General features: G+C 42.9%; 68 protein-coding genes, 2 tRNA genes and 1 pseudogene (2 of these 71 cut by a window edge). 13 read left to right on the plus strand and 58 right to left on the minus strand.

Features of this window, described 5'->3' with window-relative positions; all coding sequences use genetic code 11:
* The 20 genes and pseudogenes from rplE to COU90_00950 form a co-directional block, all read right to left on the minus strand.
* Positions 1 to 261, minus strand: a pseudogene (rplE, locus tag COU90_00855) (50S ribosomal protein L5) (it extends 272 nt beyond the left edge of the window).
* A 14-nt stretch (positions 262 to 275) separates the two neighbouring features.
* Positions 276 to 575, minus strand: coding sequence for a 50S ribosomal protein L24 (locus COU90_00860; GenBank protein PJE64878.1), 300 nt, complete (start codon positions 573 to 575; stop codon positions 276 to 278).
* A gap of 27 nt (positions 576 to 602) precedes the next feature.
* The gene (locus tag COU90_00865; protein PJE64801.1) at positions 603 to 968 is read right to left on the minus strand and encodes a 50S ribosomal protein L14; all 366 of its coding nucleotides are present in this window, start codon (positions 966 to 968) and stop codon (positions 603 to 605) included.
* 17 nt (positions 969 to 985) lie between these two features.
* Entirely contained in the window at positions 986 to 1,234 is a 249-nt protein-coding gene (gene rpsQ, locus COU90_00870) for a 30S ribosomal protein S17 (GenBank protein ID PJE64802.1), read from the minus strand.
* Between the two features lie 6 nt (positions 1,235 to 1,240).
* On the minus strand, positions 1,241 to 1,426 hold the full coding sequence (gene rpmC, locus COU90_00875; protein PJE64803.1) for a 50S ribosomal protein L29: 186 nt from the start codon (positions 1,424 to 1,426) through the stop codon (positions 1,241 to 1,243).
* Positions 1,427 to 1,502: 76 nt separating this feature from the next.
* Positions 1,503 to 1,907, minus strand: a complete 405-nt coding sequence (locus COU90_00880) for a 50S ribosomal protein L16 (protein ID PJE64804.1) — start codon at positions 1,905 to 1,907, stop codon at positions 1,503 to 1,505.
* The gene (rpsC, locus tag COU90_00885) at positions 1,907 to 2,626 is read right to left on the minus strand and encodes a 30S ribosomal protein S3 (protein PJE64805.1); all 720 of its coding nucleotides are present in this window, start codon (positions 2,624 to 2,626) and stop codon (positions 1,907 to 1,909) included. Before rpsC ends, COU90_00880 begins: the two co-directional genes overlap by 1 nt.
* A 4-nt stretch (positions 2,627 to 2,630) precedes the next feature.
* Positions 2,631 to 2,966: a 50S ribosomal protein L22 gene (locus COU90_00890; protein PJE64806.1), complete on the minus strand. Its 336-nt coding sequence runs from the start codon at positions 2,964 to 2,966 to the stop codon at positions 2,631 to 2,633.
* Between the two features lie 3 nt (positions 2,967 to 2,969).
* Positions 2,970 to 3,266, minus strand: coding sequence for a 30S ribosomal protein S19 (locus tag COU90_00895; protein PJE64807.1), 297 nt, complete (start codon positions 3,264 to 3,266; stop codon positions 2,970 to 2,972).
* Between the two features lie 85 nt (positions 3,267 to 3,351).
* Positions 3,352 to 4,176, minus strand: a complete 825-nt coding sequence (locus COU90_00900) for a 50S ribosomal protein L2 (GenBank protein ID PJE64808.1) — start codon at positions 4,174 to 4,176, stop codon at positions 3,352 to 3,354.
* Positions 4,176 to 4,577, minus strand: a complete 402-nt coding sequence (locus tag COU90_00905; GenBank protein PJE64809.1) for a 50S ribosomal protein L23 — start codon at positions 4,575 to 4,577, stop codon at positions 4,176 to 4,178. The genes COU90_00900 and COU90_00905 overlap by 1 nt, the downstream gene beginning before the upstream one ends.
* A gap of 59 nt (positions 4,578 to 4,636) precedes the next feature.
* On the minus strand, positions 4,637 to 5,329 hold the full coding sequence (locus COU90_00910; protein ID PJE64810.1) for a 50S ribosomal protein L4: 693 nt from the start codon (positions 5,327 to 5,329) through the stop codon (positions 4,637 to 4,639).
* Positions 5,329 to 5,892 carry a 50S ribosomal protein L3 gene (gene rplC / locus COU90_00915; protein PJE64879.1) on the minus strand — a complete coding sequence of 188 codons (564 nt, stop codon included), beginning with the start codon at positions 5,890 to 5,892 and terminating at the stop codon, positions 5,329 to 5,331. Before rplC ends, COU90_00910 begins: the two co-directional genes overlap by 1 nt.
* A gap of 141 nt (positions 5,893 to 6,033) precedes the next feature.
* The gene (locus COU90_00920) at positions 6,034 to 6,363 is read right to left on the minus strand and encodes a 30S ribosomal protein S10 (GenBank protein ID PJE64811.1); all 330 of its coding nucleotides are present in this window, start codon (positions 6,361 to 6,363) and stop codon (positions 6,034 to 6,036) included.
* Positions 6,364 to 6,372: 9 nt separating this feature from the next.
* Positions 6,373 to 7,569 (minus strand): elongation factor Tu, encoded by a 1,197-nt coding sequence (gene tuf, locus COU90_00925; protein ID PJE64812.1) that lies wholly within the window; start codon positions 7,567 to 7,569, stop codon positions 6,373 to 6,375.
* Between the two features lie 82 nt (positions 7,570 to 7,651).
* A complete protein-coding gene (locus COU90_00930) occupies positions 7,652 to 8,026 on the minus strand; it encodes a hypothetical protein (protein ID PJE64813.1) in 375 nt (124 codons plus the stop codon).
* Between the two features lie 99 nt (positions 8,027 to 8,125).
* A complete protein-coding gene (fusA, locus tag COU90_00935) occupies positions 8,126 to 10,222 on the minus strand; it encodes an elongation factor G (GenBank protein PJE64814.1) in 2,097 nt (698 codons plus the stop codon).
* Between the two features lie 169 nt (positions 10,223 to 10,391).
* Entirely contained in the window at positions 10,392 to 10,862 is a 471-nt protein-coding gene (locus tag COU90_00940; protein PJE64815.1) for a 30S ribosomal protein S7, read from the minus strand.
* Positions 10,863 to 10,864: 2 nt separating this feature from the next.
* Complete coding sequence (locus COU90_00945) at positions 10,865 to 11,278, minus strand: 30S ribosomal protein S12 (protein PJE64816.1); 414 nt, start codon at positions 11,276 to 11,278, stop codon at positions 10,865 to 10,867.
* 103 nt (positions 11,279 to 11,381) lie between these two features.
* The gene (locus tag COU90_00950; GenBank protein ID PJE64817.1) at positions 11,382 to 12,011 is read right to left on the minus strand and encodes a site-2 protease family protein; all 630 of its coding nucleotides are present in this window, start codon (positions 12,009 to 12,011) and stop codon (positions 11,382 to 11,384) included.
* A gap of 56 nt (positions 12,012 to 12,067) precedes the next feature.
* On the opposite strand from COU90_00950, the gene COU90_00955 reads away from it, so the two are divergent.
* Positions 12,068 to 12,265 (plus strand): 50S ribosomal protein L28, encoded by a 198-nt coding sequence (locus COU90_00955; GenBank protein PJE64818.1) that lies wholly within the window; start codon positions 12,068 to 12,070, stop codon positions 12,263 to 12,265.
* A gap of 66 nt (positions 12,266 to 12,331) precedes the next feature.
* On the opposite strand, the gene COU90_00960 is transcribed toward COU90_00955, so the two are convergent.
* The 3 genes from COU90_00960 to COU90_00970 form a co-directional block, all read right to left on the minus strand.
* Positions 12,332 to 12,793, minus strand: a complete 462-nt coding sequence (locus COU90_00960) for a hypothetical protein (protein PJE64819.1) — start codon at positions 12,791 to 12,793, stop codon at positions 12,332 to 12,334.
* Positions 12,794 to 12,807: 14 nt separating this feature from the next.
* Positions 12,808 to 13,065, minus strand: a complete 258-nt coding sequence (locus COU90_00965) for a hypothetical protein (GenBank protein ID PJE64820.1) — start codon at positions 13,063 to 13,065, stop codon at positions 12,808 to 12,810.
* 157 nt (positions 13,066 to 13,222) lie between these two features.
* Positions 13,223 to 13,297, minus strand: a tRNA-Arg gene (locus COU90_00970).
* A 226-nt stretch (positions 13,298 to 13,523) separates the two neighbouring features.
* On the opposite strand from COU90_00970, the gene COU90_00975 reads away from it, so the two are divergent.
* Positions 13,524 to 13,596 (plus strand) — tRNA-Lys (locus COU90_00975).
* 754 nt (positions 13,597 to 14,350) lie between these two features.
* Here the strand turns inward: COU90_00975 and COU90_00980 are convergent.
* The 4 genes from COU90_00980 to COU90_00995 form a co-directional block, all read right to left on the minus strand.
* Complete coding sequence (locus tag COU90_00980; GenBank protein PJE64821.1) at positions 14,351 to 16,186, minus strand: hypothetical protein; 1,836 nt, start codon at positions 16,184 to 16,186, stop codon at positions 14,351 to 14,353.
* Positions 16,187 to 16,254: 68 nt separating this feature from the next.
* Entirely contained in the window at positions 16,255 to 17,499 is a 1,245-nt protein-coding gene (locus COU90_00985) for a hypothetical protein (GenBank protein PJE64822.1), read from the minus strand.
* Positions 17,500 to 17,553: 54 nt separating this feature from the next.
* Positions 17,554 to 18,246, minus strand: a complete 693-nt coding sequence (locus tag COU90_00990; protein PJE64823.1) for a hypothetical protein — start codon at positions 18,244 to 18,246, stop codon at positions 17,554 to 17,556.
* Between the two features lie 5 nt (positions 18,247 to 18,251).
* Complete coding sequence (locus COU90_00995) at positions 18,252 to 18,779, minus strand: hypothetical protein (GenBank protein ID PJE64824.1); 528 nt, start codon at positions 18,777 to 18,779, stop codon at positions 18,252 to 18,254.
* A 121-nt stretch (positions 18,780 to 18,900) separates the two neighbouring features.
* On the opposite strand from COU90_00995, the gene COU90_01000 reads away from it, so the two are divergent.
* On the plus strand, positions 18,901 to 19,983 hold the full coding sequence (locus COU90_01000) for a hypothetical protein (protein PJE64825.1): 1,083 nt from the start codon (positions 18,901 to 18,903) through the stop codon (positions 19,981 to 19,983).
* An 87-nt stretch (positions 19,984 to 20,070) separates the two neighbouring features.
* On the opposite strand, the gene COU90_01005 is transcribed toward COU90_01000, so the two are convergent.
* From COU90_01005 to COU90_01015, 3 genes are all read right to left on the minus strand, one after another.
* A complete protein-coding gene (locus COU90_01005; protein PJE64826.1) occupies positions 20,071 to 20,784 on the minus strand; it encodes a hypothetical protein in 714 nt (237 codons plus the stop codon).
* Between the two features lie 25 nt (positions 20,785 to 20,809).
* Positions 20,810 to 21,286, minus strand: coding sequence for a peptidylprolyl isomerase (locus tag COU90_01010; GenBank protein ID PJE64880.1), 477 nt, complete (start codon positions 21,284 to 21,286; stop codon positions 20,810 to 20,812).
* A gap of 167 nt (positions 21,287 to 21,453) precedes the next feature.
* Entirely contained in the window at positions 21,454 to 21,660 is a 207-nt protein-coding gene (locus tag COU90_01015; protein ID PJE64827.1) for a hypothetical protein, read from the minus strand.
* 98 nt (positions 21,661 to 21,758) lie between these two features.
* On the opposite strand from COU90_01015, the gene nth reads away from it, so the two are divergent.
* Positions 21,759 to 22,442 carry an endonuclease III gene (gene nth / locus COU90_01020; GenBank protein PJE64828.1) on the plus strand — a complete coding sequence of 228 codons (684 nt, stop codon included), beginning with the start codon at positions 21,759 to 21,761 and terminating at the stop codon, positions 22,440 to 22,442.
* 83 nt (positions 22,443 to 22,525) lie between these two features.
* Here the strand turns inward: nth and COU90_01025 are convergent, their stop codons facing one another.
* The 16 genes from COU90_01025 to COU90_01100 all read right to left on the minus strand — a co-directional run bounded on the left by COU90_01025 (position 22,526) and on the right by COU90_01100 (position 36,778).
* Positions 22,526 to 22,795 carry a hypothetical protein gene (locus tag COU90_01025; protein PJE64829.1) on the minus strand — a complete coding sequence of 90 codons (270 nt, stop codon included), beginning with the start codon at positions 22,793 to 22,795 and terminating at the stop codon, positions 22,526 to 22,528.
* Between the two features lie 29 nt (positions 22,796 to 22,824).
* Positions 22,825 to 24,171, minus strand: coding sequence for a hypothetical protein (locus tag COU90_01030; GenBank protein PJE64830.1), 1,347 nt, complete (start codon positions 24,169 to 24,171; stop codon positions 22,825 to 22,827).
* 40 nt (positions 24,172 to 24,211) lie between these two features.
* Complete coding sequence (locus tag COU90_01035) at positions 24,212 to 24,427, minus strand: hypothetical protein (protein PJE64831.1); 216 nt, start codon at positions 24,425 to 24,427, stop codon at positions 24,212 to 24,214.
* 113 nt (positions 24,428 to 24,540) lie between these two features.
* Positions 24,541 to 25,578, minus strand: a complete 1,038-nt coding sequence (locus COU90_01040) for a ribonucleotide-diphosphate reductase subunit beta (protein PJE64832.1) — start codon at positions 25,576 to 25,578, stop codon at positions 24,541 to 24,543.
* Between the two features lie 42 nt (positions 25,579 to 25,620).
* Positions 25,621 to 28,581: a ribonucleoside-diphosphate reductase subunit alpha gene (locus COU90_01045; protein ID PJE64833.1), complete on the minus strand. Its 2,961-nt coding sequence runs from the start codon at positions 28,579 to 28,581 to the stop codon at positions 25,621 to 25,623.
* 302 nt (positions 28,582 to 28,883) lie between these two features.
* The gene (locus COU90_01050) at positions 28,884 to 29,288 is read right to left on the minus strand and encodes a hypothetical protein (protein ID PJE64834.1); all 405 of its coding nucleotides are present in this window, start codon (positions 29,286 to 29,288) and stop codon (positions 28,884 to 28,886) included.
* A gap of 261 nt (positions 29,289 to 29,549) precedes the next feature.
* Positions 29,550 to 30,485 (minus strand): hypothetical protein, encoded by a 936-nt coding sequence (locus tag COU90_01055; protein ID PJE64835.1) that lies wholly within the window; start codon positions 30,483 to 30,485, stop codon positions 29,550 to 29,552.
* A 59-nt stretch (positions 30,486 to 30,544) separates the two neighbouring features.
* The gene (locus COU90_01060) at positions 30,545 to 31,006 is read right to left on the minus strand and encodes a hypothetical protein (GenBank protein ID PJE64836.1); all 462 of its coding nucleotides are present in this window, start codon (positions 31,004 to 31,006) and stop codon (positions 30,545 to 30,547) included.
* Between the two features lie 145 nt (positions 31,007 to 31,151).
* Positions 31,152 to 31,352 (minus strand): hypothetical protein, encoded by a 201-nt coding sequence (locus COU90_01065; protein PJE64837.1) that lies wholly within the window; start codon positions 31,350 to 31,352, stop codon positions 31,152 to 31,154.
* 338 nt (positions 31,353 to 31,690) lie between these two features.
* Complete coding sequence (locus COU90_01070; protein PJE64838.1) at positions 31,691 to 32,317, minus strand: hypothetical protein; 627 nt, start codon at positions 32,315 to 32,317, stop codon at positions 31,691 to 31,693.
* Between the two features lie 58 nt (positions 32,318 to 32,375).
* Complete coding sequence (locus COU90_01075) at positions 32,376 to 33,044, minus strand: TIGR00730 family Rossman fold protein (GenBank protein PJE64839.1); 669 nt, start codon at positions 33,042 to 33,044, stop codon at positions 32,376 to 32,378.
* A gap of 44 nt (positions 33,045 to 33,088) precedes the next feature.
* On the minus strand, positions 33,089 to 34,108 hold the full coding sequence (locus tag COU90_01080) for a hypothetical protein (protein ID PJE64840.1): 1,020 nt from the start codon (positions 34,106 to 34,108) through the stop codon (positions 33,089 to 33,091).
* 126 nt (positions 34,109 to 34,234) lie between these two features.
* Positions 34,235 to 34,807, minus strand: coding sequence for a hypothetical protein (locus COU90_01085; protein ID PJE64841.1), 573 nt, complete (start codon positions 34,805 to 34,807; stop codon positions 34,235 to 34,237).
* 82 nt (positions 34,808 to 34,889) lie between these two features.
* Positions 34,890 to 35,690 (minus strand): hypothetical protein, encoded by an 801-nt coding sequence (locus COU90_01090; GenBank protein PJE64842.1) that lies wholly within the window; start codon positions 35,688 to 35,690, stop codon positions 34,890 to 34,892.
* A gap of 4 nt (positions 35,691 to 35,694) precedes the next feature.
* The gene (locus tag COU90_01095; protein ID PJE64843.1) at positions 35,695 to 36,291 is read right to left on the minus strand and encodes a hypothetical protein; all 597 of its coding nucleotides are present in this window, start codon (positions 36,289 to 36,291) and stop codon (positions 35,695 to 35,697) included.
* A gap of 70 nt (positions 36,292 to 36,361) precedes the next feature.
* The gene (locus tag COU90_01100; protein ID PJE64844.1) at positions 36,362 to 36,778 is read right to left on the minus strand and encodes a large conductance mechanosensitive channel protein MscL; all 417 of its coding nucleotides are present in this window, start codon (positions 36,776 to 36,778) and stop codon (positions 36,362 to 36,364) included.
* 89 nt (positions 36,779 to 36,867) lie between these two features.
* Here COU90_01100 and COU90_01105 point away from each other — a divergent pair, with 89 nt between their 5' ends.
* Positions 36,868 to 37,068: a hypothetical protein gene (locus COU90_01105; protein PJE64845.1), complete on the plus strand. Its 201-nt coding sequence runs from the start codon at positions 36,868 to 36,870 to the stop codon at positions 37,066 to 37,068.
* A gap of 303 nt (positions 37,069 to 37,371) precedes the next feature.
* On the opposite strand, the gene COU90_01110 is transcribed toward COU90_01105, so the two are convergent.
* A complete protein-coding gene (locus tag COU90_01110; protein ID PJE64846.1) occupies positions 37,372 to 37,593 on the minus strand; it encodes a hypothetical protein in 222 nt (73 codons plus the stop codon).
* Between the two features lie 20 nt (positions 37,594 to 37,613).
* Between COU90_01110 and COU90_01115 the strand changes: the two genes are divergently transcribed.
* From COU90_01115 to COU90_01130, 4 genes are all read left to right on the plus strand, one after another.
* On the plus strand, positions 37,614 to 38,408 hold the full coding sequence (locus tag COU90_01115; GenBank protein PJE64847.1) for a 23S rRNA pseudouridine synthase F: 795 nt from the start codon (positions 37,614 to 37,616) through the stop codon (positions 38,406 to 38,408).
* Positions 38,409 to 38,642: 234 nt separating this feature from the next.
* Complete coding sequence (locus COU90_01120; protein PJE64848.1) at positions 38,643 to 40,025, plus strand: hypothetical protein; 1,383 nt, start codon at positions 38,643 to 38,645, stop codon at positions 40,023 to 40,025.
* 3 nt (positions 40,026 to 40,028) lie between these two features.
* Entirely contained in the window at positions 40,029 to 41,042 is a 1,014-nt protein-coding gene (locus COU90_01125; protein PJE64849.1) for a hypothetical protein, read from the plus strand.
* A gap of 154 nt (positions 41,043 to 41,196) precedes the next feature.
* Positions 41,197 to 42,531 carry a cell envelope integrity protein CreD gene (locus tag COU90_01130; GenBank protein ID PJE64850.1) on the plus strand — a complete coding sequence of 445 codons (1,335 nt, stop codon included), beginning with the start codon at positions 41,197 to 41,199 and terminating at the stop codon, positions 42,529 to 42,531.
* Positions 42,532 to 42,677: 146 nt separating this feature from the next.
* Here COU90_01130 and COU90_01135 read toward each other — a convergent pair whose 3' ends face one another.
* The 4 genes from COU90_01135 to COU90_01150 form a co-directional block, all read right to left on the minus strand.
* On the minus strand, positions 42,678 to 43,907 hold the full coding sequence (locus COU90_01135; protein ID PJE64851.1) for a hypothetical protein: 1,230 nt from the start codon (positions 43,905 to 43,907) through the stop codon (positions 42,678 to 42,680).
* A gap of 171 nt (positions 43,908 to 44,078) precedes the next feature.
* Positions 44,079 to 44,939, minus strand: coding sequence for a hypothetical protein (locus COU90_01140; protein ID PJE64852.1), 861 nt, complete (start codon positions 44,937 to 44,939; stop codon positions 44,079 to 44,081).
* An 87-nt stretch (positions 44,940 to 45,026) separates the two neighbouring features.
* Positions 45,027 to 45,440 carry a polyketide cyclase gene (locus COU90_01145; protein ID PJE64853.1) on the minus strand — a complete coding sequence of 138 codons (414 nt, stop codon included), beginning with the start codon at positions 45,438 to 45,440 and terminating at the stop codon, positions 45,027 to 45,029.
* 1 nt (position 45,441) lies between these two features.
* Positions 45,442 to 46,344 (minus strand): hypothetical protein, encoded by a 903-nt coding sequence (locus COU90_01150; protein PJE64854.1) that lies wholly within the window; start codon positions 46,342 to 46,344, stop codon positions 45,442 to 45,444.
* Between the two features lie 438 nt (positions 46,345 to 46,782).
* Here COU90_01150 and COU90_01155 point away from each other — a divergent pair, with 438 nt between their 5' ends.
* Positions 46,783 to 47,277, plus strand: coding sequence for a hypothetical protein (locus tag COU90_01155; GenBank protein ID PJE64855.1), 495 nt, complete (start codon positions 46,783 to 46,785; stop codon positions 47,275 to 47,277).
* Between the two features lie 356 nt (positions 47,278 to 47,633).
* Here the strand turns inward: COU90_01155 and COU90_01160 are convergent, their stop codons facing one another.
* From COU90_01160 to COU90_01175, 4 genes are all read right to left on the minus strand, one after another.
* Complete coding sequence (locus COU90_01160) at positions 47,634 to 47,816, minus strand: hypothetical protein (protein PJE64856.1); 183 nt, start codon at positions 47,814 to 47,816, stop codon at positions 47,634 to 47,636.
* Between the two features lie 143 nt (positions 47,817 to 47,959).
* Positions 47,960 to 48,688 (minus strand): hypothetical protein, encoded by a 729-nt coding sequence (locus COU90_01165; GenBank protein ID PJE64857.1) that lies wholly within the window; start codon positions 48,686 to 48,688, stop codon positions 47,960 to 47,962.
* A gap of 47 nt (positions 48,689 to 48,735) precedes the next feature.
* A complete protein-coding gene (locus COU90_01170) occupies positions 48,736 to 49,944 on the minus strand; it encodes a hypothetical protein (protein PJE64858.1) in 1,209 nt (402 codons plus the stop codon).
* A gap of 402 nt (positions 49,945 to 50,346) precedes the next feature.
* A complete protein-coding gene (locus tag COU90_01175; protein PJE64859.1) occupies positions 50,347 to 51,066 on the minus strand; it encodes a hypothetical protein in 720 nt (239 codons plus the stop codon).
* A 291-nt stretch (positions 51,067 to 51,357) separates the two neighbouring features.
* Here COU90_01175 and COU90_01180 point away from each other — a divergent pair, with 291 nt between their 5' ends.
* A complete protein-coding gene (locus COU90_01180) occupies positions 51,358 to 52,221 on the plus strand; it encodes a hypothetical protein (protein PJE64860.1) in 864 nt (287 codons plus the stop codon).
* 94 nt (positions 52,222 to 52,315) lie between these two features.
* Here COU90_01180 and COU90_01185 read toward each other — a convergent pair whose 3' ends face one another.
* On the minus strand, positions 52,316 to 52,498 hold the full coding sequence (locus COU90_01185) for a hypothetical protein (GenBank protein ID PJE64861.1): 183 nt from the start codon (positions 52,496 to 52,498) through the stop codon (positions 52,316 to 52,318).
* A 39-nt stretch (positions 52,499 to 52,537) separates the two neighbouring features.
* Here COU90_01185 and COU90_01190 point away from each other — a divergent pair, with 39 nt between their 5' ends.
* Together COU90_01190 and COU90_01195 are read left to right on the plus strand one after the other, a co-directional pair.
* Positions 52,538 to 52,882 (plus strand): hypothetical protein, encoded by a 345-nt coding sequence (locus COU90_01190; GenBank protein PJE64862.1) that lies wholly within the window; start codon positions 52,538 to 52,540, stop codon positions 52,880 to 52,882.
* Between the two features lie 11 nt (positions 52,883 to 52,893).
* Entirely contained in the window at positions 52,894 to 53,385 is a 492-nt protein-coding gene (locus COU90_01195) for a hypothetical protein (GenBank protein PJE64863.1), read from the plus strand.
* A 49-nt stretch (positions 53,386 to 53,434) separates the two neighbouring features.
* Here the strand turns inward: COU90_01195 and COU90_01200 are convergent, their stop codons facing one another.
* On the minus strand, positions 53,435 to 53,764 hold the full coding sequence (locus COU90_01200; protein ID PJE64864.1) for a hypothetical protein: 330 nt from the start codon (positions 53,762 to 53,764) through the stop codon (positions 53,435 to 53,437).
* Positions 53,761 to 55,705, minus strand: partial view of a hypothetical protein gene (locus tag COU90_01205; protein ID PJE64865.1) — the 3' portion only. 23 nt of this gene lie beyond the right edge of the window; 1,945 of the gene's 1,968 nt are visible here — the last part of the coding sequence; its start codon lies off the right edge, out of view; it ends in the stop codon at positions 53,761 to 53,763. The genes COU90_01200 and COU90_01205 overlap by 4 nt, the downstream gene beginning before the upstream one ends.

The raw sequence follows: 55,705 nt of genomic DNA on the forward strand, positions 1-55,705 counted from the left end.
TCCGACAATCTGTCCCTCACGTAATTTAAATATTGCGATGGATTTTCGCGCCGGACGCGGACTTGGTTTTTGACCGGTAATAAGAGTTAGGTATTTTATGACTTCCTCGTGATACCATTTTTCCTTTCCGTTTTTACCAACACCAATATTTACCACTACCTTTTTAATGCGCGGCACCGCCAAAACATGAGCATACCCAAATTCCTTCTGCATGGCAGGTATAACGTCTTTGGTATATCGTTGTTCTATGGATGTAGTCATAATAGGTCCAATGGTTAGGCGCCGCATTTTTTACATACACGCCGTTTTTCACTTCCTTTTATCTCATAACCGATACGGGTTTTTTTACCGCACACATGACAGATAAGCTGAATATTCGAGACATGCATAGGAGCCGAAAATTCGGCAATTTCCCCTTTTTGTCCGGCACGGCGGGGTTTTACATGACGTTTTCTTGTATTAAGCCCTTCAATGATAATGGTATTATCATCAGGCAATGCACGACTAACAACCCCCGTTTTACCACGCTCTTTTCCCGCTATCACCAATACATTGTCTCCTTTCTTGATTCTCATATCACGCATTAAGAAATGATAATATCTTTACACTACTTCATCTGCCAAAGAAATAATTTTCATATACCCGCGTTCTCTTAATTCCCGCGGTATCGGTCCGAAAATACGCCCTCCACGCGGCTCTTTATCCTGCACGAGTACGGCGGCATTATCATCAAACCGAATATATGATCCATCCACGCGACGAAACGCCTGCGCTTGACGAACAATCACCGCACGCACAATATCTTTTTTCTTTACCGCCTTGCGTGGCTCCGCTATCTTTACTGATGCCACCACAACATCCCCAATGCGGGCATAGCGCCGACGTGTACCTCCCAATATCTTAAACACCTGGATGATACGAGCACCCGAGTTATCAGCAACTTTTAATCGTGTTTCTGGCTGAATCATAATAGAAGGATTAGGTGTTAATTAATCTTTTCGGTTACCCGCCATGATTTATCTTTCGACAATGGGCGTGTTTCTTGAATAATCACCTTATCTCCGACCTTATAATGGTTTTCGGCATCATGTGCTTTAAACTTCTTACTTACCTTGTAGTACTTTCGGTACTTTGGATATTTCGTCAAACGGGTAACACGAACAACTACGGTTTTTTCCATCCGATCCGATACCACCACGCCTCTCAATTTTTTAGGATACGTTGTTTGTTCCATGTTTGTTTATACTCCTTCTTTGATAACGGTCTGAATGCGTGCGATAGTACGACGTAAAGAACGTACATTTTCACCGCTCTTTCCCTTTCCCCCCGCCATACTAAAACGCAGTTTCTGAAGCTCTTCCTGCTTTTCCCTGGCAAGTTTCACAAGATCAGCGGATTTTTTTTCCCGTAACTCCTTTACATTCATACCATAACATTAAAGTTTGGCAACCCTCGAACGAACTTCCCTCTTTGTTTGGAAACTCGTTCGAGGGGCCAAGACCTTATTTAATAATAACTTTTGTTTTAATCGGCAACTTTGCATTCGCCCGATTAAACGCCGCGCGCGCTATATCCTCGGAAACACCGTCTATTTCAAATAGTATTCTTCCCGGACGAACCGGAAACACATAGTGATCAGGAGCACCCTTTCCTCCTCCGAGCGTCGTTTCGGGAGGACGCTTTGTAATGGGCTTGTCGGGAAATATACGGATCCATAATTTACCTCCCCGTTGCATATGACGTGTCATGGCGCGCCTGGCTGATTCAATCTGACGCGAATTAATCCACCGCGGCTCCAATGCTTTAAGCCCGAAAGATCCAAACGCAAGAGTGGTGCCTCGTGTTTCCACGCCGCGTGACCGGCCTCTTTGCCATTTTCTATGTTTTACTTTTTTGGGGACTAACATTATTCTTTCTTATCTTTATCAAAAATATCTCCTCGATAAATCCACACCTTAACGCCGATAGCACCGTAGGGTAATCGCGCCGTGCGGGATGCGTAATCGATATCGGCACGCAATGTCTGAAGCGGAATACGCCCTTTTCTAAGCCATTCGTGACGACCCATTTCAGCTCCGTCGAGGCGTCCCTTTACCGATACCTTCACGCCCTCCACATCTTTTTGGGTCATAACTTTTTCAAGGGTGTTTTTAAGAACACGGCGAAATGACATACGACGCTCTAGCTCCTGAACTACCATTTGGGCCACAATAGATGCACGTGATTCTGGCGACCGTACTTCTTCAATTGTTAATTTCACATTTAATTTACCCTTCTCTTTCTTTTCTATAGCATCAAGTCCGCGACGTTTTTCCACAAGAGCAGAACGAAATTCAACCCTTGCCACAAATGTGCGTATTTTTTCTTTGAGTTTTTCGGCTCCCTCTCCTCCTCTTCCAATAAGAATACCCGGCTGGCTTGTGCTTATAATAATATGGATAATACGCGGAGAGCGTTCGATATCGATGGAATCCACCAAAATACCCTTAAGCTCTTTCCATAAAAACTCCCGAAGAAGTGTATCTACTTTCAGATGCCGGCGATATGCGCGCTTGTCAAACCAGCGTGATCGCCAATCATTTATAATACCTAATCTGAGTCCGTATGGATGAGCAACGTGTGTCATAATATTATTCCTTTTCTCCCAATATAAGTCGGATATGGCTTGTACGCTTACGAAGAACGGTAGCGCGCCCATGCGCGCGCGGCAAGGATCGCTTGAACATCGGTCCGGGATCCACGAAAATTGTTTTTATAAACAACCCTGCTTCCTGTAAACCGGCATTCTTTGCATTACTTACCGCAGAATCAAGCAACTTAGCAAGAATAGGCGCTCCCTTTTTAGGCAGAAGAAAAAGCTGGGTACGCGCCGCCGCGAGCGAAGATCCGCGTACGGCATCAACCACCAACCGCATTTTTTGCGGTGATATGCGTGCATATTTTAGTTGTGCTTTTGCTTCTTTCATAATCTATTTACCGGATTTAGCTCTTACGTCCTGCGCCTTTTGTATTTTTCCGCCATGACGCACAAATTTGCGGGTGGGACTAAATTCTCCCAATCTATGTCCCACCATCTCTTCACTAATAAGCACCGCAATATGATCCTTTCCATTATGCACCCCGAACGTATGGCCAACCATTTCCGGGCTAATCGTACTGTTCCGCGCCCACGTCTTAATAACAGCCTTGGAGCCGGGTGCTATATGAGAAATTTTCTTTAATAATTTCTCATCAATATAAGGACCTTTTTTGATACTTCGTGACATATGGGAATATTATAATTCTGTTATACTGCGGTATGCAGTGTTAGCTTTTTACCTTGTTTCTGAAACTTTGTAAAGCAATTTGGTATTATTTCTTTCTTCGCTGGAGTATAAGTGCGTTTGAATATTTCTTTTTATTACGCGTTTTTACACCGCGAATGCCCTTACCCCATTTATTCTTCGGTCGCTTCATACCGCGCTGTGTCTTACCCTCTCCTCCTCCAAACGGATGATCAACCGGATTCATAGCAGATCCACGTACAGTAGGACGAATACCCAACCATCGGGAACGTCCTGCCTTTCCGAGGGTAACAAACCGATGTTCTTCTCCCGAAAGCTTTCCGATGGACGCCCAGCATGTATTTAAAACCTTTCGTATTTCCTTGGAAGGCATTTTAAGGGATGTATATCCCCCGTCCTGAGCAATTACCTCGGCTCCCACACCTGCCGCCCGTACCATCTTGCCGCCCGTACCCGGTTTCACTTCAATATTGTACACTGACGTTCCCACCGGAACACTTTTTAACATAGTACGATTACCCGGTTTTATTTCTGCCGTTTCGGAAGCTATAATCTGATCGCCAACTTCCGTTTGTTGAGGAAGAAGAATATAGCGCTTTTCTCCATCGGCATAGCACACAAGCGCAATAAAGGTCGTACGATTGGGATCATATTCATTCGAAACAATCCGCGCCGGAATATCATACTTATCCTGATAAAAGTCAATCAGTCGATATAATCGCTTATGACCCCCTCCTTTATGACGCGTTGTTATACGTCCGGCATTATTTCTTCCCACTGCGCGCCGAAAACCAAACGTAAGATTCTTTTCAGGATCTTTTTTTGTAAGGAATGTGCGCTCCATTACCGTCATACCACGCCTTCCCGGTGATGTTGGTTTATACTTTTTCATTATACAATCTCAATCTTATGACCTTCTTGTAAGGTAACCATAGCTTTCTTATATCCGGGATGCCATCCGGTTATACGCCCGCGACGTATGGTATGTCCGGGAACGCGTACCGTGCGAACGGTTTCCACTTCCACTTTGTACATCTTTTCCACCGCACTACGAATCTCTATTTTATTAGCGGCGGTATCCACTTTAAATGTATACGTTCCCTGCTCTCCCAAACGTGCCGCCTTTTCGGTGATAAGAGGAGATTTTAAAACGGTAAAGTCTTTTCGTGCGGGTGCCGCATACTTTACCTCCTTTTTAGTAACGGATTTTTTTGCACCAGAATTATTCTTGGGCTTTTTTTCTTTTCCCAAATCCGTACTTTGCTCCTCTTTTTTTGATCCAAACAGTGCCATAATGTAAGATATAAAACGCTAGGTGAAAGGTATAAAATTATTTTTTATGATAATTCCTCCTATTCCTTAGATTCCGAACGTTCTTTTTTCTTAGTTGCTAATTCCGTAAGCACAGAAAGCGATTCTTTTGGAAGAACCACATATTTGCATGCCAAAATATCTTTCGCATGCAAATTGCGTGCTTCTTCGGATCCCACAAAAGGAATGTTGCGCATTGAACGAATAGTCGCTGCATCGTATGTCGGTAATGCCAAAAGAACACGGCCCCCCTTTTTTCCAATATGCGCCATGTGCTTTTCTGCGCGTAACGCGGTAAACGTTTGAGCGGCGTGTTTCGTGCGTCCCTCCGGAAATGTTAATGTGTCCATTACAATAATCTCTCCATCACGAGCCTTTGCAGAAAGAGACATAAGCAAAGCCTTCTTGCGCATTGTTTTTGTGATATCCTTGGCATAAACCGTGTCTTTAGTAGGTCCATGCGTAACACCTCCGCCAGACCAAATAGGAGATCTGCTTGACCCATGACGCGCACGCCCCGTTCCCTTCTGGCGCCACGGCTTTTTTCCGCCACCGGAAACCTCTCCGCGCCCCTTCGTGTGCGCCAAATTCTGCCTTGCGCGAGATCGCTGTACCACAACAGCCTGATGTACTAAATCCGCATTCCATGCAACACCAAATACCGCCTCCGGTAACGCCACCGTGCCGATATTTTTGCCTTCCATGTTGTATACGTTGGTTTCCATATATGTCATTATGTGCGAATTTCCACAACACTCCCCCGATTTCCGGGAATACCTCCTTTTATAGCAATCATATGCTCCTCAGGGAATATCTTCACTACCCTCGTACCACCTATAGTGACGCGGTCCGATCCCATACGTCCTGCCATTTTCTGACCTTTCAGAACTTTTTGTACACCTCCTGCGCCAATCGATCCCGGTTGTCTGTGAGCATGTTTCGTTCCGTGAGTTTTTGAAGCTCCATGAAATCCATGACGCTTTACGCCTCCCTGAAATCCTTTTCCTTTTGATATGGCACTAATGGTTATCTTTTCTCCCTCCTCGAAAGAAGAAACATCTATCATATCCCCTACGGCAAACGTAATTTCCCGTTTGCGTCCCGGCTTATCAGCACGAAACTCACGCGTAGCTTTTCCGGCACGAACCTGCACAGCCTCATACCCATCTTTTTCTTTTGTGCGTAGGGCAGTAACCTCATTTGGTACAACGCGAACAAGCGTAGCGGAATGCGCCCGACCATCGTCGGTAAATACTTGTGTCATTTCCCATTTTGTACCCAAAAGTATTTTCATAATAGTAGAGGTAAAACGAATGCCGTAATCACTTTCGCTTACATGCGTATGTTTGTAACAAAACGACCGGAGATGTCCGGTCGTTCGGGACAATCCACTTTCCTTTAGTCTAGTGGGACGGGACAGTATGCCGCAATGCGGCACTTATCCCATCTTTATTTCAATATCAACTCCTGCGGGTAAGTTTAAATTCGTAAGCGCGTCGATAATCTTCGGTACGGGATTCAATATATCGATAAGACGCTTATGCACGCGCATTTCGAACTGTTCCCGTGCATTTTTGTGAACAAACGTCGAACGATTAACCGTATATTTGCGCACCTCGGTAGGAAGAGGAAGAGGACCTGCCACTTCTGCTCCATATCGCGTTGCGGTATCTACGATCTGCCGTAAGCTCGAGTCAATAATCTTATGATCATATCCTCTAATACGAATACGGAGCCGCTGTTTGTCATCTTCGCGCTTTACTGCCATAAATATAATCTATTTATCTATTTTTGTTACTACACCGGCACCCACTGTATGTCCTCCCTCTCGAATTGCGAATCGCTGTTTTTCTTCAAGAGCAATCGGGGAAATAAGTTTTACCTTAAATGTTATCGTATCTCCGGGCATAACCATTTCCGTGCCTTCCGGCAAAGTTACGTCTCCCGTTACGTCTGTGGTACGAATGTAAAACTGTGGCTTGTATCCGTTGAAGAACGGTGTATGACGACCTCCTTCTTCTTTGGTAAGAATATATACCTCCGCATCAAATTCAGTGTGTGGCGTAATACTACCCGGCTTTGCAAGTACTTGTCCGCGCTCTACATCTTCCTTTTTAAGACCGCGCAAAAGAAGACCCGTGTTATCTCCCGCAATACCCTCATCAAGAGATTTGTTAAACATCTCAATACCGGTAACAACCGTCTTTTGTGTCGGACGAATACCAACAATTTCGATTTCTTCGTTTACCTTTACTTTCCCACGCTCAACACGACCCGTACATACCGTACCGCGTCCTTCAATGGAGAATACATCCTCCACCGGCATAAGAAACGGCTTTTCCGTTTCGCGTACCGGTTCCGGAATATATTCATCAAGCGTTTTGATAAGCTCAAGTACCTTCTGTACATATTCATCATCCACAGAAGTTGCTTCAAGTGCCTTCAGACCAGATCCGCGAATAACCGGCGTTGTGTCTCCAGGAAATTCATATTTTGTGAGCAATTCCCGTATTTCCTCTTCTACGAGATCTATTAATTCCGGATCGGAAACCATATCCACCTTATTAATAAACACCACAATGGACGGCACACCAACCTGACGCGCTAAAAGAATATGCTCACGAGTTTGCGGCATAGGACCATCCACAGCAGATACCACTAAGACAGCTCCGTCCATTTGGGCCGCTCCGGTAATCATGTTCTTAATATAATCAGCGTGTCCCGGTGCATCAATATGCGCATAGTGACGTGTTGCCGATTCATATTCGGAGTGATGGAGCGCAATGGTAATACCGCGCTTTTTTTCCTCCGGCGCCTTGTCAATCTCATCAATTTTCTCAAGCTTAACCTTCTGTCCGTCAAGATTAAGAGAATGCAAAATTGCCGCGGTTAGCGTTGTTTTTCCATGATCCACGTGACCAATGGTACCTACATTAACGTGAGGTTTTGACCTCTCAAATTTTTCTGCTGCCATATAGCTAAAATCTAGTATTTATAATAAATTTATATTTTCACGCGTAGGTACCGTATCATACCGTGGCGTATAAAGTCAAATGTTATAATGGCAGATCCTCGAGATGAATCTCGTCCTCCAGAGGGATGGATGCGAGACCCGCCCCCAATATACCTGGAGAGACTACAGAAAAAACATCGTCGGCTTTCTGTACCGGCTCGCTTTCCCCCTCTTTGGATATCTGATGCATTTCCGCCTTGAAATTCTCCGTAGAATCATCAGCATCAGTAAGATTCATACTATCAAACACTTCGTATGCTTGCAAGCGGTTAGAGTCTTCCCCCGTAAGCTCCTCATAATGACGTGCCGCCATAATCACAAAGTCCTCCCCGCGCTCGTTTGTATAGCGCATGGGTGGCCGCTTCACGTGCCAGGTATCGTCTGTTTTATCTAAAAATTGCCCGAGCTTCGTAAACATTTCTATAATGTACATCAAACAAAAAGATTTGACAATACTGTTTTATGTAGTAAAAAATCCTCACTTAAACGTGAGGATTTTTTACATATGCATTCCTTCTTACTTTTTACCTTCGCGGATCTGTTCGGCAATATGCGTAGGCACTTCCTCAAAATGGGAAAATTCCATGGAAGAACTCGCACGTCCTTCCGTCATGGAACGAAGATTCGTTGTATAACCGAACATTTCGGAGAGCGGCACATTTGCCGTTATTACTTTCACATTCGGACGATCCGCCATTTCATCAATACGTCCACGCTTTGCATTCAGATCTCCCGTAACGTCCCCCATGAATTTATCCGGTGTTGTTACCTCCACCTTCATAATCGGCTCTAATAATACAGGATTTGCCTGTTTTACCACTTCCTGAAATGCCATGGATCCCGCTATTTTAAATGCTCCTTCCGAAGAGTCCACTTCATGGAACGAACCGTCATAAAGAATAACTTTTACATCAATTAACGGATATCCCGCAATTACACCTTTATCCGCCGCCTCCCTGATTCCTTTTTCCACCGCCGGGATGTACTCACGCGGTATGGATCCTCCCTTGATACTGTTTTCAAATACGACTCCCGCTCCCCGCTCTAAAGGTTCAATGCGAAGCTTAACGTGTCCGTATTGTCCACGACCACCCGACTGACGAATGTACTTCCCTTCCGCTTCGGCTCCCTTTTTAACAGTTTCTTTGTATGCAACTCGTGGCTGTCCTACATTGGTGGCTACATTAAATTCCCGCTTCATGCGATCCACTAAAATCTCAAGATGCAACTCACCCATACCGGAAATAATAGTTTCCATTGTTTCGGTATCGGTATGTACCTGAAATGTTGGATCTTCCTCGGAAAGACGCTTAAGAGCAATACCCATTTTTTCCTGATCAGCTTTTGTTTTCGGCTCCACGCGAAGCGAAATAACAGGTGCTGAAAAATTAATTTTTTCTAAAATAATGGGGTGGTCCGGATCCGAAAGCGTGTCTCCCGTGGTTGTATTTTTAAGTCCTACCATAGCGCCAATTTCTCCGGCATAAATCTCCTTCACTTCCTCACGGTCATTGGCATGCATACGAAGAATACGCCCTACACGCTCTTTCTCTCCTTTTGTCGCATTATAGACATATGACCCCGCCTGAAGAACTCCGGAATATACTCGGAAATAAGTAAGCTGTCCTACATACGGATCAGTTTGTAATTTAAAAGCGAGCGCTGAAAACGATTCTTCATCATCCGCTTTACGTGTTATCTCCTCTTCCGTTTTTGGATCAATCCCAACAACAGGAGGCACATCGAGCGGACTTGGTAAATAATCCACCACCGCGTCCAACAACATCTGAACGCCTTTATTTTTAAGAGCGGTGCCACAAAAAACAGGCACCAACGTATAGGCAAGCGTTCCCTTTCTGATACCAGCGCGTAATTCTTCTTCGGTAATTTCACCTCCCTCAAGATATTTTTCCGTAAGATCGTCATCCACTTCGGCAACCTTTTCAAGGAGATTCGCGCGCGCTTCTTCCGCTTCCGCCTTCATATTATCAGGGATATCGCTTACCTCAATTTTTTCTCCGTGACCACCCGAAAAGCGTACCGCCTTCATACGTACAAGATCGATAACTCCCTCAAAATCTGCCTCAAGCCCCATAGGAAGCATGGCGGGAATAGCGTTTGGCGTAAGACGTTCCAGAATAGACTGATAGCTCTGTACAAAATTCGCCCCCATACGATCAAGCTTGTTAATAAAACAAATACGAGGCACATGATATTTATCCGCCTGCCGCCACACGGTCTCCGACTGCGGCTCGACACCGGCTACTCCGTCGAAAACAACAACACCGCCATCCAAAACGCGAAGAGAGCGTTCCACCTCGGCGGTAAAGTCCACGTGTCCGGGAGTGTCGATAATATTAAAACGATACTCGCCACCATCCGGCGCATAGGTACGTTTCCAAAAACATGTTGTTGCCGCGGATGTAATAGTAATACCACGCTCCTGCTCCTGTTCCATCCAGTCCATAATCGCCGCTCCTTCATGAACTTCACCTATTTTATGAGAAACGCCCGTGTAAAACAAAACCCGTTCGGTTACGGTTGTTTTTCCGGCGTCGATATGAGCGATGATTCCAAAATCTCGCACTTTTTCCAATGGGTATTGTCGTGCCATAGTCTAAATCTATGAATTTTCTAATCTTAAAATAATGGTAAGTCTCAAGGGTTTCTTGTTTGGATGCAATGCGCGGCGCGAGCAAGGGGCGAAACGAGCCGTATCGTGAATACGGTGAGTAAGACACGAAGCGAAGCAACAAAGCAGGGCGCCAAACAAGGAAGCCGCCCTAAAACTTGAAGTGAGCAAAGGCCTTGTTCGCATCCGCCATACGATGAGTATCCTGTTTCTTTTTAATGGCGGTTCCCTCATTATTCGATGCCGCTATAATTTCTTCCGATAACCGCTGTGCCATCGGCATACCTTTTCGTGCACGTGCCGCCGAAATTACCCACCGCATAGCAAGTGCCATACGACGCGTACCCCGCACCTCCACAGGAACCTGGTAATTAGCACCTCCCACACGACGGGAACGCACTTCCACGTTCGGTGCCACATTATCAAGAGCCAGGTCAAAAACAGTTATAGGATTTTCTACCGATGCCTTTTTCCCAACAATATCAAGAGCATCATACACTACCTTTTCAGCCACTGTCTTTTTCCCATCCCACATAATCACGTTAATGAATCGGGCAAGCCGCTTGGATTCCCATTTTGTGTCCGGCGCAATATTTCGTGCGTAATTTCGTTTTCGTCTCATGGCTATTCCTTAGGTTTTTTAGCTCCATATTTACTGCGTCCGGTCTTACGCCCTTCCACACCTGACGTATCCAAAACTCCGCGCACCACATGATAACGTACGCCGGGAAGATCTTTTACCCGCCCACCGCGAAGCAATACAACGGAGTGCTCTTGCAGATTATGTCCGATACCGGGAATATACGCTGTTACCTCCATGCCGTTCGTAAGACGCACGCGCGCAATTTTACGAAGCGCCGAGTTTGGCTTTTTAGGTGTCATGGTACGAACCGCAACGCACACTCCCCGTTTAAACGGAGAAGCATAATCAACCGGCCTGCTCTTAAGCGTATTAAAACCGCGGCGCAATGCCGGCGTTTTTGCTTTTGCTTCCACTTTTTTTCGGCCCTTGCGAACCAGCTGATTAATCGTAGGCATAATACTCTATAATTCAAGCGATACAACCAAAATTAGCAGATAATGAAAGGCGTGTCAATAAAAAGCATTCGGCATTACGTATTTGCCGATCCGGGGATATACCCTAAAAGCTTGTTCCGGTGAACAATCGAAACAATATGCCTATTATGGGTAGGAGAAGATTGAAGAAGAAAAAGATAAAGATAAGAAGGAGAAAAAGGCCGTATCTCTCAAGAAATTCCTCTATGTAGCGCAGATGATATGGAAGTAAAGAAAAGAGAACTTTCGAGCCGTCCAACGGCGGAATTGGCACCAAATTAAATACGGCAAGAATAATATTAATAAGAACAACCAAAACAGCAACTTCGGTAAGAGCAATACTTATTTCCGCCGGGAAAAAACCACTCAGGCGAATAACTGAACCGAATATGAATGCGATAAAAATATTGGAAAGCGGTCCTGCCGCCGCAACCAGTCCGGGACCCCACTTCTGATCACGCAGATTGTACGGATTATACGGTACCGGCTTTGCCCAACCAAACATGAATCCGCCGAATAAAATGGTAGCGGCCGGAACCAACAAAGAACCCACTGGATCAAGATGATTAAGCGGATTTAACGTAAGACGACCGGCATATTTTGCCGTCTGATCTCCTAATATGTACGCCACAAACCCATGAGATACTTCATGCACCACCACGGACATAATCAATATGGCAATTTGAAATATAAAACCTATCACAGAATCGTCCATTCCCTCTTTCTACCATAAACTTGATTCAAGATAAATATTCTGGTATAAAAACGTGTATGACAAAGTCTTGCCTTATATGTGAAAAATCGTCCGTTATGGGCGGAAAACGCAAACTGCTCCGCGGACACTATAATCCCACTAAATGGGAGCGAAAATATCCCAATCTCCAGTGGGCAACGTTGCCGTCCGGCGAACGTGTAAAACTCTGTACACGCTGTATTAAGCGCGGAAAACATCTGGAACACGTGCAGTAAGCACTCGCTAGATAAAAATCCCTTCCAAAATTGGAGGGGGTTTTTATGCGTAATTCCATAGAAACATTACAACGTCGGACACGTTGGGTAGTCTTCAGAAACACCAACCAGCGCACCGGTTTCTTCAAGTACCGCCCTAATACAATAACTCTGGCACACGCCTCCCGCACATAAGTTCGGATCGAATGTAATTTGATACGCGCCGCTATTAACAGGATCACACGGTAGTGAACTCATATATCCGTCCGTAACGAGTTCACCTAAATTTGACGTGCCGACACCCGTACACGACGTCGGAGAGCAAACAATATCCCATCCATTGCAGGAATCATTTGGATACCCATTATTACTATCAAAATATAATTCCAAAGCCGTTTGCAATTGGCGCAAATCCGCAAGGCGCCTTGCATCCCGCGAACGCATACGTGCCGTATTTAGACTTGCAAGTACAACACTTGCGAGAAGCCCTATGATGGCAATAACTACAAGAAGCTCGATTAACGTAAACCCCTTTTGTGTTTTATTCATAAAATAAGTAGTTATTAAAAACCGCCAAAAGGAAGATCAGAAGTACCGGGTATGACACTGGGCGCGGGTGTTCGTAGTGTAAGCAGTAAAAGAGCAGAAATAATAATCGCCGTAACAATAATAACGATCATTATTATATAAGCCTGTGATTCATCCTTAATATATCCGCGGGATATATTAACAATAAAACGTGCGATACTCCCCCCTGATTGGGATCTTTCGTACACTAATCGCTCTTCGCCAAAATCAACTTGTCCATCACGTTCTTCCATTTCTTCATTGTACTACAAAGTTATTCCTTACAAAACAATCCTGTGCGTAAACAATGTCTTTCTTTTCCAATGTCTTAATTATACAGCGCAGAATACTTGAATTAGTCCGAACTGCTTTCGCCGCCGAAGATGGGACGAAATATTAACTTTTCCAACGTGGTGCCCTCGGCAGGAATCGAACCTACATTTTATCCTTAGGACGGATTTGTTCTATCCATTGAACTACAAGGGCTTTTATAGGCTGTAGTATACGGTATTTATTGTCGTATATAAACAAAAATAAGTTGAATCATTGTATCACAGGGCAATAACATGGTATATAATATAAGACGACACCCTATTACACGCCCTTGTAGCTCAGTTGGTAGATTGAAGAAGATCCTTCTTCAAGGCCTCGTCTCGCGAAGCGTTTGAGGCGTTAAATTTTAAGAGTTGAACGGAACGATACCCTATTACACGCCCTTGTAGCTCAGTTGGTAGAGCAGCGGCCTCTTAAGCCGACGGTCGTAGGTTCGAACCCTACCGGGGGCACATTGACAAACTATTCTCTCTCATATACCATGTAGAAAAACTATAGGAGGTTTGTTATGACTACATCATCCGCATGCTTCGTGAATGATAGTGCCGTACTTATCCCTGAAAACATCTCTTCGGAGGATATGTTGCAGAGAATAGGAATTAACCCCCTCACTACGAAAGAAAATATGGAGCGATTTATGGTATACACCGCTCAAGAAGAACGCGAGAGGATAAGTAAAAAGTGGGGCGTGCGCACCTCATTCTGCCAGAATGTTTGCGGCATACTTGTTTTAAGTTTAATGGTCTTCTTCTTTTCGTTGCTAGGCCTCATTGCTCTTCCATCCGTAAACCTTGAACCCTTGCACTGGTATTGCGCCCTCCTATGTGCAGTGAGTTTCAGTTATATGTCCTTCACAATTCGCACATTGGTTTGCTTCCGGTGCGTTCGACATAACAGTCTCCTTGTTGTGTCCACCGCAGGCGAACTAAGTGATGATTAGTTGCCCGGGTACAGGGACTACTTCCTTGTACCCGCCATTCTCCCTCTTTTTGAAAATTGGGGAGACTATATGCCGGCGACATTCGCGTTAAGCTAACACACGCAAAGCATTATAACCTTAAGGGACATATTTCATGGATAGGAGTAGATCCCATTGCTTTTGTGGAAAACGTGCCTATCGGAGCGTGGAATTGTGACTTCGATCCGAAAAAAATATATTAACCCCTCCTGAAGAAAAACCGCGATTAATACAATCGCGGATTTTTATTATGCGCTTTCTTCAAACAATAATTTTGCCTCTTCCCAAAACCGATCATCGTTATGTTGTTCGCGAAGCCAGTACCACCACTCTCCGCCCCAGAGATAGTACGTTTCAAAATCAGCTTCCTTAGCGTACCGAATGGAATCCTGAAAAAAAGCAAAGTCCATTACCCGAAACTGTTCTTCGGGGGTAGTTTCATACGGCTGACGTTTAAGCCATGGCTCCATGCCAAGCTCAATAACAATAAATTCCTTTTCATAATCCCGGATAATGAAGCGCACAAGACGTTCTTTTAAGCGAAAAAAGGCCGGAGGCAGAGGATATTCAAAATTGCCAAATCTATCGTTATGTACCCGACGGTACATAGTAGTACCAAATACATCTCCTCGTTTTGCCGCGCGCACCCACGGGCCAATTTCTCCCGAATCGGTTACCAAAATGGGATGCAGTGGATCGATGCGCCGCACAATGCCCATCTCCGTATCCAAAAGTTCTTTCCCGGAGAGAGCACACTCTCCTTCCCCGAAAGCGAGAAACGGCTCGTTTTCTACCTGCCAATATAAAAGTGCCGGCGAATTTTTATACCGCTCCACTGTCGCCTCCACAAAACGCACGACATGTTCGTTGCGATCCTCATGTGAGACATGTTCCGCCCACGGCGGCGTATGACACTCCGGCCACCGCGGCACTTTTTTTCCTACCGCAAGCACCACTTTCGCACCGACTTCTTCCGCTACGCGCATTTGATAATCAAGCCCGGAAAAATCATATACCCCTTCCTCCGATTCTATTAAATCCCAGTACGCAATAAGGCGAATATCCCGCACACCAAGATCGTACATTATGGCATTGTAGTTATCCTTCCAATCTCCGCCGGATCCGAAATCAAACAGGCGCGAAAACTTTTCAGAATAGGTAATCCCCCAAGTAATGGGTCGCGCTTCGTTTACCGGTGCCGTACTTCGAATATAATCTCCCACCCCAAGCACAAACGCACCTAGGAGAATAAGAACAACGGCCGTGATTTTTCCTACAAGAACGCGTCCGGTAAACCGCTCATGCAATAAGAGCCACCCGCCCAGTAAAATAAAAACAATCTTAATGCCCTGCAAGGCGTCCACTAAAGGCGGCACACCTAAAGAAATAGCGTACACCACTAATAATGAGCCCACTCCGGCATATCCTCTGTTTGCAAAGTATCCCCATTTATTATGAAATTCATTTTTTGTATTCGGATTTAAAATAATCTTCTTCCAGCGCGGTAACAAAAGAAGCGAAAACGCGAAGAGAGCTCCTCCTATTTTTATCCATACAAATCCGGTGACAAAATTAAGCTCTCCAAACGCAAGCTTGGAGAGAACATTCGAGAGCCCTAAAAATGAAGCGGCCAATAAAACAGCCCAGAGAACTTTTACGCGCGTCCGCTCCTTTACCACTAACGCGAGGACGAATCCCCCCGCGATAAGTAATACAAAACTGACAATCTGATACGCCGTTAAATCCGTCCCGAGAAGCCATCGGGAAAATACGAGCGTTGCTATAGGGGAAAACCCCACAAATGCCACCACGGCACCCGACGCTTCCCCCATGCAAAGCGCCCGAAAATACGCCATCATGGCAAGCATAAATACTGCTCCTGCCGAAAGAGCCGTGAATATAGCGCCGGACAACGCCCACTCAAACCCGAATGGAACAAGCACAAGAGAAACGAGACCCAGAACGCCAAGCCAAAAAGCGTATCCGAGCGGATTCGGGTATGATTTTTTGAGAAGCAGTTTATCAAACACCGCAGATGTTCCCAATATGGCTTGAGCAACAAAAGCGACGAAGAACCAAAGCATGGTAATAATTTATGATATAAGATTTTAGATTTGAAAACTTCTTATATATAAATCATACATCATAAATCTTATATCTTATATTCATCAATTATTTTTTTATATTCCCATGCGCTTTGCCGTACCGTGCGCTTAAGTGTTTTGTAGTCTATTTCGATAAGTCCAAAACGCGGCCAAAACCCTTTGTCCCATTCGAAATTATCCAAAAGTGACCAGTATAAATACCCGCGCACGTCCACACCGGAATCGATAGCGCGAAGCACAGAGTGAAGAGAGGAACGAATAAATTCCGTACGCATAATATCACGCGCATCAGCAAGACCATTCTCGGTTACAAAAATCGGTTTTTTATATTTTTTTAAATCCATTAAAACTCGGTAGAGTGATTCCGGGTATAACTCCCAACCCATATCGGAAATGTTTTTATTTTCATTTTTATTAAATCCATAATTAATACGATTATGAAAATAATGATTAAGCCCTATAAAATGCTGATAATCTTGAATGCGATCCAAAAAATACTTATTCCACCACCAATCCGCCATATATTTTAATATGTTATTTACCATCCTTCCCTTATACGCTTCAAAGTAAATATTATTTTTTGCAATACCAATCTGCGCCTTCGGACACGATCGCTTTATAGTATTAAACGCATCTCGGTGAGCATGCAAAAGAGCTCCAACGGCATACATATAAGAAAATGGACTTCTCTTATGTGGCGGCCAGGTTCCCTGCCCGTATGCATGTCCCGTATGCACGTTTGGTTCGTTTAGTGTAATCCAGTATGTTACATCGTTTTTATATTCCTCCGCCATTTTACCCGCAAAACGCGCAAAATAGTACGAAAATTTTTTCGCATTAACACCACCCTTATCCCGCAACCAAAGAGGAATGGTCCAATGCCAAAGGGTAACAAGCGGTTCCATGCCGCGCGTCCGAAGCGCTTGTATGACCGCACGGTAATGTTCTATTTCTTTTTTATTAAATTCCCCTTCCTTAGGCTCAATACGTGACCATTCTACGGAAAACCGGTGCGCCGTGTGTCCGAGAGACTTTGCCAGATCAAAATCCTCTTCGTATCGATTATAATGATCCACGGCCTGAGCGGAAATATAATTTTCCTTCTCAAGGGGACTGGGATATTTTTCCATTATGTGCCGCGCCCACTTTTTGCTCTTTGCATTTTGCGCTAAACTCTTAGCCGTCTCCCGTTCCCATTCCGACCAATCATTACACATTCCCCCTTCAACTTGATGTGCCGATGTTGCCGCTCCCCATAAAAAACCTTCCGGAAACTTCCGTGTATTATTCATATATGTAAGAATACTCCATACGCCGCAAAAAGAAAAAGCTCGTCATAACGAGCTTTATGCTACTTTTTCTTTTTTACTTTCTTGGTGTTTTCTTAATGACGGTATATTTTTCATGTATGAAGGATACGCTCCTCTTATTTTCATCTCGAGCATGCGGCGAATAAATTCCGGATCTAAATTCAAAATAAGACAGATATTCATGAACGAAAACAACATTTTTTGATCATCACTCCATATCCATGTTTTTGCCTCTTCATGTAACCGCCTTTCCCGGGGTTTTGTAGTATGAAGATATGATAAGAAATCAGAAAAAGCGCTTTCAAGAACACCCCACAAAAGAAGAATTTCTCCCAGTCGTAAAGCCGTATATTCCGTTAAGCGGGACGGCAATACAATCTTTACTACGGAAAATCCCGGCAATTCATGTGGAATGAGCTCTGCAACCTCCTCTTTTTTCTCGGTATCTGTTCCTCCTTCAAATCTACTCTGATGCCTATACAATGTTTCCTCATCTGTTTCATCACTATACGGAGAAACATTGATAATTTTTGCCTTCGGTTTCAGTAACTGAATGGCATCAAGAATAGTTTTCCCCTCCTGTCTCGTTAAACCGCGCAACCAGTAAAGCGGTATCTGTGGAGATTCCTCATTATGAACACAGAGAAGCAATGCGCGCTTTACGAGAGGATATTTCTCCGCTATTTCCAGTACTTCTTTACCTGCTCCCTTCATATGAGCAACCTCCATCTTGATTATTCGATAAGAGCGACTTGTTTTTCCTCCAACCCGGCAAGAACTGTTAACAGTTCTGTTCTCGTGTCTTCAGCAACCGCATATTCTCTTGCGCGGTTAATTTCCAGATCTATAAGTTTGCAAAGAGCTTTTACAGTCTGAATTTGCGCACGAACTATTATCTCCAGCGTACCACCGCCAAAATCATTTTGCCCTCCTTCCGGTACGTTTATCCTCCTAAAAGCGCTCTCTTTTACCAACGCATTATCATGTAAAAACTCCGGCAAAACAATCTTCATACCTACCTTTACTATTACACCCTCCTCCTTAAGTTCACGAATGGCTTTTTGTGCTCCCGGAACGGGTCTTTCCGGATGAGGATGTCCTTTTTCTCTTGCAATATCTTCAGTAATTTTCCCCGGCAAACAAGGCCTTCTTGCTTGAAATAGTTTAGTAACTATAAGATTCTTCCATTCCTTATAGCCAAATCCAAATCTAAATTGAATTTTTTCCATTTCTGCGTTGTTATTATTCCGCCCTGATTCCATATTGCTTCTCCTTTTTATCAAAATATGCCATTTTAAAAATCTGCCCTTACCCTACCCCATTCATACATAAAATACCAGTTGTGCATTTTCTTCACGTAAAAAAATATTTATACTATAAAATATGAACTACGAAGATAAAATCATTACAGCCGTCAAAAAAGTAATGCCGGCCGTGGTATCTATCACCGCAACACAAGATCTGCAAAAGCTGAAAGAGGCCGCCAAACAATTAGCTCCCTTGGGCATGCCGCAACTAGACGCCATTACGCGGGCGGATGATGAAACGCTTGAACAAAATATTCCCGGTATTGAAAATGGAAAAATTCGCATGGGCGGTGGTTCCGGTTTTTTGGTGGATGAATCAGGTATTATTCTTACAAACCGCCATGTGGTTGCCGATCAAACCGCCGAATACAGTGTCGTACTTCATGACGAAAATACCTATCCGGCGCGTGTTATTGCACGTGATCCCATTCATGATATTGCCATCCTACAGATAGTGGCTGATAATCCTCTTCCCAAACTCCCCGTGCTTGAATTTGCGGAAGAGAAAGAACTTGCCCTTGGCCAAACGGTAATCGCAATCGGAAATGCTCTTGGTGAATTCAAAAATACCGTATCCACCGGAATCGTCTCCGGGCTTTCCCGATTTATCAGTGCCGTTACTGACGTTTCCGGACATCAAGAACGTCTCCGCGGCCTTATCCAAACAGACGCCGCCATTAATCCCGGTAATTCGGGAGGACCTCTTATAGATATCACGGGACGCGCCATTGGCGTGAACGTTGCTATCGTATTTGGTGCCCAAAATATCGGCTTTGCTATTCCCATCAAAAAAGCCAAACGCGATCTAGATGACATTCGGCAATTTAAACGTATTCGGCGTCCTTTTCTAGGCGTACGTTACGTGCTTATCAATAAAATGATGGCAAAAAAATTCGGCCTTCCGGTAACCACCGGTGCGCTTGTTTTAAAAGAAGCCATTCCCGGAGATCATGCCATTATTCCGGGGAGCGCCGCTGATAAGAGCGGACTTAAAGAAGGCGACATTCTTCTTGCCTGTAATAAAAAGAACATATCCGAAAAAGAAACTCTTGAGGATATTCTGGAGGGATATATTGTGGGTGATACGCTTTCCTTTGACGTACTCCGCAACAGCAAGGAAAAGAAAACAATAAAAGTAAAGCTGGAAGAGCAAAGTTAGATTATGGAACGTTAGCTTTTCCGGCTTTCAAAAAAAACACGGCAGAAACCGTGTTTTTTCTTTCCTCTACCATTCTCCATTTATACACTACACGATGGAACTTATAACATACCCGATACCATAAGCAATGACGGCCGCAATACCGCCCACAAACAACATTTCAAATCCCTCAAGGACCCAACTATTGCCGGTAAAACGAGAGCGAAGCGCGCCAACTACAAAAAGCGTAATGGCCGTAAAAATAATAGCGGTAGAAAAGGTATCGTATGTGCCGGAAATAAAAAGATATGGCGTCAGAGGAATGACTCCTGCTATTACGAATGCTGAAAATGTAGCCGCGCCATTCTTTATCGGATGCCCACCCTCATCCACGGGAGAAACACCCAACTCTTCCTGAAGCATAATATCGATCCAAAAATCTTTACTTTTGAACAACAAGGGCGACAACACCGCTATATCTTCCGATGTGTATCCTTTTTTCTTTAAGATTCCCTCCATTTCGGTATATTCCCAATGGGGGTCAGCCTTAAACTCCATCTCTTCCACGCGGCGCTCCCGAAGAGTAAAATGTTTCTCGGACTTACTTCCCAGATAATTAGAGGCCGCCATAGAAAATCCGTCGGCTATCAAACTGGCGAGACCCAATAAAAGAACAACGGTTGCATCAAGTCCCGCACCGGCAACACCGGCAACCACGGCAAATGTGGTAATAATGCCATCATTTGCACCGTACACAATATCTTTAATATAAACCCCGTTCCACGCGTGATCGGGAATATTTTTTCTTTCCGGATGATGCATAGAACATTATAGGTATTGGATAATTCTACTTGATGATGATTTTTTCAATGACTATATCCACTGTCGGATGGTCGTTTTCATTTACCGAGACGGTCGCAATTTGATTAACAACATCCATGCCGTCTATAACATTACCAAATACCGTATGCAAGCCGTCGAGCCATGGAGCGGCCTCCGCTGTTACGATAAAAAACTGACTGCCGTTTGTGTTTGGTCCTGCATTTGCCATGGCAAGAGCTCCGCGCTCTACTTTATGACTGTTAATCTCATCCTCGAACATATATCCGGGCCCGCCCCGTCCGTCATTCGACCAATCATCGTCCTTGCTGTTTGGATCGCCTCCCTGAATCATGAAGTCTTTAATGACACGATGAAACATTGTTCCTTCATAAAACCCTTCCGTTGAAAGTTTAGCGAAATTTTCTACTGTTTTTGGAGCTTCGTTTGGAAACAATTCCACTGTGATAACGCCTTTATTGGTATGTATTTCCGCTTGTTGCATAGATGGTATGGTTGTATCTGCAGAAGAACTGGAAGATACCGTTAAATCTGATAATGTTTCTTGTTGTTCTGTTATTATTTCTTCTTCTACGGGCTGTTCTTTGTTATTTACAAAAAAAATAACGCCTCCCAAAAGTATAATTGCTATAATAATTCCTATACCTGCTTTCATGATAGTACAAATATTATTTCTAATATATATGCGATAATGATAAAAATCATGCCGAAAATCCCCACAACATGCTCTTGCCTCATTTCACGAAATACCCGCTTATCAATACGATGTTCCTGGCGCACGCGCCAATGCACGCGTATAGCTGTATAAGCAATCATGAGCTTTCCGACAACATCCAAAGTGGTGATGATTATTTCCATTACTTTAACATAGTAGCATTTCTCATACGCAGTGGGTAGTATGGAGCATACAGAGCACGATATGCATCTTATGCTCTTTTTATCTCATATGCTACGCCATGAATAATTTTCAGGATTACAAAAAGCAATGGATCAAAAAAGAATCCGCCACGGAAACAAAAAAACGGGCGGCACGGATTTATGATATTCTTCTCGCAACATATCCCCATTCCGGCATGATGCTTGCCTATGAAACACCTGTTCAACTTTTGGTAGCCGTTATGCTTTCCGCGCAGTGTACCGATAAAAAAGTAAATGAGGTTACGAAAAATCTTTTCAAAAAATATAAAACCGCCGCTGATTTTGCGAATGCACAGCCGCACATATTTGAAAAAGAAATTTATCAAACCGGATTTTATAAAGCAAAAACAAAACACATTATCGCCACTGCTAAAATTCTGGAAAAAAAATTTTCCGGCATACTTCCTTCTAGCATAGAAGACATGCTTGTTCTTCCGGGTGTCGCGCGTAAAACCGCTAATGTCGTTTTGGGAAATGCATACGGTATTGTTGAAGGTATTGCGGTAGATACGCATGTATCCCGCATAGCACAGCGACTGGGACTTACAAAACACCTGCCGCCTGAAAAAATAGAGCGGGATTTAATGATATTGTTTTCGAAAAAAAAGTGGTTTCATCTTACCTATCTCTTTATAGAGCATGGACGCGCATTATGTTCCTCTCGAAAACCCCATTGCGACCGATGTCCTCTCAAAAAAATCTGCCCGTCTTCTTTTGTGTAGCGTTATTAATCAAAAAACCATAAGGAAGACCATATGGTTTTTTATTTTTGCGCATCGTAACACTTCCCGCGCACACACTACCATTACAGCATTCCCTGCATTTTTTGCGCCATAATATTTTTTACCTTTGTAAGCGCATCGGAAAATGCCTCTTTCGCATTTCGTTCAACTGCTTCTTTTGACATATCAGCACCATCAGAAATATTTACACGAAGTACGTCTTGGTTTCCGTTTACCGTTACCTGAAACGCACTGTCTCGAGACATACCCGTAACTTCTTCTTTTGCGAGAGCCGCCTGCATTGCACGCGCCTGTTTTTGCAATTGGTATACATCTTTTAATTTATCAAACATGTCCGTAATAGTTAGCTATAATAAAATATCTACACAGCTCGCACAGCTTCTTCTATGCTTGTTACCCCCATTTTTACTTTTTCAGCGGCACGTTCGCGCAGTGTACGCATACCTTCCCCTTCCACATATGTCTGCAGTTCATTAAACGGCGCCCTGTCAACAATCATTGCGCGCAGTTTATTGGTAAATACAAGTACGGAATAAATACCCATACGCCCCACATATCCGGTATTGTTACATTCCTTACACCCTACCGCCTTCATAAAAGATCCTTCTTCTTCCTTAAGACCAATATGTTCTAACGCCAGTTTTGACGGCGCCGTATCTGCCACCTTACATGCCGTGCAAAGCGAACGCAATAGCCGCTGAGCAATAATGCCATTGACCGCATATGCTATCAAACTGCGTTCAATATTCATATCAATAAGACGCGCAATGGTGCCTATGGTTGTATTGGAATGCACGGTAGACCCGACGAGTCGCCCGATAAGAGAGGCGCGCATCGCGTGCTCCGCCGTTTCCTGATCACGAATTTCCCCCACCATCAACACGTCCGGATCTTGCCGCAAAATAGAACGCATTCCCACAGCATAGGTCAATCCCCAATCGTTACGAATTTGCGTTTGCCTAATATCTCCAAAATAAAATTCCACGGGATCTTCCAAGGTTACAATATTTTTATCCTTGCCTTTTAATTCCTGAAGAATGGAATAGAGTGTTGTCGTTTTTCCGGATCCGGAAGGACCGGTTATAAGAAGCATGCCGTAGCTACGGGTAATGAGTCCATTTATTAAATTTCGCTCTTCCGGATTCATCCCCAAGTCGTCCAAAGGAATAAGAATATCAGAACGGTTTAGTAAACGAAACACCGCCGCATCCCCATATACGGTAGGAAAAATAGATACGCGTACGTCCAAAACATACACGCCCGACGGATGCATGCCCGAAGAAGGCGGTGCGGGATCCTGCTCTTTAGCCGGCACATCTTCCGAAACCTCATCACCATCATTAAATAACGCCGCTAGCGCCTCCCGTAACGGAGCCGGTTCCTTATTTTTTTCGGGCTTCTTGGGTATGCTTTTCTCCTGTGCATCCTTTATTTCCACGGTAAGCTCAAAATGACCATCTTGAGGAAGACGACTTGTGTAATCGAGACTTGATATTGCACGCACCCTATTGAGAAGAGTTTCGAGCTCATGAAGAGGTCGTTCGGCTTGTTGTTCCAAATGCCCATCAATACGAAACCGAATACGCAATTTATCTGCGAGAGGCTCAATATGAACATCAGAAGCGCGCTTACGGGCGGCATCTTCCAAAATTACATTAAGTATTGCGGCCGCGGTTACGTCAGGTGATGAATTATTTTGTGTAGGCATACACACATATTACCATATATGATTCGAGAGCACATATTCATTACCGAATGGGCTCAATAATTATTGTTTGTTCCACCGGACGTGGCGTCAGTGTACTGTCGAGAATACGGAAACTTTGTGACGACAACTCTTGCGGAGGTACGCCATCGCCATCTAAAGCGTTATTCTTTGTATACACAACAAATCCGCCGGCAATAATAAGAAGCGCAATTAACCATATATTTTGAAAAAGTATGGCTTTAATTTCATTTCTCATGACATAACCATTATACCTCTTTAAGGATTTTTTGATAAAAAACCTCCCCCGGAAGTAATCAGAGCGAAATCAATACGGCCTGCGCAACGCCACGCATTAAGCAAGAAGATTTTTTATTCCCAATCGAGGGCACCACCGGTTTGATACTCAATAACACGTGTTTCAAAAAAGTTTTTCTCTTTAGAAAGATCCGCCGCTTCCGACATCCAGGGAAAAGGATTTTCCACATTGTACTCCGCCCGAAGGCCGATACTCATGAGTCGCCTATCTGCAATATGTTCAATATAATGCTTAAAGCCTTCCGCATTCATACCAAAAATACCCTTGGGAAAGACATTCTGCGCATATATATACTCAAGCTCAACAGCTTTCTTAATAAGATCCGTAATGTGTTGCTGAAATGCGGGCGTCCACAATTCAGGCTGTTCATCTTTTATCGTATTAATCATTTTGATACCAAAATTAAGATGCATTGATTCATCCCGCATAATGTACTGAATTTGCTCGGCCGCTCCCACCATTTTATTTTGCCGTTGAAACCCGAATATGACCGCAAAAGAACTGTAGAAGAAAATTCCCTCCATAATAAGTGAAAATACAATGAGATTTTCCAAAAAAGTTTGATCATTTTCAAATGTGCCGGTTTTGAAGTGAGGCGAAAAAATCCCTTCATTAAAACCAAGAACAAATATGTCTTTGTTGTAGATGGCATCATTTTCACGGTACATATTAAATATGCGTGCTTCGTCCATACCCAAACTTTCCACGATATACTGATAAGCGTGTGTGTGGATTGCTTCTTCATATGCCTGGCGTAAAAGATACAGCCGACATTCCGGCGATGTAATATGTTTATATGTTGCAAGAACAATATTATTTGCCGCAAGCGAATCTGCCGTCGAAAAAAACCCGAGCGCCGTTTCCAAAGCCAAACGCTCATCCGAAGAAAGCGCGTAGGGCGATTTCCATTGCTCCACATCTCTTTGCATATTAATTTCGGTAGGCAACCAATGGTTTGCATTGGCGGCATTATATGCATCCCATGCAAACTTATGCTTTATGGGATATAGCTGTACCACATCGGCACTCTCTCCGTTTATAATACGGCGCTTATTGATATCCACGCTTTCTGTTGTTCGTTGAATAGACATACGTTTTAGAAATTTAATATTCGAATTCCAAATGTATCAATTTTATTGACATGATTCACAACTAGGATCATCTATCTTGCACACCGGAACATATGGTTCCGGCGCACTATCTCCGATATTGATAGCTGATGAAGATCGTTCTTTTTCCCCCAAGCCATGCGGTAGGGCATAATCAGCGGTTGCAATATGTGGAACAGCAGACTCTTTTGCACTTTTTTCTTCCGTAATAATATGCCTATTTCCTTCCGTTAACGGTGTAACGCTAGTAGACACAGTCACGCTTTCAACGGACACTATAGCGGGCGATTCTTTCTTGCGCGTATGTGTGGTGCCAAATTCCGATGTGCTTATCGTTGATTTTTCCACCTGCGAAGCCGCCAATGTGCGAAGATAATAGGTAGTTTTAAGCCCCATCTCCCAGGCATAATGATATATATCGGAAAGCTGTCTGCCAGAGGAACCCATGAAGAAAATATTAAGAGATTGACTTTGATCGATCCATTTTCCCCGATGAGCGGCGGCCCGGATGAGCCAGCGGGGATTAATTTGGAATACCTCTTTATATTTTTCCTTTATATGTTCCGGGATACCGGGAATGTGTTCGATATTGCCGTCCGCAAATTTAATTTTACCGAGCATTTCCTTACTCCACAAACCCAACTTTTTCAAATCTTCTACCAGATATTCATTTACGATCGTAAAATCTCCCGACATATTCGATTTTACATAAATATTTTTATAGATGGGCTCAATGGACGGAATAGCACCCACAACATTTGACGTGCTTGCCGTGGGGGCTACAGCCAAACAATTCGAATTACGCATACCATATGCCTTTATAGATTCCCGTACCGGTGTCCAGTCCAGTTTACTGCGGCGGGATACCGGAATTTTTTCTCCGCGCTCTGATTCCAGAATATCCAACGTGTCCTGCGGTAATATACCCCTATCCCACTTGGATCCCTTAAATGTTTCATACGATCCCCGTTCGCGAGCAAGTTCACTAGAGGTAAGATATGCATGATACGCGACAATCTCCATACTTTCATCCGCAAATTGTACGGCGGCCTCCGAATCAAATGCGACATTCATTTGATAAAGTGCATCGTGAAATCCGCCCATACCAAGTCCCACCGGACGATGCCTCATATTAGATTTTTCTGTTTCCTTTGTGGGATAATAATTTGCATCAATAACATTATCAAGCATACGCATCCCTATACGCGTTGTTTCCGCGGCCTTTGCTTCGTCGAAAGAACCATTCGTCACATGACGGGCAAAATTAATCCATCCAAGATTGCATACCGCCGTTTCGTCTGCCGAATTATTAAGCGTAATTTCCGTACATAAGTTTGAATTGTGTACCACGCCCACATGATCTTGCGGAGAACGTATATTGGAAGGGTCTTTAAATGTAACCCACGGATGTCCCGTTTCAAACAGCATAACAAGCATCTTTTTCCAAAGATCGCGCGCTTTTATGCGTTTCCATAATTGAATTTTTCCCTCATCCGCCAGACGTTCATATTGCGCATATTTCTCCTCAAACTTTTTTCCGTACAATTCATGAAGATCCGGCGTCTCGTTTGGTGAAAACAACGTCCATCCACCGTCTTCCCGAACGCGCTTCATAAATAAATCAGGAATCCAGTTCGCCGTGTTAATATCGTGTGTTCGACGACGCTCATCACCGGTATTTTTTCTAAGCTCAAGAAAATTTTCTATCTCGTAATGCCATGTCTCTAAATACACACAGGTAGCTCCACGCTTTCGCCCGCTACGGTTAATGGAAATAGTAACGTCATTCATTATCTTAAGAAAGGGTACCACTCCTTGCGATTCCACTCCCGTAGCCTTCACCAGCGCGCCCGTTGCCCGTACCGGCGTCCAATCCATACCCATACCGCCCGCCCATTTGAGTAAATTCGCCGAATCGCCATATGACTTGAATATTTCATTCAGATCATCTCCCACCGTGCTTAAGAAACACGAAGAGAGTTGTGCTCGCGTCATGCCTGCATGATACAGCGTAGGGCTTGATGGAACGAATCGAAGCGTGGAGAGAACGTCATAGAATTTCTGTGCCCACATATCTTTTTCCTGCTCGCCCATAGCAAGCCCCATCGCTACACGCATCCAAAAAATCTGCGGTATCTCAAGCATCTCTTTTGTTTCGGCATTTTTTGTAAAATACTGATCACTTAACCGCTGTACACCCAAATACACCAGTAAATCATCCCTCTCCGGACGAAGTGCGCGAGAAAGAGCGTCCATATCAAAATCCAACATGCGCTTGTCAAATTTTCCTATATCCACCCCCTTTTGTATATTACGACGAAATGTAGAGCGGTACTGATCACCTATATCCGCATAGCGTACATCAGCCCCAATAACATCCTTATACAATTTATTCAAAAACAAACGGGAAGCGACCTTCGCGTACGCCGGATCTATTTCTATAAATGAACGTGTCACCATAACAAGCGTGAGCGCCACCTCCGCAATCGGCATATTGTCATACACTTCGTTCTGGCATTGAGCGGCAAGACCTTCAACGTCAACCACGTCTTCATATCCTTTTGCCGCGTACGCAAGAGAGCGACGAATTTTTTCTATGGAAAATGGCTCAACGGCACCAGAGCGCTTCACCACATTCAACTGATGCTCTTCGATGCGCTTTAATACCTCTTTTTTCTTCTCGGCACGCTCCTTAGCATGATCATACCGGTAAATAATATAAGACTTCGCCACATCGAAAAATCCTTCCCCCATAATCTTACGCTCCACCACATCCTGCACCTCTTCTACCGACGGTATGCTTTCTTTTTCGGAAAATATAAATTCCAACTCTGAAATAACCTGGTGCGTGATTGACCGCAGGCGATCTTCATCTATGGTGCCTTTTGTGGCAAAAAAAGCATTCTGAATGGCAAGAGTAATTTTATGCTGATCAAAATCCACAACTTCTCCGGTTCGTTTTTTGATTTTTTGTAATTTTTCCATAGGCACGAAATGAACGCTCTTGCGTAAGAACTTAAATTAATAAGGAAAATGAAACGTCTTGTTACAAATTCACTTCCGTCTTTGTCAAAAGAAAAACGAACTTGTAACAAGACTTTTTATAAGAACGCGCGGGTCATTTTTTGAACATAAACACATCTTATGCCCGCCCACCTATTCTACTACAAACATGCCCCAACATGAATGCGGCCGTAAAAAAAACCGAGTAAACTCGATTCATGCTTGTGGATAACTTTCTGGAATTCTTGACAGTATTCTTTAAAACATGGTGCCGTAAAAAATTATTACCGCGCGTGTTCCCCCTCTGGTACAAAAATGGACGGCTCCTGTGGTTTTAGAAGAATTATCAGAGCAACAGACGCACCCAACAAGCCAAAATCACGAAATGTAATCAAATCCACGCCCGTAAATACCAATATGGAACATATTTCCAACGCGGAAAAAACAGCGGCAACGCGCACCCCTTTTTGAGGTAAAAATAATGAAAGAAATATGAATGCAAACAAAAGTTCGACCACCCCCTGCAAGCGTAAAAATGTTTCAAGGGTAGTTATAGTCATAAGTACGTCCATAAACCAGCCCGGAATAAAAGAAATCCAATTATCGGGATTGCGCACCAAATCAAAACCGGAATAGAGATACATAGCACCCAACCCCAAACGAAGCGGTATAGAGGGAGAAATAGGCATGTGTAGTATAATATATCACACAAAACAAAAAGAACAGGTAAAATCATAAGTAATATACCTCCATCGCGCACTAAAAAAGCCATTGGCGTACCAATGACTTCGACTCGACTGCTCTTCTCTATACTCTTTGGAATATGTCCCATACTCTTCCGACGTCCGGAGAGGATGGGTCTATGAGCAATACTCATATCCTTGCCGCTCTACGCATCTTTTTTGAAAAGACCTCAAGCCGACGCAATTCATATTCTTATATGAAACAATCTAGGCGGTTTTTCTCCCATGCAAAGATACTACTTTATCATCTTCTCTCCCGCTATTGGTTTTCTTATCGTTTGGGTAGAATAACCGGGCAATAACAGAACGGGCGTTTTTTTGATTCATTTTTTGCGCCCGCCAATTTTTTTCCGGCCAGTTGGGAATTAAAAGAGATCCTTCGTGCAATATAGGAACAATAAACTTCTTTCCATCGTTCATCCCTATAACGGTAAACATATCGGCATTTGCCGCTCCGGCAAATAAATCCTCCCTCTTTTCTCCGTGCGATCCTGACGGTTCAAAGTTAGGTGTAAACATGCGAACATCTTCTCTCCCAACTAGACTATTCGACCGCGACTGTGATTGCCGTTTCTTAGAATGTCCTTTCTTTGAATACCTTCCCGCGGTAAAACCAAATACCGCGAAAAGCAGAAACGGCCATACGGAAACTTCCGTTTTCGTTGTCTTTTCGACAAGACTGCCTCTTGCTCCAATAAAAGCTTTTTTCAACTCCGTGTTTTCTGTGGTCAATTGACCGATATTATTTGAAGGACTCAAAAGTTCCGTTTCCTGAAGGACAACCTTCGGATCAACAACACGCTTTTCCGTCTCCCGTGAAGTCATATCAGCCTGTTCATTATCCTGCGTAAGAGTGACGATAACATTCTCTAAATCTTTAATCTTCTGTTCTTGCTCCCTTTGCCGGGCAATCATGCTCCGATACTTTTGGATGCTAATCTCCTCCTCGCATGCATATGACGGCACTGTTACCGTATCCCCCTCACGGAGTTTGTGAAAATCTATTCCGGGGTTTAGTTGCCGAACTGCCTGATCCCCGGGCCAACGTGTTTTTGTCCGAGAAACCCATGCTTCGGAAGCTGTGGGGTTATCTTTCGAAATGGTAATCGTACTGCATTGTTCCGCTCCGGCATGAGACGTCACAGCGAGTATAATTGATAATGCGATAAATAACAGCATCACACAATCCCCTTTCTTGTTTGTTATGCCGCCCTTGAATGCAGAGCGACTCCGTTCCTTTTGTTTTCCCGTACAAAAATCGGTACCGTGTCCGTTTTTGGATCTTCCTTTTGTGTTTTTTCTGCGAGAAGCCCCGAGCGAAGTAGTACTATTTCATCTTTCAGTTGGGCAATGTGTATAAAAGCAAATGTAAGCCCCGCCTCCTCCAAAACCTCAAGCAGACGTCGCCGTAAAAATTCCACCTCCCACCGCAAACGACATTCGCGTATTTTCAGATTCTGCATCTCGCCTTCCTCTGTGGCAAGTATTGTTTTTGTGACAACAAGCTCCTTATTTACTTTATTTCTATCGCCCTCTATTCTGCATCGAGCTTCCCTGCTATACCTAAGTCGAGGTGAAAAATAGAAAAAGACTGCCATTCCGCCAATAATTATTCCCAAAATGGCGCCAAAAATGATACCTATTCCCAAATACCATATGTGCATACCATCACCTCCCTTTTTATTATTTTGTTAAGGTTGTTCGTTGTTTTATTAAAGATTTTCTAGCACATATATTATCACAGGTCAATGTTCCGCCTTTTATTATAAAAGCATTTATCAATAAAATAATGCTCTTACTTATAAGAAATTACTTTTTTGTTTCCTTTTTCTGCGGAACCACTAATGTGATAATACCGTACGCAATCATTCCCGGAAAAATACCAGTACATACAACAAAAAGCACTCCCAAAAAACGAAGAAAGTTAACGTCCCACCCGATATAATCTTCCAAACCGCCGCAAATACCGGAAATTATTCTGTTTTTTTCGCTCCTATAAAAATGTTTCATAATTCTTTTTCATCGTAGGGAACCCGAAAGAAAAACCTACCCTCCCCATAGCAGGGTTACCGTATCACAACTTCTCCCTTAATCAGAGTAAGTCCCTCGCAAAAGTGAAGCGCTTTGGATAAGAAAACTCGCTTCTCCCTGACGATAGTAGTCCAAAAGGGTTAGTACTCCCATAAGAAGAAGTAGCAAAACAGAAATACTTATATAAATATTTCCCCTGTTCACGAAGAGGCACGGTATATGCCGCATGCGCGACTCTACACCCCGTTATCTGATAATATACTCTCTGACTTAGAATACGGTCTTATTATAGCAATAATGTATTACGAAATATATACTTATTCCTGCGTAAGGCATATTACCCCTTCTTCTATAAGAGTAAGAGCGCCCGGAATAATATTAAAGAACATAGTAAGCACGAAAATATAAATAGAATATGTCGGATTCCAAAAACTTACTATAACCGCCACAACGGCGGTGATTGGCGGTATTATAATACGAATGTATCCTCTCCGTATAATACGTTTTGCATCCCGCGGATTTTTTATCTCACGGGAAAGATCCACGTGCCGGAGAAGCAGAAATAAAAAGAAGCTAATAATAACCACATTAACGGCATACACAAAAATAGCGAGCTCGTTTTGGGGATAATTACCGAGAAGATGCGTCGAGAACGGAACAAGAGCCACCATAAGAAGAAAAGGGATGTTCAAATGCATGAGTTTGCGTGTAAGATTCGTAGCAAAAACAGAAACGATAAAATGATGCCCGATCCAATAACTGGCGAGTACCAAAAAAGAGAGTATATAACTTAAGAATAACGGTGCCATATGCTGAATTTCGCGCCAAATCATTTCATTCGTAACAACACCTGAAAGCTCGGGAATTTTTAAATCCAGAGCAAGAAGCGTCATAACGATGGCAAATATACCATCAGCAAGCCCGTCTAAACGTGATTTTTGCATATTTCAATAGTATCACGAAGCGGTTTTTCATATACCAAAAAGAACATAATCGTGTGCATTATATTCCTTCCACATTTCCGGGCACTATCCTGTTTATTATTTCCTCCACGTCATCAACGATAGTAACCAGGTCTATGTCTCTTGCTTCATTAATAAAATAATTTTTTTTAAGGGGATAATCCTCCAACCAATCAAATAATCCCTTCCAATATGCGCGTCCCACGCATATGATCGGCACCATATCCGTGATACCGGTCTGTATAAGTGTAAGATATTCAAATAATTCATTCAGGGTACCGTATCCGCCCGGATAAAAAATAAGCGCATCGCTCTTTATGGAAAGCACAAACCGCCGCGTGAATAAAAAATAAAACGCATACGTATGCGTATGAATATTATCCATGCCTTTTTCAGCCGTAAGCAGTTCGGCCTTAAATCCGACAGATGGCACACCAGCCACCATAGCACCCTTATTCGCGGCTTCCATAATCCCCGGACCGCCTCCCGTTATAATAGCGAAGCCATTCTCCCCCAGAGTGCGTGCTGTATTTTCGCAATGGTTATAATAAGGATCGCCCGGCATTGTTTTGTGCGATCCAAAAATAGTGACGATGTTTCCCGAAATACTTTCGAGAATTTCCAGTCCGGCATCAAGCTCTTCACCCGCTTTTTTTACCGTCCAAGTACTATCGGCGATATATTGTTTATTTTTATGTAGTCCCTTCATTACTATAGAGTACAGAATTCAAGGAAAAGAAGAAAGGCTTTATTTTAATCAAATGCTTTTTGTATACTTTTTGAGAAATGCTTTGGTATACCTGCCTTATCCATACTCGCTTCCCCTCCGCCCAACACAAACAAAGCGGAAAGCACGCCGAAAAGTGTTATGTGTGAATACACATCTTCTCCGAAGAAAAAGAATGAAAGCGAAAGTATGACAAATGCCGCCGTTGCCATAAGGCGTGTTTGAAATCCCACTAACAATAAAGTACCAACTATAAGCTCAACTATTCCGGCAGAGAACACCCACATTGCCACACTCACCGGTACGATATCCGTAAGACCATACTGTAAAACAACTTCTGCCGACAAAAATGGATTGAAAATTTTTTCATATAAAGCTAGGTATATCATAGCGCTTCCCACCCCTATCCTAAGTATTAAAGGAACCCAACGCGTAAAATCGGAAAAAGGGGAAACAAACGGAATACCCATAATATGATCCACGCCCGGCTTGGGATCGGCAAGAATACCCAACGCAAATGCCGCCGCCAGAAAATCAAAACTTCCCACCATATATGTATCGAATAAAAATGCAATTAAAAAAAGAAAAATTGCCACCAACGTCGCCGGTGAGAGCAGCAGTCCGGAGAGAAGCAAAAAACCGGTAAGGATCTGCAGTGTCGCAAACACACCCATACCATGTAATGCCGGAGATACAAGCACCTGCGAAGAACCCGCGCCAATAAGTGCAATACCCAAACTAAGACGAAGCATCCAGGGAACGAGCGGCGCATACGTACGCGCTCGCTTTTGGCACAGTGTGATATACGATCGAATATACTTATTATCTTCCACTACAAGATAGACTGCAAAAATAAAACCAATCGTTGCCAGTATAAGATACCCGTTTTTGGCATCCGCAAAAACACTCGACAAAAAACGCCAACTAGTTCCTTGCCTCGCTACAACAGCTTCATCCGAAAGAACGTAGCCAACATGCGCAAATACCTGTATTGGCATTAGCACAAAAGGAAGAATATAAAAATATAATTTTTTGAAAAGAAACATAAAAAAACAAATTTGTTTTTTGTGCCACCCTATACAACCAGAATATCATGTGAAAAGATTTTTGTATTGTGGAAAACAATTAAAAACTCCACGAATGTTCGTGGAGTTTTTATGAAGTAAATTTTTCTACCTATGGACATGTATATTTATATCTTTCATGTGTTCTTTTATAAGCTCTCGTGCCGCATCGCGGTCTCCAGCCTCCATAAGACGATGCGCTTCCGTTATTACAGAAAACTGTTCCTCGGTTATACCGGAAAGATGCGTATCTGCCGTCACTTCTTTAAACGCATTATAGTCCCCCACTTTAATAGCCGCCGCTATATCTTTGTTATACATGCTATGCGTACCAAATCCGCGCATAAATTTGAAATCTCTTCGAAATCGATGTTTTACACCAATTTCTTTTAAGATTGCACGCGCCTCTTCTTCGTCCCCCTCTTCCCGCAAGCGAAACGCCTCGGCAAATTTCTCAAAATTATCTTCGGTTACCAACTCCCCTATGCGCCGCCCTTCCGTAAGCGTACGCCATACATCAAAATTACCTGTCTTAAGCGCTTCTTTTACCGCTTCCCGCGTCACTGGATTAAAATACGGCCTTGATGTATCTGCGGCAAATGCAAAAGATCCTCCGGTAAGAAGCATAACCGTTAAAACGCTCATACTTCCTCCCATAAACAATCTCTTCTTTATATTCATATCATGCTCATTAGCTATTATTATACAGTTCGGAACACCGTCCCTCCTGCATAATATACTACGCATGTCCGTTTTATTTCTTTCACATACCCCTACTCAAACACTCCGCAACACGCACACGCTCCCTTTCGGAAACCGTCCGCACCCCATAATCCATTCCCGTAAACTGCCGTGCTCGCCCGTATATAATCCAGGGATGAACCACACAGGCGGTAAATTCTTTCTCTCCTGTTTTTCTACCTATCATGCGCACGCGCATATATTCTTCTACGGATTGTCCCTCCGCTAAACCGGCGTCACCAAACATAACGCGCCACTCTCTTCCCCGAAAGTCTTTAAGCATAAAAGAAGCACTGGCATCGGCAATAGACATTATCTCTCCCGCAAGAAAGCCGCTCTCCGGCATATCCCATTTTGCATGCCGTACGCCCGGCATATACCTATATATGGACATATGCTTCGCAAGCGCATCGTCCACACTATCCCCGATGCCAACCATAAACCACACACCGCCCAATATTACGGGAATCCCTAGAACAATAACTGCGAAGGGTACCGTATTATACTGATATCCGTTCCTTGTATGCCGAACATTATATACCGTAACGCCTAAAAAAACGCATGCCATGACAATCCATATGTACGGAATCGTGGAAAGTATGAATGAAAACACACCTATACCAAGAAACGGATACACGTCCCATTCATTATTTGCAACTAAAAACACAATAAGAGTAACAGCAACGCTCAAAAGAAGCGCGGCAAAAATACCCGCGCTCCACAACATGTAATGAACAACGAAAAAGCTCCACCGCGGTTTTGGCTCTATATGTTCATTTTCTATTTTATTCAATACCTTTTCGGCAAAATCTTTTTCATTCATATACTTATGATACCGTATTTATATGTTCCTTTTGTAATTTTTTATGTAATTGGTTTTTTGCTCTTCTTATATAAGTAGCAACCGTTCCCATGGGAATTTTCATAATATCCGATATTTCCTTATATTCCTTCTCTTCAAAAAAACGGAGGATGACAATTTCCTTATACGGATCTTGCAAACAATTGATAACTTTTCGTAAATGCTCCCCTAAAAGTGCCGCATCAACCTCGCCAACAATATCCATATCTCCCGCAAGATTTTCCAAAGAAGAATCATCCATATTCGCAAGCCACCCTTCCGGGCGCACCATTCTTTTACGATGCATACTTATAACATGATTGCGTGCAATACGATATATCCACGAAGAAAAATTAAGCGTTTCATCGAAATCATGTAAATTTATGTACGTTTTTATAAAGACCTCCTGCAATATATCTTCGGCTTCTTCCAACGCAACATCAGTAATGCGCCGTATGTACCTAAGAAGACGGGCTTCATAGCGATAAATGACACAGGCAAAGTAATCCTTGTCCTGCAAGGTTAAACGGATGAGATCGGTATCGGATTTTTCATTACAAATATCTTCGTGCACATGCCGCATTGTACCCTACTACGCACGAGTGTCTATAGTTCTTTCAAAAACATCCCCGGCATAGGGGGATGTTTTTTCTTTATAAGGATGGGACATCGGACGTACAGTGGGCGCATTTTGTCGCCTTGATTGGAATTTTAAAAACACAATGCGGACATTCTTTTTCTGTAGGAGCCGGCGGCGGTTCTTTTCGTTTAAGCTTATTTACCTGCTTTATCACAATGAATATCGTAAAGGCGATAATGAGAAAGTTAATCACCGTATTTACAAATAAACCGTAATTAACCGTTATTGCATCAGTTGTTTCCGTCGCCTTTTTCAAGGTTATAATAAGATCGGAAAAATCGACATCACCAAGCATGAGTCCTATGGGTGGCATAATAATGTCGGTTACCAAAGAGCTTACTATCTTCCCGAATGCACCTCCGATAATAACACCGACCGCCAAATCAACCACATTACCTTTTACGGCGAATTCTTTAAATTCTTTAAACATAATTATTCTATTATGGTAATTATTTTATACACATACTAACCCTACCCCTTACTGGCAAAACAAACAATAAACGCATTATAATTAAGACAATGAGAAAGAAAAATACTATTTTCTCCGAACTTACCGGATATCCTTCAACCGTTGTGTTTATTATTGTGACGCTTTCCATTGCCTTCATGCTTGCCATACATCAATATGATATTCAAAATCTCAAACGACACATTAACACACTTGAACGAGAAAGCAATGCTCCGGCAAATATAATCAATAAAAACGATTTCTCTTATTAATGAGAGCTTGTAAGCAAAAATCCGGCGTCCGCCGGATTTTTTTCGGGTGACATGCCGATTATCGTACTTGAGCCGATGTACCACCGTGGTACTCTTCCATAAGGAAATAGTAATTTCCTGCGAATAACGCAACGGCAAACACGAGGAGCACGCCTACGAACCATAACAGTCCGGTAGCCGTCTTATTCATTTTTTGCTGATCATGTATCATATGTGCATGATACCGCATCACTTTACAAACACAAACAAAAAATCCACAATCATGTGGATTACCCGCAGGCGCGTTTAACGCGCTTATACTGTTTATTTTGGCGTAAGAACCCCTTGCAGTTCGGCCTCCATTATTTCTATCCGCCCATCCATAGAAATTTCCCGTCCCGCCACCGTTGCACGCACTATGGCTTCCGTAACATCAAACCACGCATTCTTGGGCTGAAAGCACTTCCCCATATCATCTCCCAGTGTATGGCTGGGCATTTTATTATTCACAAGAACTTCCGCCAGGAAACGAAGTGTTAACTCCATAGAAACCTCCTCCCGTTTTTATGGTAAAAACTATACCACATTTTTTCATATTTGCAATATGCGTCCGCACCATGTACTATTGCCGTTACATGAAAAAAGAGACATTCACTCGTATTAATAAATATCTGGCTGACAATAATTACTGTTCGCGGCGAGAGGCCGATCAGCTTATTAAGGCTGGTAATGTACTTATCAACGGCAAAAAGGCACATCTGGGAGATAAAGTGGGATCGGATGATACCGTAGAAGTTCCGAAGCGAAGTCATATGCCACGCGTGTATTATGCGTACTACAAACCCGCTGGTATCGTTACGGTAGGCGCACAAGAAGGCGAAAAAGAAATTGCCGATAGAGCAAGGTTTCCCATTCCCGTATTCCCCCTGGGGCGCCTCGATAAGGATTCTGAAGGGCTCCTTATTATGACAAACGACGGGCGTATAACGGAACCTCTCTTGCATCCATCCGCCCGGCACGAAAAAGAATATAGCGTAACGGTAGCGCGCCCCATTACCCATGTATTTTTGGTGGGAATGCGCGAAGGCCAGCGCATCGGCCGCGTGGACAAGATTCCCAACTATAAAACACGTCCCACAAAAATACGCCGCACAAGCAAATTAAGTTTTGATATTGTCTTAACGGAAGGTAAAAACCGTCAAATTCGTAAGATGGTAGGAGCTCTTGGTAATAACGTACTTACCCTTAAGCGATTTCGCATCATAAACATTACTCTCGGAAACCTTAAGGCCGGCCAGTGGCGCGAAATAAAGGGACGCGCCCTTACAGAATTTTTAAACGCACTTGGTATTGAACAATAAAGATTCTTGTAAAAAGTGAGAGTGTATTATTTCCTGGCGGTAACAATATAAGGACCATACTGCGTTACATTATAAAAGCTATCGCTACGCCCCGGAGCTGAACAGAGCGAGAGAAGTATTGACAAATATATATAAATGATGTAAAAAAGTGTTAAGTTACCCGTCACGGAGGTGTTATTTAACAAAGAAGTGCCCGTATGTTTTTGTTTCCGTAGAAAAAAGAGGAGGGACGTTATGGATGAATTACCGCCCAAAAACGAATCACTGGAGCCGGCACATCTTATGGAGAAAGCTGTTGAGCGAACAAAAGGGAAACTTGCTTCCCTTGCAACTGCTCAAGATGACAAACATGCGAAGACGCTTTCCGGATGGATACAGATAATTTGCTCAGACTATTGGAGTCATGCGCAAAAAATCATCACAAAAAGCGAACATGCCGCAAAAACAGCTCTGCGGGATATTGAAACTCTCCCGCAATTGATAGAAAGGGCGGGAAGGGTCCTTAAAGTAGATTTTAAGGATACACTAGATAGGCGCGCCGAAGAACACAATCGCTATCGCCTGCAATTACGCGATATATCTGCATATATTCGACGACTTACCATTGTCCTCACCGGCAACGATGAAGGTATTGTTACGGTACCAAATGCATTTATTGATGCGGCCGTATCAATTATGGTGGTCACAGCGGTACTTACCATCGAATACTTCCTTAATTTTGGCGTGGTGGAATTTGCAACAGATCCCACCACATCAATGATATTTTCAATTGGTATGTCGATTTCTGCCACTGCTATGGCTCAATTGGCGGCAACGAGTTTAAAACAGGTGAAATATCATCGGGGAGTTATACGAGAGTTTGAAAAAAACTTTCCGGATGGAAAAGATCCCGTAACCGATAAACGTGTCTCGCCGTTTCCCATTTCAGGATGGACGCCATACGTCATCGTATTAAGTCACGCTATATTCATAGGTATATGTGCTTTTATCCTCGGCATACGGCTTCTTGTTGTTCTTAATCAAGGGCATCCGGAAGAGCTTATCGGGTCTTTGGTTCTTGTGGCGTTAATATCTACGTACTATACGTATAAATTCTTTACCGCATCCCCATATCCGAAAGATATCATAGAAGAATATCGTGAAAAACAGAAGGATGCGAAAGAATTGGAGAAAAAAACACTCTCCACGGCCATCTTAATGGATGATCCGGATATTATTCCCATCGTAACGGCCTACAGCGAAGCTATTGCTGATATTGAGCAAAAACTGAACCGCAAGCTCCCCGTTTTGGAAACATATATCCGCCTTGTGGAAGAAACCCTACCGTTTCCGGGATGGATTGATGCACATGCGACTACCATGTTCCAATTACTGCAATCTCATATGGACGGCACTAGAGAATCATTGGAACAGCTAGAGTATGACAATAATCGCACGGATATTATAGATGAGAGCGTTCTTAACAAGGCGCGGACCATCGCAAAGAATCCTCCCGTCATTGAACGAACGGAAGATCCGAGCGAAATACTTGCCAATCTCTGGCCCGAAGCACAACGCCAAGCATCACGTCGCGCGGCGCTTGCCGATCTTGCAGGATTTGAACCCACGGAGGAGTAATTTATGGAAAACGCTAAAAAGGCATTTTCTGCCATAGGGGCGATTATTGTTCTGCTCACTTGTATTTACCTATTTGTAAATCATCAGCGCGGTATCGGAGAAAAGTATTCTTCCGATACCGATAGGTTTGTGTTTATACGAGATGTTGAAAAACACGCCGGCACACTCACGCCTGCCAGTATAATCGATGATACAAAAACCTTACGCCTCACCGACATATTCTCTGATGCAAACAAGAGCCGCTACGGTGCCGACACGCGACCACCGGATGGCGTTGGACTGATTGTTTCATTCATTTGGAGAAACAATGGAACGCGCTTGCGGGAAGAAACATTCCGTATTCCCGTCTGGAATCATAGCGAACAGCCTTCAAATGCCCGCCGCCGCGAATTCGTTGATGAAAGCGAGCGGAAATTTGATCAACTCGTACAAGAGTTCGTTAAACCGGTTGCCGTTCGGTATCCGTATGTCCTAGTGTTGGATACCACCAACGGGGGTGACAATATTGCCCCCGGCGTACAGCACACGATAGATACCATGCTTTCCCTTAAAGATGCGGGGCATACAGTTCCCTTCCGTATACATTTTATCACGGGAACGATCTATCAAGGCGATTACTTTATCGCTGATAATGTGACGAAGGAAGCACTTGAGGAAGGCATGAACCGCGGCAGAAAAAAGCCGGTAGAGGATCAATCTTTTGTCTTTTCCTCTCTTCGCTCCGTGCTTCGAAATTTAGATGCGGGCACAACCGTGGAAATCTACACGGACGGAACCGAGAACTCACCGCCGCCCGGCATTAACTTATACAAAAGCTCTCAACTTTTAGATGAGAGCAACTGGAAAAAACTGGATGACTATTTTTCTTTAGAAGGACTAACTTTGGATGGCGTTACCATACGCCTCCATCCCATGAAGCTGGATGATTATAAAAAATCCCTGCTTCAAGATAAAGCACTTCAGTACATAGCTTCCCGTCTCAAACTTACAGGCGCAGAAGTGAGTATTGAGTTGTAAAGTAGGAGCACCTTGAACGAAAGCGAAGTTATTAAAACTCCGCTTTTTTTATTTCAAAAAATATGTCTTCTACACGCGCTTTCGAAACTATTTGTAACTTATGCCTATTGGTACGTGTTTTATGCTTATAATACCCACATAATGAATATTTACTATGGAGATACCGCAAAATAATACAAAACGAAGGGACTCTTTGCTTTTTAAACTCATAGCAATCGCGCTTCTTATGGGCGTTTCTTTAGCGGCTTCCTTTTCCGTCCTTGGTTTGGTAATAGAACGGTCCCACAGATCTGATGAAGCGATACGCGAAATAGCATCGGCATGGAGCCGTGAACAAACAATTACGGGCCCGGTGATAGCCATCCCCCTACAAACAACCGTAATCACGAGTACCGGACAAACAACAACGCAAGAAAATAACATATTCCTTCTTCCTGATACACTAACCTACGATATATCAGTTGATACCGAAACCCGCTCTCGGGGCATATTTGAAGCGGCCGTCTACACAAGCCGCATAACGGGTACTGGCTCGTTTAACTTGGATGATGTGGACCGTACTCATATTGACGGCATCGTCCAATGGGATAATGCTACCGTGTTTATCGGTATTCCCGATACACGAGGCGTAGAATCTTCCGCTGTATTGCTCTGGAACGGCGAAGAAATAATATTCGAACCGGGCGTACCAAGAAATAGCATAGAAGCGTCCGGCATTAGTGTTCCTCTGAACATCCAACCACTCAAGAAAGAGCATATGTTTTCGTTCGACATAATACTGCGTGGAAGTGAGGCCATATACATAGCACCGCTCGGAAAAACAACCGACGTTTCGATATCTTCGAACTGGCCGGCACCGAGCTTTACCGGCGCATTCCTTCCCAAAGAACATAACCTTACCGATGCCGGCTTCACAGCAAAATGGAATGTATCTTCTTTCGGACGATCTCTACCGCAATCGTGGGTGGAATCCGCAACAGGACATGATCAAACAATAAAAGAGCATATCGTCAACTCGCTATTCGGCGTTTCCCTTAACCATGGTGTTGATTTCTACACGCAAGTAAATCGGTCGGTTAAATACTCCGTACTGTTTATAGCGCTTACGTTTCTTGTCTTTTTTATGTTTGAAGTGCTTTCCCAACTGCGCGTTCATCCGTTAAATTATCTCCTTATCGGCCTTGCCATTGCACTCTTTTATCTACTTCTATTATCACTCGCAGAACATGTCGGTTTCCTTTCGGCGTATAGCATTTCCGCAATCGCCATTACCGGTCTTATAACCGGCTATGCACGATCGGTTCTAAAAGCAAAAAAGAAAGCGGGCATTATTGCCGTCCTCCTGTCAGTTCTTTATTCATATTTATACATCCTTCTTCAGCTTGATGAATTTTCCCTCCTGTTCGGTTCCCTATTTCTCTTTGCAATACTCGCCATCGTTATGTACTTAACACGAAATATAGACTGGTACGGCATAGGAGAACGATAAGGACCCGCTTAAGTACGGTAAGAGTTCCTTTTTATGGATCGATGAGTTAAGAATGTTTGGAATTTGTCTTTGCTTCGCTAAGGATTTGTGCGCAAAGAATGTGGCAATAAAAAAACAGACTCATTGAATCTGTTTAAAATTTACTCTTAAGACATAAGATCCCGTAATACCGGATCGTTTTTAAGAAGGTCGGGAACATTTATGTTAAGTTGCTCGTGAGCCCATGCCAAACCTTCATTTACTTCCTCGCCATTAAAAGCGCTTAATAATAAGAACACCTCTTCTTTGGAATACTGTTTTTGAAGAACGCGCCTTACCTCATCTATAATCTCTTTCTGTTCAAGACAGGGAGTATTGTTTTCCTGTCTAAGTCGTTCATTTACATGAATATCCTCCCAACCCAAACACATTAAGTTCTGCATGCCGTTTCTCTGCCGAAACGCTTTGGATGCCGCCATTTCACGAGCGATGGTAATGGTATCTGCTCTGGCAAGAACATAAGCGAAGCGGTTATTTTTTTTCATCTTTACCGCAAGTACCGGTCCGCTACGGTGCTTGTGTACAAAATAAAAAACATATCCCGCTCCGGATTCCCAATATACTTTTACAAAAAATCTCTTTCCTTTACCGTTTCCATTTGCCAACGGAACGATGATGCCATTTTCATAACCGCGCGGATGAACACAGTAGTACGAATCACTTCTATACATCAGGAATTCATGATGTTTTTTATTGAAGTCATTTTCTAGACGCTTGCAAACGGGTGATATATGTGCCGAATATCGCTCGTCCGCAAACTCTTCGTCCGCATTGAGTATTGTTTCAATACCCTCTGTAAGCATAATCTTATAAAGAGCATCGGAAAGTGTTGGCATTACCCCCTGCGGTTTCGCTCTAAAACGCTTATGGGTTTTGTTTTTTCCAATATCTTTATATAACGGAAGATCATGCATGTATGTTGTCTCATCGGGACCCACAGAACACAAAACAAATGTTCCGTCTTCTCTTTGGAAAATCCATATTTGAAAATGTGCCGATTCGGGCTTTAGAGAACGTATGCGAAAAGATATGCGCTGTCTCGGATTAAGTACGATATCTCCATACTTATTCGCTGACAATATTGCCTTACGACAGTGCCATTCACGAATGTGATCCTTTAATGTACGCTCTTCTATGAAATTCCTATTTTCTTGAAAACTCCATATAAGAGAAATAACTGCTTCCAAATGCCGCCGATATGAGCTTGTATCATTCGCATCATGCAAATGAATAAATTGATCAATGGCATATTTTGCAAGTCGATTTCTTTCCACAGGAACCCCCTTTTTACCGTGTGGCAAACAAAGCGCGCATAAAAAACGAATAGCATGGAACATGTCATGCGTAACAATATATTCCGGTTCGAATATTGTATACCACAAAAAAATAACTCTGTCAATTATCTGACCTAGTTACTTAAAATAAAAAGAGGTTTGTTTTTACCGAATATGGAGTATGCTTTTCCAAAATGTATGCAAGTACGACTGTAAGCAAAATCACGAACCCATTCAATTTTGGCCCTGAGCTTGGATGAATGTAAATGAGTTAACGAGTGATTGAAAATCCTTGTAAATATCTGATTCCTTATCTCTATACGCACCCATGAGCACGTATACATACTGACCGTTTGCGATTATATATGTATCTATGGGATAGAGCCCGTCTGCAGTATAAAAACTCGCATTTGCGCCGCCCACCACTGCTTCTTTTGGATCATCAAGTGCAAGTCCTACGTTTGACTCAAGAGATTTTCGCTCCGGCCAGACAAATGCTGAAAGGTTATCTGGGTTTTGATACACGCGGATATGAATAGCAGGAGGACCTTCCCGTGCGTCGGTGCTGTTTTGCAGTTCTTCATATTCATTACGGTTCATGAGCATTACACCGGAAATGAAGTCAATGTCCTGACTTTCCGTGTTTTCAAGCATAATGTAGCCATCGGGCCCTTTGCGGTATGTGAATTCATACCCCCGTGTCCGATCGCGGACGGTTTTAGTAACAGTCAAATAATGCGTAGGATCTTCGCATGGTACAATACGGCCCGGTGCATCAACATCCCCTTCAACATAAATTTGATCACCTACCTCAATATCGCCAACTAATGCAATGCGCTCAAACGCTTCACAGAAGGATAGTCCCATAGAAGGTACCGCAATAACTGCACCTTTTTCGTCATCATCTCGAACAGTTATCAGCGCAGGGCCGTCATAAGCCATTGCATCAAGATCCACATTTGTAACAACGCCCGAAAAAGAACCGGGCAGTGGGGTTTTTGTCTCCTCTTCCAGCTCACCATCTTGCCCTACAAGAAAATAGTATCCTACTCCTATAAGGACAAGAACAATAATAGCTATGGGTAACCTCTTCATGGCGTCATTATAGCAGTTTAATGAGAGGGTGCCTATTTCTTTTTCGGTACAACGAGAACGAATGCGTCAATATACTTCGCTTTTTGTTTAGTTGTTTTCGACATATTTTTTAAAATTATCCAGAATTGCTTGCCAACCAGAGCGTTGCACTTCCTCACTATTCTCGCTTTCAGGATCAAACGTTTCTATTACTTTTACTCCTTCAGCAGTTTCTTTAAATTCAACTTTTACTTTACGACCATCATCCATAACGGATTCGAGTAATTCATTTTCTTTAATTTCAGTATAGGTAAGGATAAAATCAAAACTCTGACTTTTATCTTTTGCAGACATTGTGATTTTTAATTTTCCGCCAATACGCAGATCATTTTCAGGAGATAATGCCTCCCAATCATCAGAAGCAAACACCCATTTTGTGAGGTGTTTAGGCTCATTCCAGCACTCCCATACTTTTTCTATTGGAGCAGTAACTGTTGTTTGTACTGTTATTGTATTTTCCATATCATTTTTTTTCTCCGGCTTTTTTGAGATCTGCTATGATTAATTTTTTCATTTTAAGCATTGCCGGCGTTGTTTTTTCCGGATTCTTCCCCATTAATTCATTCATATTTTCAGGAACTATTTGCCACGAAACACCATACCTGTCTTTTACCCATCCACACTGTTCAGATTCCGGCACAGCTGAAAGTTTCTCCCAATAGTAATCGATCTCTTGTTGATCTTTACAATTAACCATAAGAGAAACAGCTTCGTTGAATGCGAATTTGTGCATTTTACTACTGCCATCCATCGCAGCAAACCACTGACCTTCCAGCTTGAAATCAGTAAACATAACAGAGCCCTCCTTACCTCCCCCTGCTTCTGCACCGGCAGGATAACGAGCAATAGCGCCTCGTTTTGCATCCTTGAAGACAGAAAGATAAAAATCGGTTGCTTCTTCTGCCCTGTCACATGTGTCGGTAACAAAAAGCATTGATGGGATAATTAGAGGACGCTCATCGCCTTCGGGTTTTGTGTAGATTAACTGCCAGGAGAATCCATATTTATCTTCTACCCATCCATATCGTTCACTAAACGGATACTCCTGGAGAGGCATAAGTGCCTTTCCGCCATCTAATAATTTTTCCCATATATCATCAATTCTTTTCCGTGCATCTTTGTCTTGTGATGGATCAAAATTAACCATTATGGAAATAGAAGGATTAAATTTAAAAAGCGGACCGGCACTAATTGCCATAAAGCTATATCCCATAACTTCGAAACCAACAATATCACAGTCACCTGACGGTGTGTCTTTAATTTGAGTTTTATACAACACCTTAGAATCAGGAAAGGCGGAAGTATAAAACTCAGCGGCTTCTATAGCCTCTTTATCAAACCATAAATGTGGGATAATTTTTTGCATAATTATAAGAGTAATTTCTTAGTAATGCCATTATAGCAAATTTTAATGATTAATTAGAGTAATGGTGCTAATATCCGAACATACAAATTTTCATAATCTCTTTTTTACCAAGAGGCCGGAACTTGCGCCGCGAAATATCGGAGTGAATCACCCACGGCCTTGCTTCAATGTGAATACAAACCGCGTATGCTCATCCGAGGTTAAACACCACCGACATAATTCTGTTCACTAAAAGTGAAGATAAGTCGTCTATTCACCTGCGAACTAAGCGTGAAGAAGAGATGTGGAATGATATAGATGTTCACTAAGTCCTATATCATATTAGGAAGGGAAATCCTTACAAACGGAACCTTTAATGGTTCCGTTTTTTCTTGCTTTTTGCAGTACACATGCTATGAATGACAGCAGATTTTTGTACTTGAAAAGGAGAACAATGAAATGGGAGAAAACAATCAGTCCGAGAATGTTAGACAGGAAAACCATCGTACGGAATACAATATTGTAGCTACAACATGGAGATTTTTCGTAAGCCTTCGGTTCATCGTAGCGGCGTTTGCAGTAACGTTGCATTCGGCACTTCTTACTTTGTACAGTCAGTTTTATCAACAACAGACCGTGCTTAGCCAGATTAGTATTCTAGGGCTTCCAAGTGTTGGTACCATTGCTGCTCTTGCTATTTTTCTGATTGAATTGCGGAACATTGATCTTTATATTCTCATGATACAGCGGGGCAGGGAATTGGAAGATGTTTTAGATTTGCAAGATGCGCATTTTGCCAGATTGGGAGAGCCTTACACACGACCTCTAACGGTTTACGATCGTCTGATCAGCCATACCATGGGTATTTATATCCTTCATGTTGGCGTCGCAACACTTTGGGTTCATTTGTTTGTTTTAAGCATATGGACATTGAGTAAAAATACTGTTACATGAAAGGAGTGTATATGACAACAAAAGAATTTGTAGAGGCGCTGGAGCAACACAAAAAACACCCCGCTTGGTTTGTGTTTCCAGTTGTTACTGCGTGTACTACTGGTTTCATTGGTTGTCTGGTCGGGATAGTTTACTTTTTTTTCTAATTGCTCTTTTACGGTATGTAAACGGTTTTTCATCATAACCTGCATTGAAAAACCGTTTTTTATTGTAGCGTTATAGTATAATGGTACATGCCGTTTCTTCTTTTTTTGAATCGTTCACCGCGCGCGGACGTTTTTTCATTTTCACAAAAAAGAAAATGAGGATAACAGCAAATAACGGATAACGGGATAACGGGGTCAGGGATAACGGGGTCAGGGACGCTTTTTTGGTCGCCAAGGATCTCGAACGGTTGATTCAAGATTGAATCGGTTAATAATGCGGTTGATCCACTGTTCCCTGCCATACGGTTTGCCTCTGTTTACACTGTAGCGCAATTCTTCCAGTTCATCATCTTTTTCTGGTTCATTGACATAAGAAATGTAATCATCGGGCATATCAGTGGGCCATTTTGGATAAGCGTCCCTGACCCCGTTATCCGTTATCTGACCCCGTTATCCGTTATCTCCAGAATGATATTATAACCACTCTTTGCGATAGAGAGCTTATGGAGCTATGGCGGGAGCGGCTGGCGTATATTTTAAGAATTGAAAATACCGTCAAAAGCAAGTGTTAAAAACTTTTCAGCTGCCGCTGCCGTGTATGATACGCCATTTTCCGGATCAACAAGCTCGTGATTAAAACTGGGAAACTCAACCCATCCGCGCGAAAAGCAGGCAGTTGTACTGTTATAAATTTTTTGCTGTGATTCTTTTGGCACAACATCATCTTTGCCGCCGTGAAGGAAAAACAGCGAACCGTGAAATTCATTTAAAGACCCCAACAAAACAGACGTATCAGGTAATGTTGATAGAAGCGGTTTTGTTGTAGTAGGACTTTTCCCGCAACCGCTTCCTATCATAACAACTGCTTGCATTGCCTGTAATACGTTTGGGCAACCAATAAGAATAGTGCCGCCAAACGACATTGCAACAGTCCCCCACACAACTTCTTCCCGCAAGATATTCTCTTTGCAATATGTAAACGCGTTTTGTACATCATCGCATTCCTGCTGAAATGTTTTTCCGATAAACGCATCATTTTTTTCTGCATTACGCCTCCCCGTGTTAAAAAGAAACACGTTATTTTTATTTCCCAACAGCTCTGCCAGTTTGTTATCCCACGATGGTTTACTCTGTGTACCTACTAGGACATGCTGTCCATACAGCCCTTTCAAAACCAAAACAGCTTGGTTTGTTTTTTCTTTCGCAGGGTAATGAAAAATAGCGGTTTCCCCGAAGAATACGGATGACAACTTGTGCACTTTCATAATAATAGAATACGCCCGTTACTCGGTATGAGCAACAGGCGTTGTTTTTACCTAAATTCCGGTTTTTCTCCGGAATCAACGAGCTGTACTTCGTTTCCAACTTGATCTTTTGCGGATGTGCCAAACCGATATGTCATTGGCGGAAAATCTGCAACTTTCCAAGCAGGTATAGCGTGGTGATAGTTTCGGATTTCCGAGATGATCTGTTCATATGGCACAGAAAAATGAGCGCAGAAAGCTCTTGATAATCTTACCAACAAATACCTGCCAATCATACCGTCAAAAACGTGGCTATATTGTGATTGCACTGTTGTACCGGATTCCGTACCCGCAACGTGTTTGGTGAACAGTGGCAAGCCGAGCGCTGATCTTGTGCGCGAGTCGCTGTATATGCCTTGAAAATCGCGATGCACCGCCCGCCGTAATTTCAAATTCGCGTCTATTTCCGCCAACGTGTTTTGGCCGTGAAGTTCCGGCAGAAGTCCCCGAACTGAAATCAACAACGTCCATGCCTCAAGAATGGGTCCAATGATTTCTGCAACGAAATACTCTAGCGGATGCCGATTTCCGTGCAGCTTTACAATCTGCACCAAAAGCGGCTCATCGTCCGGCTCTTGCGGATCGGAAGCATACAGTGAATGGTACGGCATTAAAACGCGTACATCTTCCACTGGAGGATGGGGACGTGTCTCCCGGAATATAACGCCGGATCCTTCATAATCCCCACCCTGCACAACCACTCCAAGAGATTCGGGCAAAAATGCATAACGTCCCGTATCGGAACGCTCATTGCACATACTTCTTAAATCGGAACAAACAGCGATGCTGTGTTCAATGGAACTTCGGTGTAATCTCCGTATAAAGCGGAAATGCTTTTTATCCAGGTCGGTTTTGATGTAAACGCGTAAGCCGTTTTCTGTCAGCAAAGTACGCGTAGAGCTTGTTGGCTGTGTGCATACAGTACCAGCCACATCCAACCCAGGCCGCGCAACGTCAGGATGCCAAAAGAAGCGATATTTTCCGCCAATCCGTACCCAATCAAGCAGTTCTTTCGGCGGTACAGATTGCAACACGATACATTTTTCAAGAGCCAAGAGCGTATAGGGCAGATTAATATGCGGTATGGGACCTTGCGGGTCATACCGCGCGTCAACATCTGAATAATCGTAGAAGCTACCCTTCGAATCATTTAAGTACCGTTCTCCGTATATCGTGTGGCTTAACGCATCACCAACAAACAAGTCGCCTAGCTTCATCTTAATCCCCCTTTCAGCGAGCTAATTTTACGAGAAGGCTACTCTTTTTAAAACGCCTTGTCAATGTCCACTTTCGGTAACACTTTATTTTTATCTAATGCGTGTTCCCGGCGAGCTACGCTTTGATAAAACCCTTCTTATCGAAAAACTTTAGAATTTATTACATAACGGGGTCAGTACATAACGATAACGAGGTCAGCCATGCTCTGTAGAAAACCCCTATCCCCAAACAATCATCACGTTATGGGTGAATAACCGGAGCATGATTTCTCTACACTGACTCCAGTAGGAACGTGCGCGAAGGAAGGAACCGAGATTACGTTTGATCATGGAGTTTACCGTTTCCACTTGCCATCTCTGACCATAGAGTTTCTTGTTGAAACGGAGAGCCATGAGTTTACGCTATTTTCCGGTAGGAAGCTTAGTGGTCTTACGACCTCCATGGGGAGGAATGATGGTGCGAGTATGATGCTTTTCACGAGCAAATACGTGTGCCTTCTCACTATCATATCCGGCATCAGCTAAGAGCGTCTGGAAAGAGATATTCTTTTGAGCTTCCGTAACCGCTTTCTTGAAGTGTACATGATCGGGGAATGGTCCTCGTCCGGGTATGCCGGAGAGTATGATATGAGATTTACAATCAACAATAATTCCCACCTTGGGATATCGCGTATAGTGTGTCATTTGGTAATAGGAAGCACTTTTATCTCTTCGTTTTACAAAGTATTTACTGATATGGTGGGATTCTAACTCCGTACCGTCCAGAGCAGACAAGAGTATCTTTTTTTTCATGATCTTTCCTTTCACCGCAAGCGAAAGTATTTCTGTAATGAGTTTATCGAGTGTATTCTTTTTAGTAAGTCTCTGAGCTGCTTTTTGCAACGTAGTATAGTGAGGTATTTCTTCCAGTTCCAGTATTCTTTTGAGATCTGAAGAGTCTTCAATGATCTCTCCTATGCCTCTGTAATCTTTTTTGAAAAATTCTTTAAGTACCAGGCAGGCGACAAGTTGATGTTGGGTGAACTTCTTGGGACTTTTGATGGTACGGTAGGCGGGTATTGATTGTTTAGCGGTTTGATATGCTACACGCGCTATATTGTTTGGAGATTTTGATGTTGTCATTACGCATATTGTACCATGGGATGTCTATGATTTCTACAGAGCAGGACTGACTCCGTTATTGCTGACCCCCGTTATCTAACGATTTCGCTAGAGCTTTTTCTTTTGAAATAATGAATAGTCAGGTGGGGTAGCGTATGCGCTCTCAGGTAAGGGGAGGTTATGTTATATGTATAAATAAGATTAAAATCTAATTTGGTCCACTTACCGACAACCCATCGAAAAATCTTTTTATGTAACAATACTAAGAAATTCTAGCTAGTTATGGAAGTCTTTGATAAACTATAAGTATATATGAAGGCAAGTATAGATGATCGTAAAACAAAAGAATCGGATAAAGCTACTAAAGATATTGTCCATTCTTGTATTAGTCTCCTAAATAAGGAGAGGAAGCTTTTGGTGTTTCCCATGCTCTCATTTGCGTTGCTAGTAACAACTCTTCTCCTTTTCGGAGTTTATATAGATGAAATCCAAGAACTCTTTGATTATTTAACGAATAGAGATGTGTCCATATCTATTCCTATTCTTATTGGTCTCTTCATAATATTTTTTATAGAATCATTCTTTCAGGCAGCGCTCATAACAAGTACACATGTAGCAATAAAAGGGAAAAGAATAAGTATTGGATATGGTATTACTAAAGCTTTCAATAAAATTGCAAATATCTTGCTTTGGAGCATTATTTCTACTCTAATGAATTTTGTTGACAGGTTATATGGTAAAAGCTTTGTTGGAAAAATATTTGGTCAAATTACGCTATTTGCATGGAGGATATTAACATTGTTCTCTCTACCTATTCTCATCCTTACAAATGCAGATATGGTAACAGCGATTAAGCAGTCGGCGAGCGTGCTCAAATCATCATTTGGTGAAAATATTGTAGGAAATATCAAGATATGGTTATTCCTGTTGCCCTATGTTTTTCTTTCAGTGATCGCTCTTGTCATTGGATTTCGGAGTGAAGGTATTTTCACGTCCGGTATATTTCTAGGTGGAGGTATTATCAGCCTCCTCTTTCTGTTCGTTCTAGGTAGGACATTGGGATCTGTATTTAGAACAGTACTTTTTGTTTATGTTGACGAGGGGAAGATCGCACACGGATTTCTAAAAGCGTCACTAGATAAATCTTTTAAGACTAAGGGCGAAAAAAATATCTAAAGAAGAATTAACATACTAAACATGCCTGCCTGCCGTCAAACAGGTTCTAACGTGATAACGGGGTCATGGATAACGGGGCATAACGATAACGGGGTCAGGGACGCTTTTTTGGTCGCCAAGGATCTCGAACGGTTGATTCAAGATTGAATCGGTTAATGATGCGGTTGATCCACTGTTCCCTGCCATACGGTTTGCCTCTGTTTACACTGTAGCGCAATTCTTCCAGTTCATCATCTTTTTCTGGTTCATTAACATAAGAAATGTAATCATCGGGCATATCAGTGGGCCATTTTGGATAAGCGTCCCTGACCCCGTTATGAGCATCCGGCAGTTCTGCGACAGCGCAAAAAACCAACTAGAAAAGTGCAATGACTTTGAATCAAAGCGCAAGTTCCTGACCGACCACATTGAGAAAGTGGTTTATCAAAACTACAAAGCAACAATCATCGGATCGGTACCCATCAGATCATCAGCTTACGAAGAAATAGACCTGCCGAATGACGAAAGCAAAATCCCATTTCGGATTGAAGGTGAAATTGATACGAGTTTGCTACATCGCGGTCCGCGACAAAAGTTTGCTGAGGATGGGCGACTAAAAAAATATGGATCGGGTAAATGCGGTATAGAAAAAATACCTTGTAAACATATAAGATTATTGTAATAATCCTCAATATGTTTATAGCTCACTTTCCAGCAGGATATATTCTGACTAAGAAACTCCAAGAGAAACAGCGAGTAAATAAATACCTTTGGCTAGGCCTTGTTGCCAGTATATTACCCGATATCGATCTCCTATGGTTTTATCTGGTCGATAACCGCCAAACTCTACATCATGACTATTGGCTACATGTGCCGATTTTCTGGGTGGGTATCTTTGTCATATGGTACTTATTCCTTTTAATCTCTAAACAACTCAACCAAAAATATCTCCTTCCGACAGTAATATTTTTCACAAGTATCACCCTTCATCTACTTCTGGACACAATAGCAGGAGGCATTGCCTGGTTTTATCCATTCTCAGATACCAGCTTTGTCCTAATCGACGTTCCCGCAAAATATGGTTGGTGGGTCTGGAATTTTGTCTTTCACTGGTCGTTTCTTCTTGAGCTTGGGATTATACTCTGGGCCATAACTGTTTTTAGTAAATCACAGGGAAAGAAGTAAAAAGCCAGATATCCATATCTGGCTTTTTTAAGTGGAGATGACGAATAGATCAGTCTGCTTCGAATGCTACGCGACTCACCTTCCCATCTTTAACAAAGATACGGCACTGAGCTCCATTGTTTGTACCATAATTATATTCAGTCTCTCCAGTATATTCCCACAGAAAACCTTTTCCACTTGTGTATTTTTCATATGGCTTCATTGTGTTGAATGCTTCCTCTTGAGTCATTCCGACTTGCACTTTATTGCAAGTTTTAAAGTAGGGAGTAAACCTTATTATTAACGGATAAAACAATGCCAACAAAAGTAATACTGTCAGAATTACAACAATAGAAATAACAATGCCTAGAAATATCTTTTTTCCTTTAGTCATGCTCATAGATTTGAAAGAGTTTGAACTAATTGGGTGAGACTTTTTACCAAGCTAGTAAGATTTTCCACTAAATTCGGTTGGTATGTAGAATTCGCTGAATATGATTCAATGCGCTGGCCATATCGATCTCCATGTGCTGAGCTTGGTGAATTATATGCTTTTCCAATACTGTAGGGTGTAGTTGCTCCTTGTTGCTGTATGTTCTGGATAACTTTTGCTCCAGTTAGAATATTTCTTTGTGGATCATCTAATTGTCTTGGATCGGCTCCGACACTTAGTGCAGTATTCATAGAAACCTGCATTTCACCTACACCACCATTAACTCTATCGAAAAACGCCTGCTCGTATAATGCTTCTCCAGGAACAAGGTGCGATTGTTCTTCGTAATAGATTGACCTGATAATATTTTCACTAACGCCAGTTTCCCTGCTTGCTGCCTGAATGTTTCCATGATTTCGGGCAATTGCTTCTAACGCACGGTCTCTTCCGCCAAAAACTTCTCCAGTTTTAAGAATTAAACCGTTATCTCTACACAAACATGTTACATCATAACCATGCCAACTCATAAATATCGGACTAGGATTTACACCATTTCCAGTTGGATCAACTAAAATTAAAGGATTGTTTCTTGCATAGCTGTACATATTCATCTGCTGCGGATCGGCGAGGAATTGTCCCGGATTGTCTCGAGATGCCGGATCTTGCGAAGTAAATCTTCCCTCGCTTGGATTCTGATATCTCGCACCCGCATAATTCAACCCGGTAGAATCATCAAATTCGTATCCAGTGAATTTTCTCTTCTCATTAAAATTCGTTTCCTGTTTATCAACCCGCAAGCTCCCAAACGGGTAGTAGTCGAGTGTCTGCACCAGCTCATCACTATCATCCGTTATCGCACTAGTTCCTGAAAGATGATCAGTGTGGATATAGCTTGTGGTAGTTGCGGTCTCACCTCCGCCCTCACTTGTTGCGGGTTTGAAGGATGCGGCTGATTGTGACCAGTCAGCGCCTCCCGTAACCGTGTTAGACCAGCTCATGGTGACACTGCCTGCAGGAGTTTTAGGTCCTTCATAGCTTATGGCGCTGTCAAAGGGCGTTGTTTCTACCAATCCAACTCGTGTTTGACCCGCTCCCACTGCAGGTGTTCCTTGAGAGCCGACTTCAGAGAAGATAATGTCCACTACCCATGCATTATCCGCAATCGTTGTTACACTGGTGCTTAAGGAATTGTTATTTGTGAGGGTTGATCCATTTTGGGCGTCAAGCGGACTTAATTGATCAACGCCAGTCAGTGATATTGCTGCTCCCGTTGCTCCGCTGTTTGTACCATTTAATGTTACCGCTATAGTATTAGCACCACTTGAAGGATTCGCAAGATACCATAAACTAGTGGAGTTATTATCCGCATCATTATCGTCCTCGCGCACATTGGTCATGGCAACGCTGTTGTATGTAATGCCTGTTACCGTTCTATCAGAATCTGTGGAATCGTTCATAGCAACACCAACAACTAAAAGCCTGTTAGTGCCGCTTGTGGTATGTGACCAATTGAAAGAACTTACGTTTAACTTACTTCCGCTGTTGCTTGTCGCGTCATATGCGATAGTTTCAGGCGTTCCTCCCCCACCCCCTGCGGTCACTTCAACGGTAGAGACTAATTGCCCGTTAGCAAAAATATGTTTGGTGGTTGTAGCACTTGAAGTGGAATAGTACTTGTTGGCGTACGTGGTTGTTGCTTGCCCTGAGCCTGTCGAAGGGCCTTCTTTGAGGAATACGCGGCTTCCCGTGTGATCGTAGCCGTAATTCGATGCTTGTGTGGTCGTCGTCGCTTTTAGTAATCGACCTTTGGATTCTGAAATTTGTTGTGAAGGAACTTCGTGTGAGGTGGGTGTTACTGGTGTGTTTGCGAATACCAAAAATGGCGATACTAGGAACGCTGTGGTGAGA

Source organism: Candidatus Ryanbacteria bacterium CG10_big_fil_rev_8_21_14_0_10_43_42, assembly GCA_002793915.1.
Taxonomy (GTDB): domain Bacteria; phylum Patescibacteriota; class Minisyncoccia; order Ryanbacterales; family 2-02-FULL-48-12; genus 1-14-0-10-43-42.

Excerpts from the sequence above, each read along its gene's own strand:
- COU90_00910 (PJE64810.1), bottom strand. The coding sequence starts at position 5,329 with ATGACATATATGGAAACCAACGTATACAACATGGAAGGCAAAAATATC.
- COU90_00860 (PJE64878.1), bottom strand. The coding sequence starts at position 575 with ATGAGAATCAAGAAAGGAGACAATGTATTGGTGATAGCGGGAAAAGAG.
- COU90_00890 (PJE64806.1), bottom strand. The coding sequence starts at position 2,966 with ATGAAAGAAGCAAAAGCACAACTAAAATATGCACGCATATCACCGCAA.
- rpsC (PJE64805.1), bottom strand. The coding sequence starts at position 2,626 with ATGACACACGTTGCTCATCCATACGGACTCAGATTAGGTATTATAAAT.
- COU90_00920 (PJE64811.1), bottom strand. The coding sequence starts at position 6,363 with ATGGCAGTAAAGCGCGAAGATGACAAACAGCGGCTCCGTATTCGTATT.
- COU90_01025 (PJE64829.1), bottom strand. The coding sequence starts at position 22,795 with ATGTTTGATAAATTAAAAGATGTATACCAATTGCAAAAACAGGCGCGT.
- rpsQ (PJE64802.1), bottom strand. The coding sequence starts at position 1,234 with ATGGAACAAACAACGTATCCTAAAAAATTGAGAGGCGTGGTGGTATCG.
- COU90_00895 (PJE64807.1), bottom strand. The coding sequence starts at position 3,266 with ATGTCACGAAGTATCAAAAAAGGTCCTTATATTGATGAGAAATTATTA.
- COU90_01150 (PJE64854.1), bottom strand. The coding sequence starts at position 46,344 with ATGCAAAAAATTATCCCACATTTATGGTTTGATAAAGAGGCTATAGAA.
- COU90_01070 (PJE64838.1), bottom strand. The coding sequence starts at position 32,317 with ATGCAAAAATCACGTTTAGACGGGCTTGCTGATGGTATATTTGCCATC.
- COU90_01200 (PJE64864.1), bottom strand. The coding sequence starts at position 53,764 with ATGAGCATGACTAAAGGAAAAAAGATATTTCTAGGCATTGTTATTTCT.
- COU90_01065 (PJE64837.1), bottom strand. The coding sequence starts at position 31,352 with ATGAAACATTTTTATAGGAGCGAAAAAAACAGAATAATTTCCGGTATT.
- COU90_01135 (PJE64851.1), bottom strand. The coding sequence starts at position 43,907 with ATGTTCCATGCTATTCGTTTTTTATGCGCGCTTTGTTTGCCACACGGT.
- COU90_01115 (PJE64847.1), top strand. The coding sequence starts at position 37,614 with ATGGTAAAAACTATACCACATTTTTTCATATTTGCAATATGCGTCCGC.
- COU90_01145 (PJE64853.1), bottom strand. The coding sequence starts at position 45,440 with ATGGAAAATACAATAACAGTACAAACAACAGTTACTGCTCCAATAGAA.
- COU90_01120 (PJE64848.1), top strand. The coding sequence starts at position 38,643 with ATGGATGAATTACCGCCCAAAAACGAATCACTGGAGCCGGCACATCTT.
- COU90_01050 (PJE64834.1), bottom strand. The coding sequence starts at position 29,288 with ATGCCTATTTCTCCCTCTATACCGCTTCGTTTGGGGTTGGGTGCTATG.
- COU90_00880 (PJE64804.1), bottom strand. The coding sequence starts at position 1,907 with ATGTTAGTCCCCAAAAAAGTAAAACATAGAAAATGGCAAAGAGGCCGG.
- COU90_01015 (PJE64827.1), bottom strand. The coding sequence starts at position 21,660 with ATGGAAATAATCATCACCACTTTGGATGTTGTCGGAAAGCTCATGATT.
- COU90_01170 (PJE64858.1), bottom strand. The coding sequence starts at position 49,944 with ATGAAGCTAGGCGACTTGTTTGTTGGTGATGCGTTAAGCCACACGATA.
- COU90_01090 (PJE64842.1), bottom strand. The coding sequence starts at position 35,690 with ATGAATGAAAAAGATTTTGCCGAAAAGGTATTGAATAAAATAGAAAAT.
- COU90_00905 (PJE64809.1), bottom strand. The coding sequence starts at position 4,577 with ATGGCACTGTTTGGATCAAAAAAAGAGGAGCAAAGTACGGATTTGGGA.
- COU90_01180 (PJE64860.1), top strand. The coding sequence starts at position 51,358 with ATGAAGGCAAGTATAGATGATCGTAAAACAAAAGAATCGGATAAAGCT.
- COU90_01190 (PJE64862.1), top strand. The coding sequence starts at position 52,538 with ATGAGCATCCGGCAGTTCTGCGACAGCGCAAAAAACCAACTAGAAAAG.
- COU90_00865 (PJE64801.1), bottom strand. The coding sequence starts at position 968 with ATGATTCAGCCAGAAACACGATTAAAAGTTGCTGATAACTCGGGTGCT.
- COU90_01010 (PJE64880.1), bottom strand. The coding sequence starts at position 21,286 with ATGCAACAAGCGGAAATACATACCAATAAAGGCGTTATCACAGTGGAA.
- COU90_01140 (PJE64852.1), bottom strand. The coding sequence starts at position 44,939 with ATGAAGAGGTTACCCATAGCTATTATTGTTCTTGTCCTTATAGGAGTA.
- COU90_01185 (PJE64861.1), bottom strand. The coding sequence starts at position 52,498 with ATGCCCGATGATTACATTTCTTATGTTAATGAACCAGAAAAAGATGAT.
- COU90_01045 (PJE64833.1), bottom strand. The coding sequence starts at position 28,581 with ATGGAAAAATTACAAAAAATCAAAAAACGAACCGGAGAAGTTGTGGAT.
- COU90_01000 (PJE64825.1), top strand. The coding sequence starts at position 18,901 with ATGAACTACGAAGATAAAATCATTACAGCCGTCAAAAAAGTAATGCCG.
- COU90_01060 (PJE64836.1), bottom strand. The coding sequence starts at position 31,006 with ATGCACATATGGTATTTGGGAATAGGTATCATTTTTGGCGCCATTTTG.
- COU90_00945 (PJE64816.1), bottom strand. The coding sequence starts at position 11,278 with ATGCCTACGATTAATCAGCTGGTTCGCAAGGGCCGAAAAAAAGTGGAA.
- tuf (PJE64812.1), bottom strand. The coding sequence starts at position 7,569 with ATGGCAGCAGAAAAATTTGAGAGGTCAAAACCTCACGTTAATGTAGGT.
- rpmC (PJE64803.1), bottom strand. The coding sequence starts at position 1,426 with ATGAATGTAAAGGAGTTACGGGAAAAAAAATCCGCTGATCTTGTGAAA.
- COU90_01105 (PJE64845.1), top strand. The coding sequence starts at position 36,868 with ATGAGAAAGAAAAATACTATTTTCTCCGAACTTACCGGATATCCTTCA.
- COU90_01080 (PJE64840.1), bottom strand. The coding sequence starts at position 34,108 with ATGTTTCTTTTCAAAAAATTATATTTTTATATTCTTCCTTTTGTGCTA.
- COU90_00930 (PJE64813.1), bottom strand. The coding sequence starts at position 8,026 with ATGTTTACGAAGCTCGGGCAATTTTTAGATAAAACAGACGATACCTGG.
- COU90_01175 (PJE64859.1), bottom strand. The coding sequence starts at position 51,066 with ATGACAACATCAAAATCTCCAAACAATATAGCGCGTGTAGCATATCAA.
- COU90_00950 (PJE64817.1), bottom strand. The coding sequence starts at position 12,011 with ATGGACGATTCTGTGATAGGTTTTATATTTCAAATTGCCATATTGATT.
- COU90_01040 (PJE64832.1), bottom strand. The coding sequence starts at position 25,578 with ATGTCTATTCAACGAACAACAGAAAGCGTGGATATCAATAAGCGCCGT.
- COU90_01100 (PJE64844.1), bottom strand. The coding sequence starts at position 36,778 with ATGTTTAAAGAATTTAAAGAATTCGCCGTAAAAGGTAATGTGGTTGAT.
- COU90_01165 (PJE64857.1), bottom strand. The coding sequence starts at position 48,688 with ATGAAAGTGCACAAGTTGTCATCCGTATTCTTCGGGGAAACCGCTATT.
- COU90_01160 (PJE64856.1), bottom strand. The coding sequence starts at position 47,816 with ATGCCCGATGATTACATTTCTTATGTCAATGAACCAGAAAAAGATGAT.
- COU90_01085 (PJE64841.1), bottom strand. The coding sequence starts at position 34,807 with ATGAATATAAAGAAGAGATTGTTTATGGGAGGAAGTATGAGCGTTTTA.
- COU90_01030 (PJE64830.1), bottom strand. The coding sequence starts at position 24,171 with ATGCCTACACAAAATAATTCATCACCTGACGTAACCGCGGCCGCAATA.
- COU90_00980 (PJE64821.1), bottom strand. The coding sequence starts at position 16,186 with ATGCTTTGGTTCTTCGTCGCTTTTGTTGCTCAAGCCATATTGGGAACA.
- COU90_01095 (PJE64843.1), bottom strand. The coding sequence starts at position 36,291 with ATGCGGCATGTGCACGAAGATATTTGTAATGAAAAATCCGATACCGAT.
- COU90_01005 (PJE64826.1), bottom strand. The coding sequence starts at position 20,784 with ATGCATCATCCGGAAAGAAAAAATATTCCCGATCACGCGTGGAACGGG.
- COU90_01110 (PJE64846.1), bottom strand. The coding sequence starts at position 37,593 with ATGGAGTTAACACTTCGTTTCCTGGCGGAAGTTCTTGTGAATAATAAA.
- COU90_00900 (PJE64808.1), bottom strand. The coding sequence starts at position 4,176 with ATGAAAAAGTATAAACCAACATCACCGGGAAGGCGTGGTATGACGGTA.
- COU90_01155 (PJE64855.1), top strand. The coding sequence starts at position 46,783 with ATGGGAGAAAACAATCAGTCCGAGAATGTTAGACAGGAAAACCATCGT.
- nth (PJE64828.1), top strand. The coding sequence starts at position 21,759 with ATGAATAATTTTCAGGATTACAAAAAGCAATGGATCAAAAAAGAATCC.
- COU90_01075 (PJE64839.1), bottom strand. The coding sequence starts at position 33,044 with ATGAAGGGACTACATAAAAATAAACAATATATCGCCGATAGTACTTGG.
- COU90_00940 (PJE64815.1), bottom strand. The coding sequence starts at position 10,862 with ATGAGACGAAAACGAAATTACGCACGAAATATTGCGCCGGACACAAAA.
- COU90_01195 (PJE64863.1), top strand. The coding sequence starts at position 52,894 with ATGTTTATAGCTCACTTTCCAGCAGGATATATTCTGACTAAGAAACTC.
- COU90_00960 (PJE64819.1), bottom strand. The coding sequence starts at position 12,793 with ATGAATAAAACACAAAAGGGGTTTACGTTAATCGAGCTTCTTGTAGTT.
- COU90_00965 (PJE64820.1), bottom strand. The coding sequence starts at position 13,065 with ATGGAAGAACGTGATGGACAAGTTGATTTTGGCGAAGAGCGATTAGTG.
- COU90_01130 (PJE64850.1), top strand. The coding sequence starts at position 41,197 with ATGGAGATACCGCAAAATAATACAAAACGAAGGGACTCTTTGCTTTTT.
- COU90_00995 (PJE64824.1), bottom strand. The coding sequence starts at position 18,779 with ATGGAATCAGGGCGGAATAATAACAACGCAGAAATGGAAAAAATTCAA.
- COU90_00985 (PJE64822.1), bottom strand. The coding sequence starts at position 17,499 with ATGAATAATACACGGAAGTTTCCGGAAGGTTTTTTATGGGGAGCGGCA.
- fusA (PJE64814.1), bottom strand. The coding sequence starts at position 10,222 with ATGGCACGACAATACCCATTGGAAAAAGTGCGAGATTTTGGAATCATC.
- COU90_01035 (PJE64831.1), bottom strand. The coding sequence starts at position 24,427 with ATGAGAAATGAAATTAAAGCCATACTTTTTCAAAATATATGGTTAATT.
- COU90_01125 (PJE64849.1), top strand. The coding sequence starts at position 40,029 with ATGGAAAACGCTAAAAAGGCATTTTCTGCCATAGGGGCGATTATTGTT.
- COU90_00955 (PJE64818.1), top strand. The coding sequence starts at position 12,068 with ATGACAAAGTCTTGCCTTATATGTGAAAAATCGTCCGTTATGGGCGGA.
- COU90_00990 (PJE64823.1), bottom strand. The coding sequence starts at position 18,246 with ATGGAGGTTGCTCATATGAAGGGAGCAGGTAAAGAAGTACTGGAAATA.